The organism is Paenibacillus anaericanus (assembly GCF_003994475.1).
Lineage (GTDB): Bacteria > Bacillota > Bacilli > Paenibacillales > Paenibacillaceae > Fontibacillus > Fontibacillus anaericanus.
Map to the genome: position 1 here is coordinate 1 of NZ_RZNY01000010.1, position 57,671 is coordinate 57,671.

A 57,671-nucleotide genomic window follows, 5' to 3' on the forward strand; every position below is an offset into this window, starting at 1 on the left:
GTGGCTCATCGACATGACTGACGACGTTGATTTGCAGGATAGTTTGAAATTCCTGCGTGAACGGGAAATTATCCACTCGCTACGGTTCCGTGAAGCGGTGGAGATTTTGAAGGATGATCGTGGGCAGAAGAAGGTGTTTTAGAGATTTTTATTTTCAAAATAAAAATTTAAGTCGAAAGGCGTTCATTAGCGAACGCCTTTTTTTTGTGGTTTAGGTAACAGAAAAAAGATTTTTCAGGATGTCTTTGGTGGTCTAAATCGTCAATTTCTACAAATATTCAATCATCTTAATGATTTCAGGGTTCAATTCCTATGTTTTCTAAGTCATCTTAAATATCTATTATTTATATTGAAGACCATATAGCATGTATAAAGTGCATGTCAAACGATGCTCAATTTGTCATGAATCCTGTGAATCAAGAAGAACAGACAGACCTACCAGACACTTTAAACGATAATCCTGTAGAAACTCCAAAGCCAACTTTGGAATCATCACTCTTAAATATGCAAACAGCCGAGAGTGTCGAAGAATTGGGTAGTTTAAAACTGGAAGTTGAACGTAATCGCATAGAGCTAGAAAGACAACTAAATGTCGAGCAAGATCAGATCGAGCAAAATCAGGCCAAACTAACAAGGGAGGATTTAATTCAACTCTTTTCAGTTACTGAAGACTGGATACAAAATGAATTAGATAAGGGATTTACCCTCCAAGAGCTTTTTACAACATTATGGACTCAATCCAATTCAGCAACACTACGAAGTATGTCTCCAACGTTAGATCGGAAAGTTCCCATTAATTTATCTGATTCAACGGAAAGTGTCATAACTTCTTATGTTGAAAATAAAGAACTAATGCCATTTAGTATATTTGAAACAATCACTAACCCAGAGCCCTTAGAATTTCCATCAACATTTAACGAAAACCCAATAATCTTTGATAAAGAGGGTATAGATGGGGAACAACCTAATATTGATCCTACAGAAATTCATGATGTAACAGGTGCAGTATATGCTCAGAAAACGACGAATCCGACACCTGAAATTCTAAAGCCCATTGCTAAGATATCAGAGGCGCCTTATAAGGTTAATTTACATGGTGAGGATGTCTCGTTACTGTCCGGATCATTGTCAATTTTTACTTTGCCTGGAAGAAACGGTTTGTCATTTTCACTAAGCCGCACATATGACAGCAGTGATGCACAATATTATGAACCAGATGTTGGATACAGTATGGAATATGGATACGTATTTGATTTTAATAAAGAGCTTAAGTTCAGAGACGAATATTACAATTTGGAACGCGTCTATAGTGAAACTCTCGTAAAATATGCTTGTTCAGATACATCAACACCGTTGTATAGCGCTGGTATGGGATCAAATGCAAAAAGGAATGGTGGAACCTTCTCCAGCATGTATACATTGGATGTTGCAAAAAATAATCCGCCTAGTTTAAGTCGTGAAGTAGTTCATCCATGTGGATATGAAAAAGATCGAATTTATTACAAAGAGTATAGATTTGCCTATAATACAACAACAACGAATAAATCAAACTGGTATATCCAAGATGGATATTCAGATACAGCAGGTCCTTTTTCGCTATATCAAGAAGCAGTTGCTTTTCAGAGGGAAATAAACAATGGAAGTTATAATGCAACTGGATCAGCCGGAAGCTATTCTGAGGGATACTTTGATTACGAGGAACTTTATTATAGTAGCGGAGATATTAGGGAAGTACTTACAGACTACAATGCATACAACAAGGTAAAAGATAATCCATTAGACAAACGGTTTCCATTAGGAAAGGGATGGCGCTGGAATATACCATATTTGAAGTTTGATAGTGGTAGAACTTACGTAGGGTTGTCTGAGGGTAGTGTTTATGAAATTAACGGAAAACAATTAAAAAATTATCCATGGTCTGACTTATCCTTTGAGTCAGATACTTCTGTAACATATGCCAATAGAAAATCAGCGTATGTTTTAAAATCGGTTTATGGAACCTCTCAATATTTTGATTCAGATGGAAATATACTACAAATAAAAGATGCTTACGGAAACTATATCGGATTTAGTTATGGTAATGTTTCTCCTTATGGAGTTATTCTTACATCAATTCAGGACGCTCTAGGAAATTCCATTGACATTCAGTATACATCGGGGGAAGTAAAACTCACGCTGGGAGATCAGACAGTAATCTACAAAAAAACGACACAGAATAATAAAGAACTACTTACTCAAGTCATAGATTCAATGGGGAGAAAGACGACATATAGTTACGCAGTCAAGCAAGCAAAGTTTAATCTACTCGGATCATCACCGAGCGCTGATAATCCGTATGCACTTCTTACTAACATTGTTCATCCGACAGGGGCAAAAACAGACTATCAATATGAAGTAAATCCTGTTACACGTTATGTTGGAAACGAACAAGTGAATCAAGCTTTTCGACTAGCTGAAAGAAAAGATGTAATAAATTACACGGACATGACCACGAAGGATTTCAATCTTTCGAAATTTATATATTCGGGGGATATTGGGAGTTCATTCACAGGTAATCTAACTTTAACAACTACTGTGTTTGACGGACTACTAGAAACCCAAAATACATTTAAGAAAAAGTATGTGAATAGCAACTATGGTTCTGATTATTTTGCAGTAAAAACAATATCTAATGATGGTACGACGGAATATATTACCGAGCAGACTTATGATGAAGCAAATCATCGAAATGTCCCGATTACTTCTAGTTCATACTATCGCAATAGGACAACACTAGCTACATCTGTACCTGTAACATCAGCTTGGACATATGACGCATATCAAAATGTCACTAGTTATACTAGTCCGTTAAAGTTGACTTCATCATATGCGTATGATTCTGGAACACATTTATTAACAACTGCGTTAGAACCTGTAAGCTTGTCAAAGAATGTATTCAAACAAATTGCTTCAAGAAATGCTCAAGGTGATATTCTGCAAGAAAGAGTGTTAGATTCAAATGTTTCAGGAAAGGTTTTACAAGACTCCTATTATACGTATGATGCTTATGGAAATATCACGTTGATTAGAACCAAAGAAATTGATAATTCAAATGTTGATATTCAGATTAAATATGGTAATGAGTATAGTTCTGGGTTTCCAACTGAAATCAGCCGACCATATAAAGATGCTTCAGGCCAAGCATATACACAAACCGTGAACGCTACATATAATATGGCCACAGGGGCACTAAAAACATATATGGATGGTGATGGAGGGACGACTAGTTATTCTTACGATATCCTTGGTAGGTTAATTCAAACTGTCAATCAGGATGGTACAAAAGCAACCTTGAGTATAAACGATACTTTGAATAAAGTTGTATTAACTGATGAAGTAATGAATAGCACTTACAGCCAGTGGGATCCCTTAGGTTTGACAATTGAAAGTGGTATTGTAGAGAATGGTGTAAACAAAGCTAAATCTAAGTACGGATATGATCAGTATAGTCGTTTGGTATGGTCAGAAGATGCAAAGAGTAATCGGACAGTCACCAATTACGATAAATGGGGTAGAACTGTCTCGACGATACTACCTGATCAGAGTAAAATGCAGATCATTTATGATGATATTTTCAAAACGAGTGTGATTACGGATGCAGTCGGAAATAACATACGACAAAACTTTGATTTAATTGGACAAGTAATAAAAAAAGAGCAAAACTTAAACGGAAGTTATCAAACGATTTGGACAGGAACATATGATGCAGGGGGTCATCTTCTTTCTGAACAGGATGGGAAAAACAATGTAACAACCTACTCATATGATGTACTCGGTAACCTACTATCATTAGTTACGCCTGATCAGTACACTTATAAGTATTCGTATAATAATAGAGGGCTATTGACTCAAATATTATACCCTGATCAGAGTGTATTATCGAAAAACTATGATGAACTGGGGCAATTAATTAAAGTCATAGATCCTTTACAAAAAAGTGATATCTATAAATATGATGCTAACGGAAATATGATCAGAAACACAGATAGAAATGGACAAGAATTCAATTATATTTATAGTAATCGTAACTTTTTGCTCAGTAAACAAGGTCCAACCGAACAGATTTTATATTCGTATAATGATGATGGAACTCGAAAGACAATGACTGATAACGGAAGTCAGACCACTTTATATGAATATACACCGTTTACAGGGCAGCTTATGAGTATAAGTTATCCTGACGGAAAAACGATTTCGTACGATTATGATCAGATTGGTAATCGAGTGAAAATGACGACACCATTCGCTAATGAAGTTTCATATGATTATAATTCTACTAATAATTTAACTAGTGTGACTTGGAATGGCGTTGTTCAAAGCTCATATAATTACAATGCAAATGGGCAATTGCTTAATTTGCGGCAGGCAAATGGAACAAGTTCAGAAAACACCTATATGGATGGCAATCTAAGTAGCCTGTATCATAAGTATAACAATACAACCTTGAATAAATATAATTACAGTCATGATATCAACAAGAACATAGTAGAAGTCAAGGAGAACAGCCTGGAAACAAAACTGTTCAGTTACGATAATATGGACCGGATAACGAAGTCTAATCAATTCAATGAACTGTATACTTACGATAGCCGAGGTAATAGGAACACTTTACAAACTGAACAGGTGAGCAGTGCCATATCGGAGGATGTATCATATAGTTATGATGAATGGAATCGATTAAGGAAAGTTATACAATCTGATGGTACCTCGGTGGAATACAAATATAATGGAGATAATTTGCTCGTTGAACGCAAAGAAGGCAACATAACAACACGATACTATTATGATGGTCAAGTTATCATTGCAGAAGGAACTGTTCAGAGGGATGGATCAACTAATGTAAAAGCAAACTATTTGTACGGAAATGCGCTTGTGATGCGAGAAGATGCCAATGGTCAAAAAGGTTATTATCTTACCAACGGTCATGGTGATGTTGTAGAAATGAGAGATAGCTCAGGGAACATACTTAATCAATATACCTATGACATTTGGGGAAATGCAATAACTGCTACAGAAACCGTAGACAATCTGTTCCGGTATTCGGGAGAATATTGGGACGACTCAGTTGAGCTTCAATACCTACGTGCCAGATGGTATGATCCAAGTGTAGGTAGGTTTATTAATGAGGATACGTATGAAGGAAGTTTTACAAATCCATTGAGTTTGAATTTGTATACTTATGTGGAGAATAATCCGTTGATTTATACAGATCCAAGTGGGCACATGGCTGATTCTGGTGGTGCATCTGGTGGAGATCCTTTATATAATCTTTCGTACACTCCGGCAACCGATAAGATTATTCTAGCAAGATCAGCAAATGCAGAAGTACGTGCTAAGCTTTTGAAAAATCTGATTAAAGAATATAAATATGGTTTTTTTGGCGATAATTCTGGCGGAATGACTAGAAACCAATTTGAGTATTTGTATAAACTAGCATTAACAACTGGTTATGAAAATTATGGTGTTGCGAAATGGGCGCTGTCCGAATTAGATGATTATTTTTCCTATGGAGCAAATGATAAAACGATAGCAATAGCTGCAACCTTAGGGGGTATGTCGTCTGGTTCAATTTCTGGATCTAATGGAAAAAACTTTGGTAAAGTAGATTTCAAAAATTTTTCTGCTAAAGAAATAGAAAGGAAATTCGCCCTGAAGAAGGGGCAATTTCATGGAGTGAAGCAAGATATTATTAAAGATTTGACTAATAAAAACTCCCCATATAAGGATTCAATGAAAAAAGTGGGTAATAATCCTGATATTCATTTGAGTTCTGACGGGACAATTAGAATTATGTCTAGGGATGGAAAAACATCATTTGATACTAACTGGAACATTAACACATTCCTCCCGTGATAAAAAGGAGAGATATATGTCATTCGATTTGGAAGTCGTAATAGTAAACCAAGAAGATCCTGTACAAATACCTTTTAAATCTTCAATTGAAGTAATGAATGAAAGGGACAATCAGGATATCAGGAGATTTAGCACTACTTGGAAATTCATGAGTCAGACAAAAGGGATTTGGTATTCGTTAGTCAAAGATGACGAAGGAATTAAAAATGCTTTTCTACTGTGTGACTCAGATTTTGAAAGAGATGCACAACATATACCCGTCCCTTTTTGGATTGAAAATGAAGATGTAATATATAACCTGACTCCTTTGATTATTAGACCGGAATTTAAGATGGACTTCGAAAAGATATTAAGTTTTTTTGTAGAACAGTCTCCATCAAAAACAATTATGTTTTTGGCGAGATATCAGGGGGGGGATTGTGAATTAATTCAGGGCAATTTATCTATTCGTGATTTTATAAATCAAATAAATCTAAAGAATATATTATTTAACATCTGCTACCTAATAACAGAATAAAAGAGCAGCGACCTTGTGGGGAATTTGCCCTCAAGGTCTTTCTTTTTACCTATACCCAGTGCCGAATGAATCCATCATTCAACCAATAACATACTTAACCTATGTAATACCCGCTCGGTTGTACGTACTCAATCAGGTTTACCTGAACTGTTCACAATGGGAAGGTCATGTGTCGGCATATCATTTTTTTCGTTTGTTCTATTTTAATGATTAATAGATTGGCTATTCAACAGGCCTGATAAAAGAGCAGACTCAAGCCCAATTAGTGGTCTGATTGATTTGTCATACACAGAAGATTTAGTTAAAACCCGTAGTTTCATGTGACCACCATATGCGAGTGTGGTATTATCCCCTTCAAGTAGACACTCAAAAAAAACTTATGTTATCATGAGGAAGAGTCTTGCTGTTCGTCAGATAGCCGTTACTCGTGGGAAGCGAGAGCCACGTAATCCTTACTTCTATAGTTACTATGAACAGAGATTAGTAGCAGGAAAGACGAAGCAACAAGCTATTGTTTGCATTATGAGGAAACTGGTCAATGTCATCTATTATCTGTTGAAGACTAAAGCCGTATACATAATTCCAGAAGTATCCATTAAACAGGCTGGATGATATAATCTGATAGACGGAGATTGGGAACAGTCACCGTCCATTTCTTATTAGTAGGAGTCGCTTTATAAACTAGATACGTATGAAGGAAGCATTACAAATCCGCTGACGTTGAATTTATATACGTATGTGGAGAATAATCCTTTGAAGTATATTGATACGAGTGGAAATATACCTATGTATCCTTGAATAATGGGGTCTATTATTATGAACCTTCTAGCAGAGCTGAAGACACAGGTGACTTTTTGGGTGGCTTTATACCAGTTCCGTTTGCGGGCGACTTATTAAAATCTGGTGTTTTTAATGCAGCTAAAGTATTTGCAGGTTACGAGGAATACAAAACGGAATATTTTTCTAAATCAGCATTCAAAAAATCAAAAAAAATGATTGGGTATGTTGGAACTTTAGGAGATTCCACAGAGCTTGCAGGTATATTAGGTGACTATACTAAGGCGGGTAGATTGGCGAAATTAGCTAAAAAAATTGGAGGTAGGCTTTCTAAAGCCGCAACATTGTCAAAAGGAGGTGAAATATTAGCTGATTCTAATTATGATTATGATGTTCTTATAGATAGTTTGTTAGACCGAGAGATGAGATCAAACTCTGAGGAGTTACTACTATCAAAATACTTATTAGCCTTACCAATATTAAAGAGTTTGGTGAAGAGTGGAGATATAGATTATGAATTTGATTTTTTTTCACAAAAAATTTGGTACTTAGATATAACAAAAACAAAAAAGGGTTCTAGTAAGATAAATGATTTAAAAGAAATGTTGTTGTCCCTCGATAAATTAAAATAAGTATGGCTGGAAGGGTGTCTTTTATGCTTTTAATATTACTTTTTTTATTTATTAATGTGGGCTTTTGGATTGAAATGAAATATATAATGGAAGTTGGAACAAGAGAGAGAATAATTACCTTGATTTTTACAAATATTTTTCTTATGATAGCTGCGATATTTCAAAGTAGAACTATTGCGTATATTGTTTTAGGAATAGGACTTGTAATTAGTATTGTATTTTCTGTAGTAAAAGAACTAAAAAAATAGCTAAAAAGCCACATGAGAGTATGGGACTGACCTCCTAGCGTGAGAAAAATTAAAACACTTTCAAGTGAATGCAACCATGATGTAAGATATGGAGACTCAAAAAAATAGTAGTTTAGGCGGATAGCTTAAAAGCAGTAGACCGAAAATTCAAAATAGCGGTGCAAGGGATAGCCTCCCTAGCACCGCTATTTATAAATTTGACGCTTTTTTTTGTCAGGTGAACCATTCATTAAGTGAGTAAACCTACTTATGAGACAGCCCCTAATATTTAGGTATGTGTTCCATTGTAGAGTGATTAAGCGTAGTAAATGCTCATAACCTTTTTGCCATTAATATGTCCCTTCAGAGTCGAAGTCACCTTCGCCCTTAAGATAGCAATCAAAGAACTCAAGCACGAGGGTATTCATTGTCTCGATAATATAATATTTGTCTGCCTCAACCCCGCCACCCATACTCACTGAATTGCTAATCATAGATACGAGCATCGGTGAGAAAAGAGGTAGATCAGTAAGACTCATATGATTCGTGCCCTTGATATTGACCATGAACGCCTTGGGAGCAGTGTCTAATATCAGTGTGTTGGCATCAATATAACCTGCGTCATGAGCAGCGGCAAACAACTTCATCATATCGTCAGTGTATATATTGAGTATCGGAAGTGGATAAATTTTATCGTTAATAACGTATTTACCGCCCCTAAAGTCTACATTCTCACCGAGCAAATCGCCATCGAGATTAATAACTGCACGTACGTCATCACGATCTCTACCAACTTGTGCACTTGCCGCTCCGCCAAGAGAGTGACCCATCAAACCGATTTTGTTGGTGTCAATAAGCTGATAAACCTCGTCGGAATCGGTATTCTTTGTGTTCTCAATAATCGTGTCGAGTACGAAATTCATATCTTGGGTACGAACTTCCAGCCACTTGTGAGTGAGCTCAAACACGGTCTCCTCATCGTAAATGCCCTTATTAACATCGATTACTTCCTGTATGAATGACGTATCTACCATTGTGAATTTGCCTTCCGTATCAACGGTATACATGGAGTGATGGGGATGGTCTAGAGAGGCTACGACATAACCATGACTTGCTAATTCCATATAGGTGGAAGTGTTGCTATCTTTTATTCCAAACGCACCATGGGAAAATACCACTAACGGATATGTTCCATCCTTATCCGCAGGATACCAGAATTGGGCAGTAACCTTCCTATTCTGGCCTGAATTGTTGAATGTCTCAATACGGCTATCATCTGTGTATGTATAAACGGCTGTAGCCACCTCATAACTACCTGTCATCTGGGGAGGCTCATACTGTGGGAACATCAAAGCGGGTGCCATCGCTATAATCAGAATCAGTAACATGGCGAGTGCCTTGAATATGATACCTACACGCTTAGGTTCTTTCTTCTCCTCTTTCTTACGTATCAGCGACACGACACCGATTATTGCCCAAATAAGCAGTGTCGCAGCAAGCAATTTCCATTGAAAGCTCCACTCAATGACCGATATCAGAGTAAAGAAGAAGAATGTGGCGAATGTACCGATACGGATCCAACTTCTGGTTCTCTTCTGATTGGACTTTGTTGCAATACAGTATACGGCTAACGTGATCTCGATCAATGCTGCGAGAATAAATACAATTGTTCCCACTTTGTTGTCTCCTTTTGTTTGTTACAGTTTTCCTTCTAGATTCAGCATACAATACACCCAGCCGGATGTATTGGCGTTAACGGTATGCTGTAAATAAAGACAGGTAAGCTGTACAAAAGGAGGGGTAAGCTGTCATTCACTTCTTATTCTTATTCCGAAACGTGCATTGATTCTTCTTTCATAGCCTTTAGTTTTTCATTGATTCTATGCGCTGATTTTCTATCATCCCTCCATGTCAAGAAGCGGACTAGTACATAGATTACCGCAATCTGAATTGCTAATAAAAGCGTATCTAGGGGACCGCTTATCCAGGCCATTACATTGGCCAAGGTCAATATAACAACTTCCAGTACCACGAAATGAATGATTATCCGGAGCCGCATTTCCTTTTCGGATATCTCCTTTGACGAGTAGAAGATTAAGCTTGGTAAATCTCCAGCCAATGCACATATCATATAGATAAAAATATCTGTCAATTCAAAATGCTCATTGGGTGAAAATATCTGCCGCAATACAGTTATAAATATGACGACAATTGCAAATATGATTAAAAAATCTCGGATCAACTCTTTAAGATATTCTTTTAATTTCATTTTCCGTTTTCTCCTATAAATCCAACATCTTTTTTAATACAGGTACATACTGTCTTGAGATAACTACAATTTCTCCGTTATCCAGCTTTGCCTCAAACCTGCCGCTTATGGAAGGCCTTACAGACAATATCTTTTTTATGTTTAAAATGCTAGATTTAGATGCCCGGAAAAATTTCATTCCCTCACATATTTCTTCCAGCTCATAAAGCTTATGCTTTGACTCTAATACCTTGTCTTTACAGTAGATAAACACTCTATTGTCCACTGCTTCAAAGTAATATACGTCTGCTATTCTAATCCTGTGGATATTGTCATCGTCATATCCAAGTATCATAGTGTTTTTTATTTCTAATTTGCTTAGCAATTTTAGAATATCATCATTCAACTCGTGGCATCTGATGATAATTTCCTCTTCATGGTCCCTGCTAATTTCTTCAATGGATACTTTCATATTCTCACCACTTCAGATCTGATATACCAAATATGCGAAATCCCATATTCTGTATTGATATTAACTCTTCTAGTCTGACTTATTGGAATTTAGATTTGTCATAATTGTACGGTATGCTAGTTCCTACTACTACATCTTCAATTTTCTCAATAATTAGCCAGTCATCCATATTACTCTGATGGTCAAACTCTAAAGGTCCAATTTCTTTTACATTAGAAAATTCGACTAAACAGAGACATTTTTTTTGCCATCTAATCATTTGCTTGTCCGTCAAATGGAGTTTTTCTTGATTGTCTTGAAGTGTTTGGGTAATCTCTTCTTCTGCTAGTTTTATGTAGTTCTGAACGTGAGTAACCGTAGCCATCGCAGAAATTTTACCTGTTCCTTTTTTCATAAAGTATAGCGTTTCATCCTCAAATACTCTGCTGTGTGGAATCTTTCTTCCTGCAGCACCTCTAACTACCATGGTTTTCATTCCGCTTAGTATCTTCTCCAAAACTTTTTCCTTGTCGTCACAATAAACGAGGTGCACCATAATAACTCCTCCTTAATTATCATAGCTTCAGGACAAAGAGTACTGCTTGCTACCCGCATAACCTGATCTGAAGTATTCCTCCTCTTGCCCGCTATTAGAAAAAACTATAGCATACTTATCTTTTCTCATTCTGTGCCAATAGTAACATTTATACAGCATAAAGAAAGCAGATAACTACGGCACTCCAAAGAGTAATCACTGAGAACATTAGTGAGGAAATGTTGAATCGTCTTTAATAGATAACTAAGACACATGCAGAGAATAGTCTGCATGTGTCTTTTTGTTAGGTTTAATATAAATCTTCATGAAAACGCCATAATTACACACAATCTTCTTATAAAAGGACTCTTTAGGGCTATGTTAGTGAAAAAAGTTATAGCCTATTATTTTGATTAGAAGAATTGGTGATGTACTGATCTATGAAACGAAAAGTAGGGAGTAAGTTAATGAGAAGCAAACATCGCATGAATGTTCTTATTTTTGTAGTTTTGATCCATTTCATTCTCGTTAGTTTGTTATTTACTGTAGTTGCTTTTTCTGCGACTGAGGAGGAGGTATCAAGTAAGCAAATTTTTGATCTTCAACAAATTGTCGATGAGGCACAGCCGGGAGACACGCTTGTGTTGGCTGAAGGAAACTATCTGGGACCTGTAGTCATCAATAAAGTGTTACATATTCAAGGTTCTAATCAAGTATTGCTGACAAACGATTCCCCTGAGGCAGCTATTATGATTCAAGCAGAAGGGGTGGTTGTGGAAGGGTTCAATATTAGACAAAATTATGTTAATGAATCAGCAGCCATCGTTGTTACAGCGGATGAAGTAGGTTTGAAGGATTTGAACATCCAAACGAAGGGATATGGAATACTGCTACGGGATGCGGACAGAGGGACTGTCCTTCATAACTCGATCTCATGGTTGAGAACTAAGAACATCAAGACTGGGGAAAAGGGGAATGGGATCGATCTCTACAATTCTCATAACAACACTATTGAACAAAATAAGATTCAGAATATGAGAGATGGCATTTATTTGGAGAACAGTCGTCAATTGAAAATCCTAAATAATCAGCTTATGGGTTCACGGTACGGTATTCATTGCATGTATATAGATGGCTCCGAGATTATTGGCAATCTAGGTGAATATAACATAACAGGCGCCATGATTATGGGGGTTCGGGATGTTCTTGTTTCTAATAATTCATTTCTAAAACAGAGTAAAAATGTTAACGCTCAAGGAATACTTCTATATAGCGTTCAGAATTCGGTGATCGAACAGAATATCGTAGAAGGAAACAGGGTAGGAATATACATCGAGTCATCGCAAGAGAATCAAATAAGAGAAAACTCAATTCTTAGAAACTTTATTGGGATTCAATTTGTTCATGCAGAAAGCAACAAGATTCATGATAATGACTTTGTTTCCAACGTGATTGAAGCAGAGGCCACAGATAGTGACGCCAATGAAATTGAACAGAATTATTGGGATTCCGCACAAGGCTTAGACTTAAATAAAGATGGAATAAGTGAAATCCCTTACGCTATCAATCCATTTTACCAAGAGTTGATTTCTAAAACTCCAGCCTTTCAATTGTTTTTTCAATCAACAGGTATGACGTTTTTAAGTTCAATGTATACCAACAACCAGGAAAGCTGGACTAAAGATTCTTCACCATTAATGAAAATGAGTATAGATTCGATCTCAAAACCACCGCCATCTTCAACTGAAAAAGGAAATATTTCTGAGACGACGTTTATGCTCCTTATCACGTCAACACTTCTGATTACGTCAGTAGCTATTATATTTTATTCGGGGGTATCCAAATCATGAAAAAATGGTCAATGGCTTTTGCGCTTATGTTGGGAATTTTCTTGTTAGTAGGTTGTGGTCAGAAGAAGTACACACCGCAGGCAATAAACGAAGATGTAGATGTTTGCGTCATATGTAACATGCAGGTGAAGGATGATGCCTTTGCAACACAGATAGTGACCAAAGACGGCAAAAATTTAAAATTCGATGACATTGGTTGTATGAATGAATGGAAGCAGAAAAACGGTGTGGATCATATAGGCATGGATTATGTTCGCGACTATAACGATAAAGAATGGATACAGTTTAGTAAAGCTACCTATGTGTATGACAGCTCGTTCCGCACACCGATGGCGTATGGAATTATTAGTTTTAAGGTAAAAAAATCCGCAGAGGACTTTGTTCATGAGCAGGGTACTGGGCAAATATTAAGCGCTGATGAACTATCTAACCATACTTGGCAACAAAGCAAGGATATGATGGATATGCACATGGAAGAAGGAATGGATGGGGATATGCATGAAGACATGAATATGGATCACAATGGCACTAACTAAATACAGAAGATGGAGATATGAACATGGCAGATATGCTGCAAGTTGCAAGTAGAGAGATTAAAATGGGATTCCGCAATCCGTGGGCTTATTCCTTTCTAATTCTATTTTCTGTTTTTAGCCTAAGCTTGTTGCTAGTTAACTCTCAGAATGAGGTTAGTGGTTACTCAGGAGTAACCGGATCTATGTTAAGTCTTATACTCTATGTACTTCCGCTGATGACTTTGTTTTTAGGATCCTTCTCACTTACTGCGGAAAAGGAAGAGGGTAGTTGGCAGCTATTATCTACGTATCCCCTTGGAACGATGTCTTTTTTGATAGGCAAATATGCCGGATTATCTGTAGTATTATTGACGATTGTCTCCTTTGGTTATGGTTTGATGGGCTTGATTACGATAATTATTGGTAAAACCTTTGCAGCGACAACATTTCTTCTCTTCCTTGCCTTTTCAATTGGCCTAGTACTACTATTTCTGTCGATAGCCTTATTTGTAGGTTCTCTATCCAAAAATCGTTGGCAGGCTTTAACGATTTCGGTCATGATCTGGTTCTTTGCAGTGATTGGCTGGTCCAGTATTTTAATAGCTGTCTTAGGCTTACTTCCGTATTTATGGATCAAACCAGTATTGGTATTCTTCACCTTTTTAAATCCTGCCGAGTTAGTTCGTTTGTTTGTTGTCATTAAGCTTGGAGGCGGATCTGTATTAGGTCCTGAATATTATAAATGGGTAAATTGGATTCATCAGCCAAGCGGAAGTTTAGTATTTATTGGACTATGCTTAGTTTGGATTGGTCTGTCACTTACCATTGTGTACTGGATCTGGGAGAGGGGGCGTTCTCGTGGCTGATCCCTTTGTCCAACTCGTTGGTGTAAATAAGAAGATTAAAGAACAACAGATCATCGTAGATATCAATCTGAATATTAAATCCGGAAGTATAGTTGGGCTGTGTGGTGGAAATGGTGCGGGAAAAAGTACGATTTTGCGAATGATCGCTGGGATTCTCCAACCAAGCTCGGGCGAAATTTCGGTAAATAAATTGCAATGGAAAAGAAATAGGAAGATATTCTCTCAACAAATAGGGTACATGCCGGATGATTATCAATTTACGCAAGGGCTGACGGCAGAAGAGGTATTATCCTTTTGGGCTGCATTACGCCGAGTTTCGCAGAACAGAGTGAACGAAGTGCTCGCTCTGGTGGGATTAGAGGATAAAAGACATAAGCAGGTGAATTCTTTCTCTAAAGGAATGCGGCAGCGTATTTTATTTGCCCAAGCTATTCTGGCCAATCCTCCTTTATTAATTATGGACGAACCAACGAATGGATTAGATCCTTTTTGGATGAATGAGTTCGTCAAACTATTAAGGGAGATTCAGCTTGAAGGCCATACCGTTCTATTTTCTACTCATCAGCTTGACATTGCGGAACAGGTCGCAGATGATGTTGTATTTTTGAATAAGGGACGGAATTGTGGAGAAGGTAGCGTAGCATATTTTCGTCAAAAGTATGGAGAGCTACCTTTACAAGCCGCTTTTCAACATAGTTTAGGAATAAGCTCAAGGTGAATCGAATGAACAATCAAAATTCTAATGTGCGAGTTATCGTTACTATTGTGATTGGTTTGATAGCACTCGGGGCTATTGCATGGATTGTAGTTTCGTCTAGACATGATAATAGTCAGCAGGAGGCAGCTAAATTAACCATTGGTAGTATTGCTCCTGATTTCGAACTAACGAATACAACTGGGCAAAAAATGGAGCTCTCTGACTATCGGGGAAAAGTGGTGATCCTCAACTTTTGGGCTTCTTGGTGTGAGTCTTGTGTGAAGGAGATGCCGCTCATAAATGATGTCTTCCAGTCCAATAGATCTGACGTGGCAACAATATTCATAAATGTGGGAGAATCTAAGGGCACAGTGAACAATTTCTTGGCGACAAATCATTTTTATTTCCCAGTCATCATTGATGTTACGGGAAAAGTGTCTGGATTATATGGAGTTGTTGGTTTGCCTGCCACATTTATAATTGATAAACAGGGAAAAATTTCTCGATTGTTGTTAGGTGAAATAAATAGCGACTCACAACTCCAATCATATATAAATGCGGAAAAAGATGATCAAGATTAACTTGGATCATCTTTTTCAAGTATACTCAAGTTATGACCAGCAAGGTTTAAAAAAACGCTGAAAGGCTAGATGGGGGAATTCCAGTGACATATAAACAAATTAAATGGATGATTTTGTTCATTCCAACCCTAACTATAGGTGTCTGGGAGTATGTTCGTCATCAGTTCCTTTTATCATATATCTCTATGGATATCGGCAACTGGATAACACCATTATTGGTTTATATTGTAAGTGTGACGTTGCTTAGTCGTTTATTCTCTATGCTGGAAAAAATCCAACGAGAGCTTGAATCTGAACGAGCGAATAAAGTAGCGCTTGAGGCTAGAGAGCAACTGGCAAAGGAATTGCATGATGGGGTTGCACAATCCTTATTCCTTTTATCTGTAAAAGTGGACCGCTTAGAATTCATTACTGATCAGGAGAAATATAATCATGAAATATATAAGATTCGTAAAACGGTTCATGAAGTGAATCGATACGTTCGACAAGCCATTTCACATTTGAGTTATTCAACGACATTAGCAGAAGATGCTCCTCAAAGAGAATCATTAAATGAAAAGGTTAAACAAATTGCTGAAGAGGTTCTTATCTCGATGGATGTAGATTGGAATATCTCTGATGAATCTTTAAATCCCAAAGAAAAGGTAGAACTACTTGCCTGTATTCGTGAAGCAGTAATAAATATTCAGAAGCATGCTCATGCAACAAAAGGATGGATTGAAGGAAAGGGAAATAAAGAAGAGTGGAAAGTGACAATTAAGGATAATGGAATCGGATTATTAGGGGACCCTTTTAATTATAATGATAGTTATGGTCTGAATATCATGTATGAAAGAGCAAAAGAAATGAGTTGGGATTTACGAGTCGCAACAGAGAATAATTACACTTTGGTAGAATTACATAAGGTAGGAGAAAAGGTAGGAGAAATGAGATGAAAACACGGGTTCTTGTAGTTGATGATCATGCTCATGCAAGGGAGGCTATTTGTGATATTATCTCCATGGATGAGAAATTTGAGATCATAGGCGTAGTGACAAATGGTCGGGAAGCCATTGAGTTTACCGAGCAATGGATGCCGGACCTCATTTTGATGGATATTCAGATGCCTGACATGGATGGTTTAGAGACAACCCAGCGAATTAAGCTAAGGTTTCCTTATGTGAAAATTGTGATGATTACGGTGTCGGATGATATGTTTCATTTGCTTGAAGCCTTAAAAAGAGGCGCCCAAGGTTATCTGTTAAAAAATTTAGCACCTTCAACTTGGATCGAGTATTTACGCTCCATTGTTAGTGAGGAGGCGCCTTTAAGCCGAGAGTTAGCCTTTCAAATATTGAAGGACGTTTCCCTGACAACTAAAAAGGAAACAGTAGAGACCTTAACTCCTAGAGAACGGGAGATATTGTCAAATGTAGCTAGTGGTCTGACCAATAGGGAAATCGGGGGAAAATTGAATATATCTGAGCATACAGTCAAGAATCATTTGAAGAATATTTTACATAAGCTGCAAGTTCAAAATAGAGTACAGTTGACCAGATATGCATTGGAACAAGGGATTGTTACTAATCAAGAATAGTTAGATGTTGAGATTTTTTAGCAAGAGGGCAGATTTCCAAGGAATGATTGGGATCTGCTTTTTTGCTGTGAATTGCAATAAATCGAATGTAAAGAGTCTAGTTCATAAGCAATATAGCAAGATAGGACAAGCTAGATACAAGAGAGTGTCAAAGTATCAATAATCGTTGTTTTGTCATATACCTTTGAAAGCGCTTTGATATTAAGATTGATTTATAAGAAGTCAAGGTAACGAAGGCAATATGACAGCGGTGATTCGACAAGTTAAGGTATAAATGCTGCAATTCAACGGAGGGAGAGAAGGAGAACCAGGCCTACATATAAGAGAGAAGGCCATGAATGATCTGTACTTGTCTTAGAAATTATCACAACAGAGTAAGCATGTTTTTTCTACAAGAATCTAGGTTTAGGAGGATTCACATATGGCGAACGCAAGCGTCGCACCAGACAAGAGATCGGGACTAAATCTCGATAAGCAACGAACTAGCGGGATAAGACGCTTTTTTAAGCAAATAGATCTACAGCTTATGGTAATTCCAGCACTCGTTCTAATTTTTATTTTTGCTTATATCCCCATGTACGGGATTCTTATCGCATTCCAAGATTACAAGTTAGGTGCAAGCTTTATAGGTAGTGAATGGGTTGGATTGAAGCATTTTATTTACTTCTTTAATGCTCCTGAGTTTGCAGTAGTTATGAAAAATACAATTATTATTAGCTTATTGAAATTCTGTTTTGGATTTCCTGCACCGATTATTTTGGCGTTAATGCTGAATGAAGTTCGTAAGATGTTCTTTAAACGGGTTATTCAGACGGTTACATACTTGCCTCACTTCTTATCTTGGGTTGTTATCGGCTCGATGGTGACCTCGATGCTATCCGTAGATAATGGCAGTATAAATATGTTGCTTGAGAAATTACATTTAATTAACGAACCGGTAAACTTCCTGTCCATGTCAGAATATTTCTGGGGCATTTTAATTACGGCCAATGTATGGAAAGAAATCGGGTTTGCCTCGATTGTTTACTTAGCTGCCATTGCTGGTATTGACCCGCACTTATACGAAGCAGCTTCGATGGATGGTGCAAGTCGCTTTAAACAAATTTATTTGATTACGTTGCCTTCAATTATACCAGTTGTAATCATCTTCATGATTCTGGCAATCGGTAATCTTGTGAATGCAGGATTCGAAGATATATTGATCCTTGCTTCCAATCCAGCTCTAAGAGAAGTATCAGATTCAGTTGATGTATATGTTGTACGTGTCGGTATAGACAACTTCAGGTACTCCTATGCGACTGCTATCGGATTGTTTAAGGCCGTTATCAGTGTGACATTACTTACTTTTGCAAACTTCGTTGCCAGAAAAGCAGGTAACAGCTTGTGGTAATGAATTACTCAATATAGGAGGACTGGACTATGACACGTAGCAATATAGGGGACCGCTTATTCATCGGGTTTATATATGTATTCTTAACTTTACTGGCATTCTCGGCCTTATATCCATTTTGGAATTCACTAGTCATTTCCTTTAATGAAGGGATGGATACCTCCAAAGGAGGAGTTACATTCTGGGTTCGTGAGTTCACGCTTGAGAATTATAAGATTGTGTTTGAAGATTCTCGTTTAATGGGTGGATTCGTCATTGCCGTCTTGAGAACGGTGATTGGTACAATATCAGCGATATTGGCAACATCGATATTTGCTTATGGGATGTCGAAGCGTGAACTGATGGGCCGCAAATACTACATGGTTATGTGTATCATTACGATGTATTTCGGAGGGGGACTCATTCCGTCATACATGCTCATTAGAAATCTAGGTCTCTTTAACTCATTTTGGGTGTTTATTATTCCAGCACTTGTCAGCGTATGGAATATGATCATATTCCGCACCTTCTTTCAAGGTCTTCCACAAGGCTTGGAAGAGTCGGCGAAGATTGACGGTTGCGGTAACTGGGGAACTTTTTTCCGTATAGTATTGCCTCTGTCCGGTCCTGTAATCGCAACATTATCTTTGTTCACAGCGGTAAATCACTGGAATGAATGGTTCGTAGCGAGTATTTACATTACGAAAGAGGAGTTAATGCCGATTCAGACCATCTTAAGACAGATATTGTTCTCTAACATTGCTTCAGAGCAGCTGTCTAATGTAGATGCAAGCTCCATTGCACATATTAACGCGGCCAAGAAGATAACGTCGAAGTCTTTGACTATGGCCACAATAATGGTTGCAACAATTCCGATCGTATGTGTGTATCCATTCCTTCAGCGGTTTTTTGTTAAAGGTGTTTTGGTTGGATCACTAAAAGAGTAGTATGATAGAACGAGTTTTGGGTTTAGAGCATTTTGCTTTGAACATAGATTAACAATTTGAAAGGGGAAAACACATTGAAAAACAAGAGAAAGATGCTTCTCAGTATGTTGTCTATCTTGATGGTGCTAACTTTGTTGGCGGGCTGCGGTGGCAATAATTCAAGTGCTCCAGCTGCAACTGCTGAACCAGAGAATCAAGGAGGAAACGCGGTAAACACTGCAACTGAAGCTCCAGCGGCTGATTTGTATGAGTTAGGGAAGGAACCGCTTGAAGTATCATTCTATGGTAACTACGGCTGGTATCAAATGCCGAAGTGGGGTAATGATGCTGCTTCGAAATGGATCTTAGATAATTTGAAGATTAATGTCACCGGAATTAGCTCTGGCGGTAATAATGCCCAAAAGCTACAGACGATGATCGTTGGTAATGAGCTACCAGATATTGTGTGGACTGAAAAGGGTGCTGACGTAGAACGTCTTCGTCAAGCGGATATGCTAGTTCCATTGGATGAATATATTGACAAATATCCTAACTTTAAAGCTTCTTTAACACCAGGACATTTGGAATTGCTTCGTTCTCCTGATGGCAAAATTTATCAGCTACCGAATTATTATACAACGCAACCGAACGGAAATGCCGGTTATGCGATCAATAAGAAGATTTACAAAGAACTCGGTTCTCCAAAACTAGAGACTACTGATGATTTATATGCATATTTAAATGCTGTTAAAGCGAAGTTCCCTGATGTAATTCCGTTCGAGACTGGTTTGGCCAAAGATGGTAACGGTATTGACCAGTTGTTCTCCTCTTTCAAAGAGAATAACCTTTCGTATACTAGAATCTTTGCCGTTCCTGAAGGCGACAAAATGGCTTCGATTTATAAAGACGCTGGATTCCGTGAATCCGTAGTATTTGGTGCTAAATTAATGCGTGAGAAACTAATGACGCAGGATGCGAATACCCAAACAGAAGACCAAATTAGAGAGAAAGCGCTGAATGGCAAGTTTGCTGTTATTGCGACATTCGATCCAATGAAGTTACTCGCAACTGCTGACGAAGAGATGAAGAAGGCAGATCCAGAAGCTGGTTATATGTTTATTAAACCAATTTACAAAGCAGGTCTAGACCAAAGTAAGATCACTCCAGGAACGTATAATCAGTTGGGGTGGAACGTAGCAACAATATCTAAAAATGCTAAAAATCCAGAAGCTGTGTTTGCTATGCTTGACTGGATGACAGGTCCAGAAGGTAATATGGTTCTTAACTGGGGCCCATCAGGACCAGATGGTTATTGGGATGGATTTGAAGCAGATGGAGTTACGCCTAAATTTAATAAAGATAAATATCTAAATGATCCAGAACCTCTATCCGAAATTAGCGGTAAAGCCGGTGACTTGGTTTGGGTAGGTAACACGGTATTCTTGGATAGCACGAAGAAAAAGTTCTTATCAACTCTTCCAGCTGACCAAATTGACTTTAGTAACCGTTGGCAAATGGAAGTAACATGGGATTCTCAAGGTGACTTTACAGAGTTCCTAAATTGGGATCCGGCTCCAGATAGTGAAGAAGGTATTATTAGACAAAGTGTTAGAGATATCTGGCTAACAGCTAGAGCGAAGTCAATGTATGCTAAGACAGATGAAGAAGCATTAGCAATTCTTGACAAAGCACATGACGATTCCATGAAGGTTGGATATGAGAAATTCCTTGCTTATGTTACAAATGTATGGACAGAAAACAAGAAAGCTTTAGGCAAATAATAATTTAAGTAATACGAAGGTTTGCTACTAGGCAAACCTTCGTTTTTACGTTTACATTACTGTTAATCTTAGTTTTATGGCTGTTAGGTAAGACAATGAATGGTATACTGGAATAGACTCGATAGTAGAATTAATAGGGATAATTTCACCGCATTTCAAAGGGGGACTACGTTGATGTATAACGTATTATTAGTAGACGATGAGATGCTTGATCTAGAAGGCATGAGACAATTTATTCCTTGGAACGAGCTGGGTATGGAAGTCGTAGAGGCAGCGAATAACGCGTTTACCGCGTGTGATATTTTGGAACAACATGATATAGATATTATAGTTAGCGATGTGAATATGCCGAACATGTCGGGGCTGGAGCTAGCCCGGATTGCCTTAGAGAAGAAACCGGATATTCGTGTGATATTTGTAAGCGGTTACCAAGACTTCAGCTATGTAAAGCAAGCATTGTCCTTGAAGGCCTATAGCTATGTTCTTAAGCCAATGGATGATAATGAACTTATTGCTGCACTTCAGAAAGTAAGGCAGGATTTGGACGATGAAAGTAAACGACGTGACGTCGAAGAAGCGTATCAACATATGATTCCTATGGCCAAAAATGATCTATTGATACGCTTGTTTGAAGGGGAATGGGAGGGGGACGACCAGACTGGAATGTTGACGCTTGTAAAGTCATATGGTCTGGATAAGCTGGAATGGCCTGTTCGAGTAGCAGTCTTAGAGCTAGACTATTTCAATTGGTTTCAAGATCAGGATAATCTCTCTAAACATCAAATGTCCAAGGACTTTCTTTATGAAGTGAATAAAATCGGTCAGAAGCACGGCATGCCACATTGCTACAAGGTATCGTCATATCGGATCGCTTTGTTGATTAACGAACAGGGAATGGACAATTTCATTGAAGATATTTACGTTTCGATTCGCGCAAAGTTTCCTGTCACAATGACCGTAGGTATAGGGAAGCCGACATTTGCTACGGAACAAGTTCACACATCATATCGACAAGCTATGGAAGCGGTTGACGGAAAGATGTTCATTGGCAAAGGCAATCTTATTATGTACGAGACCGTTAGCAGCGAACCTGGAATGATCGATGCTCGGATGTTAGATACTCGCATGGATACGCTGTTTAAAGCGATGAAAGAATATGAGTTAGTCCTTATTTATGATGAGATTGATAAGTTGTTTCGTTCTGTAAGTAGTTTAAGATCCAAATTTACTATACATAATCTAGCAATGTATATTATATGGAAGCTGGACCAGCAGTTGAAGGATGTTAGTGAGGACTTATTTGAAATATTAGGCATGGAGTTACATAGTTTAGATATATTGCTTCAATTCGATACGATTAGTGATATTCGCTCTTGGCTTGTGCTCAAAACGTTTGAGATATCCGAGTACCTACGCAGCAAATCAGAGTCAGTGAACAATAAACTGATTAGAGAAATTATTCAAATGATGAAGGACAAGATGAGCGAGAACTTTACGCTTAAGGATATTGCACAGCAATTCTCCTTCTCTCCTAACTATTTGGGATATCTATTCAAAGAGGAAACTGGGAAAACGTTCAGCGAAGTACTTAATCAACTTCGAATGGAACAGGCAGCCAAGCTCTTGAAAGATCCGACGAGCAAAATCTATGAAATCGCGAGCAAGGTAGGCTATCGTTATCTTCCTTACTTCAGCAGACAGTTTAAAGAGGCATATGGTATGACACCTATGGAGTATCGTAAGCGGGACAAGTGATGGGGGATGATATTCCATGAAACTACCAAGAAGAAGACATAAGTATGTGCCGATTGGGTATAAATTAATGCTGACGTATATGTTTTTTATTATCATCCCTGTGTCCGTGATCGGTTTAGTCTCTCACTCCATGTACAATGATTCATTACGCGAACATACAAGTACGAATGTTAAAGGAACGTTATTACAGATTCGTGACAATATTGATTATAAAATGGATGAAGTTACTCGCATATCCACTCAATTATATAGTGATTTTGATTTCTATCGGAATCTTCGGAGTTATGAAGAGGGCTGGGAGAATTACGATCGGATGTCTAAGAAGGTACTTCCGAAGCTGGACGTAGCTATTCAATCTACAGGCATGAGGATTGGGATGTCGCTATTTTTAAAGAATGAATCAATTCCTGAGATCTATTCGAATACACCTGGGCTTGAGGGCTATTTAGATAATAGTAGTTTCTATCATATTTACCATATGAAACGGATCACGGATAAATCTTGGTATACAGAGTTTCCAACAGAAAAATATGCTGAAACTATGAAATGGTGGCAGATTGAGCGCGATGTAGAGAATAATCGCATCTCATTGCTCCGGAGGTTTATTGATACATACAATCCTCTTGAACCATTGGAGATTGGGTTCCTGCGGATTAATGTAGGAATTCCGGATCTGTTCGACAGTGTCAACTATACGAAGATTGGAAAAGGAAGTATTCTCTATATCAAGAATGAGTTTGGCCGAACAATGTATCAATCGGGAGAATTACCGAGGAGTTATGCTAGTGAAGCCGAACTTAATAAAGATTACCTGACGATTAGCGAATCAATCGGTAATCAATCATGGCAATTAGTAGCGCTTGTTCCGATAACAATGCTTGAACAGGATGCAGCTAAGGTACGTTTATTTATTATTTTGATGTGTCTGATATGCTTTGTTGTATTTAGCTTCGTCGGCATTTTTATATCCCGATATTTTTCGATTCGGATTAATAAGTTCGTATACGTGCTTAATGCCTATCGTGAAGGTGATCTACATAAGCGCATGTCTTATCGAGGCAAGGACGAATTCTCTCAGATTGCTACCGCTCTCAACGATATGGGAGAGAATATCGAATCGTTAATTAAAGAGGTATATTTGACACAGCTACAGAAGAAGGAAGCAGAGCTTGAAACGCTTCAATCGCAAATCAACCCTCATTTCCTATACAATACATTGTCATCTATTAATCGCTTAGCCAAGTTTGGGCAGAACGAGAAGCTACAGCAGATGGTGCTGGAATTAGCTAAATTTTATCGCCTAACACTTAATGAAGGTCGAACGATGATTCCGGTTCCATCCGAGATTGAGCAGGCAAATGCATATTTGGAAATTCAGAAAATTAAATATGGCGACCGCATGGAGGTTATGTATGATATCGATCCAGATATCTGGCCCTATGAGACTATCAAGCTGATTTTACAACCATTTATCGAGAACGTGCTGAAGCATGCATGGTGTGGTGATCGCATTCATCTACGGATTGTTGGCCGCATGGAAGCAGATCGTATTCTGTTCCGTATTATTGACGATGGTATCGGCATGAAACAGGAACGTATTGATCAGATTTTCGATCCCAAGGATCATGTGAATACAGGTTACGGCGTCCGAAATGTTGATCAACGCATCAAGCTACAATATGGATCCGAGTATGGCGTCACAATTTTTAGCCGTATTGGAATCGGCACTTCCGTTCAGATACTGATTCCTGCAAAGAGAAGGAGTATCAAGCGAAAGCATGGTGACGATGAGTAGTATGCAAAGCTTCGAATTATGAAATCTATTAAGGCAATTCACTTTCATTTGAAACGAGTTGACGCCATGAAGCTTAATTTCTATAAGTCTGACCCTTTTGACATTAGCCGCGAGAGAAAAAGCATCTCAAGTATGCCTTCAAATCATTATCACGATGCTTATGAAATTCTCTATTTAGTATCCGGGGAGCTGTACTATTTTATAGAAGGTAGAACCTATCATGTCGTCAGCGGGGTTCTATTACTAATTAACATCAATGATATTCACAGACTAGTTAATATAAACGGAAATACTTACGAGAGAGTTACTTTGTTATTTAAAAGTGACTTTCTTAGTGCTTTTTTCACAGAGACTGAAGACTTTAATCCCCTCTCTTGCTTTAATTCCAAATCAAATGTGATCAAATTAAGTGCTTTCGAGCAAATCTTTGTCGAGAATATCTTTAGTAAAATGATTCATGAGGAGAACGAGAAACAGCCAGGAAGCAGTTACTATCAGAAGGTTCTATTGATGGAACTACTAATTTATCTACAACGTAAAATACCGCTAGATCAAAGTAACCAACTGGTGGAATCGAACCGGCCCCATAAGAAGATCTCTAAAATTTTACCATACATAAATGAAAACTTTTCTGAACAATTATCTTTAGAATACATGTCCCGAAAATTCTCTATAAGTCCATCTCATTTAAGTAGAACCTTCAAAGAAACAACGGGGTTTACTTTTGTTGAATATGTCAATAACATTCGGGTAAAAGAAGCTTGTTCACTTCTGAAGAACTCAGACTTATCTATTTCGGGGGTGGCTGAACGGGTTGGGTTTGATAATTTAACTCATTTTGGGAGAATATTTAAAGCTCTAATAGGTACGTCCCCTTTGAAGTTCCGCAAAGGAAAACTCGATTGATGATCAGGGTACTTAATTAGGGGAATTCGATAGTGACAAAAGTAGAAAAATAAAAATGATCACAAAATATGTAGAGAATACGCTGACAGTTTTACGCTATATTTATTAATAGAAAGATTAAGAAGGAGGGGAGCATCGGAAAGATCAAGGGATTAATTTTACACTAAAGTTAAAGCGCTTAAACTATCTTTGGCGAAAAGGGGAATGAGAGTGCAGATGAAAAGCAATTTGAAAAAAAGACTACGCCGAATCGTTTCTTGTTTACTTGTACTTACGATGTTGCCGTTCTATGTTGTTGGAGCTGCAGCTGCACAAGACCCCCCCGGTTCAGAAGCATTGTCTAGTGCGGCGACGATCGCGGAATGGGCCTTTGATGATGCACCCAAGAGTGAAGTCGTATATTTAGCAACAAATGGCACCTATAAGACGGCATCTACCCTTCGTAATGTGGGTGGTGTGTTCGAGGAGTTCAATGACGATGATAAATACATTGGCTATCAGGGCTGGGATGATGGGGACGGGAAGAAGTACTGGCTTGCCACCATATCAACATCTGGTTTCGAGAATATTACCTTATCATCCGAACAAAGCTCTTCCGGGTCAGGTCCTCGTGATTTCCATGTAGAGAGTAGTCATGATGGAAATACATGGACCAATGTACCAAACACAGATTTGAAAATGGCAGCGAATAGTTTCGAGGATACCGCTAAATTGGTGGAAACTCCCCTTCTTAAGAGCGATGATAATCAAGAATTGTTATATATTCGTTGGATCGTAAGCTCTAATGAGAATACGAAGGGTGAAGAAGAAGGAATAGGCTCAGGCGGTTCAAGCAGAATCAGAAATATTATAGTTACTGGCGATCCTATTGAGGGGATACCTCCAGTTATTCCTACAGTTGATCTGTTGGAACAGCCAATAAATAGATCTGAAAATGTGCCTGCCGATGTGCCTGTTGAGCTCAAATTCAACAAGGCGATTGCACTGGACGAAAGCCATTCTGTCCAGTTTGTAGATGAGAATAATCAGTCAGTAAGCGGGATTAGTCTTCAAGTTTCGAACATTGATACGTTACAGATTAACCATGCTCCATTGACTTTTGGTACATCCTACACGGTATCAGTTCCCAAGGAACTCATCAAAGGTGAAGATGGTGTACCGCAAGCTCGGGATATTTCCTGGAGTTTTAGAGTTCAGGATTCCCCCCTTGCTCCCAAATCCATCAACATGACGTTTAATGGAGATCCAAAAACAAGTATTGCTTTAGCCTGGTATACAGATGTAATGACGGATACCGTAGTACAGGTTGTAGAAGCTTCTAAGGTTACAGGGACTTCATTTCCTGAAGACGGAAGCTTAAATTATCATGGCAATGCAGAGGCGATTGAGACTTATGTGAAAAAGGGTGACAGAGAAACTGATCATCATACGGAATTTATAAGTCATAAAGTTATCGCCGATCAGCTTAACCCTGGGACTGCTTATAAGTTCCGCGTTGGTAATGGTAAAGCGGAAGATTGGAGTTCTATCGGTTCATTTACGACCGATGCGGCAGAGAACCAACCCTACCATTTTATCGCAGGTTCAGATTCGCAAGCATCCAGTAAAGCTGATTTCGAGCCTTGGGGAGATACATTCCGTAAAGCAATTAATCATATGGGTGCTCCAAAATTCTTGATCAGTGCCGGAGATTTAGTGGATAACGGCGATTTAGAGGAGCAGTGGCAATGGATGCTTGGTGTTGCCCAAGATGAATTGCTTCAGGTACCATACGTACCTGTGCTTGGTGGTCATGAGGTTATGGATTATGACGGTGATGAAACCACGCCGAATGATAACTTCTACAATCATTTTAACCTACCTGAACAGCTTGTAGCCGATACGCATAAAGGCTCTGTTTATTCTTTCGAATATGGCGACGCGCTCTATCTCGTCTTTAATTCGCAGTACGCAGGAGAGCTTACAGAGAATGGAGAAGATGTGGAGTTCTCTGATCAGCAATTTTGGGATCAAGTGGCCTGGATGAAGAACACTGTCGCTAAGAGCGATAAGAAGTGGAAATTCGTTACATTCCATAAGAGTCCTTATGCTGCAGGTGATAACTCCGCGCAGTGGGAAGGCGGACGCATCGAGTTTTACAAAAAGAATCTAATTCCTGCTTTTGACGAGATGGGTATCGATATGGTGTTTGAGGCGCATGATCATATGTATATGAGATCCTTCCAAATGTACAATGATGAGGTCATTCCAAAGGATCAACTAAAATTTGATGATGACGGAAATGCGATCAATCCTAAAGGTACTGTGTATCTTATGTCTAATGCATTCGGTAATAAATTCTATTATAAGAATAATCAATATTATCTAGATGAGGAATGGGAACCACACGAAATTCTAGATGAGAATGGGGACCCTATTCCATATGATGACTACTTCGCTGAGATTGATGAGCAACCAGAGAAGAAAATGTTCACGGATGTATCCATCACCGACAAGGTACTTTCATTTATCGCCTATACAGCGGCCGTAGAAGATGAAGGGAAAGACGGTACTGTTGGTAATGGCTTAATGGCTTATGATAATTATGGTATCCAGAGAACAGATACTAAGCCAGATGCGGTGGAGGCCGTGAAGGCTGCGGTTAGCGATAACCAAGTAGTTCTATCATGGAAAACTCCTTCCGCAAGTAAAGAACCGGTAAGAGGATTCCGAATTTACGAGAAGAACGATAAGGTAAATACACACTGGAGTCTGTATGTACCCGTAGTGGAAGGACAAAGTGAATATACGTACACAGTAGACAATATCAATCCAGCTAAAAATTATGATTTTATCATCAAAGCTGTTGGCACAAGAATGAATTCTAATCCAGTCGAAGTGAGTGCAACAGGAGGACCTGCTGAGTCTGAGCCGCCTTCGGCCCCGACTAATTTAAAGGGTAATGCCGTTTCACCGTTCCAAATCAATCTGACGTGGACAGCTTCCGCAGGCACTAAGGGCCCGCAAGGCTACAATGTGTACCGCAACGGTAGCAAGATTGGAACAACGACGACACTATCTTACAATGATATCGGATTAGATTCGAATACGGCATATACCTATGTAATTAAGGCTTACAATGCGGCAGAAATCGAATCTCTGGCTAGTAACTCGGTAAGTGTGACGACGAAGTCCTCACCTACTGGAGAAGGTATTCATAAGGCATTTCCGCAGCACACTGCTTATGCAGCAGGCACGATTAAGCCAAATCACTTAACACAGGCTGAAATGGATGCCACGGTGGCTAGATTGTATAACGAGTGGAAAAGTAAATACCTGAAGCAAAATCCATATAACAATGATCAATACTATGTATGGTACGCCGATGGAGATTGGTTCGAAGAGAATGAAATTACGGTCTCTGAAGCTCATGGATACGGCATGCTCATCACTTCTATGATGGCGGGCCATGATCCTGATGCCAAGAAATATTTTGATGGGATGTATCGTTATTTCAGAGCACATCCAAGCGAAATCAATCCTGATCTTATGGCTTGGCAACAAGCAGATACAGGCACAGAAATTAAAGATATTAATGGTGTTGACTCGGCTACGGATGGCGATATGGATATTGCTTATTCCCTTCTGTTAGCAAATAGTCAATGGGGTAGTAGTGGTGACATTAACTATTTGGCTGAGGCTAAAAAAGTTATAAATGCCATCATGGAAAGTGATGTCAATCATACCGAATGGACATTAAAAATGGCGGATTGGGTTACGGATGATGATCCGAAGTATGGCAACGCAACACGTCCGTCCGATTTTATGCTGCAGCATCTGAAAGATTTCCGAAATGTGTCGGGTGACAGTAATTGGGATCGTGTTATCGATAAAACGTATAACGTGATTCAAAACCTGTATAAAGATTACAGCCCACAGGCGGGACTTCTTCCAGATTTCGTATTCAAGGATAAAACAGATGGAAAGTATAAACCAGTAAGTGAGCATAATTGGGAGCCAGACGGAATTTTTCTGGAGTCAGAACAGGATGGAGACTATAACTATAACTCTTCCCGTATTCCTTGGCGCATCGGCACAGACTATCTCTTAACTGGAGATGACCGGGCCAAAGCTCAACTAGGGGCTTTGAACGAGTGGATCCGTACCAAAACAAACAACGATCCGGCAGAAATCCTTGCGGGATACAAGTTGGACGGATCGGAAGCGTTAAACGATTATACGGATATTACATTCTCTGCACCTATGATGGTTAGTGCTATGATCGATTCATCAAATCAGGAATGGTTGAATAAATTGTGGGATTATAATGCTGCAGGTTCAACCGAAGACGATTTATATTTTGGAAACAACCTTCGCTTGCTCAGTATGATTGTGGTATCAGGAAACTGGTGGACACCAACTATTGTTGATACCGAAGCACCTATGGAACCAACGATCGATAAAGCAGAGGCTATTTCCAGCTCAACAATTGATTTGAAGTGGACACCTTCCAAAGATAATGTTGGGGTAGCGGGATACAAGGTGTTCAGAAATGATAAGGAAATAAAAGTAACAACATCAACAAATTTCAGAGACAGTGGACTCAGTTCAAGCACTTCTTATAAGTATTATGTAGTTGCATATGACGCGGCTGGTAATACTTCGAAAATAAGTAATGTGCGAATTGTATCCACACTAGCAGCTTCAAATGGCGGTAGTGACGGAGGTAGCGGAAGTGGAAATGGTGGTAGTACAGTTCCAACTCCAACACCTACACCAACTCCAACTCCAGTGCCTGAAGTGGTGCAACCAACAACGCCGCAAATAACTCCATCAAACTTTAGCGATATTGGTAGCCAATATTCTTGGGCAAAGGAAGCAATTGAACAATTGACAGCTCTAGGAATTATTCAGGGAACATCCAAAACTACCTTTGATCCAGGTCATAAGGTGACCAGGGGTGAATTTATACTAGGATTGGTAAAAGCCCTTGGTCTAAAGGCGAGCTCGGATGGTAACTTTGAGGATGTTGATCAGAACAGTGAATATTACGAGGCTATTGGCATAGCTAAACAATTAGGGATTACGAACGGAATAGACGGTAAGAAGTTTAATCCGGAAGCCGAAATCTCTAGGCAGGATATGATGGTACTGATAACTAATGCCTTAAAGAAGTTAGGGAAATTAAGTGAAACGGGAACCGCCTCTGAGCTTAACAAATTTAAAGATGGTTCCAAAGTGGCTGATTATGCAGCGGAGGCCATAGCTACCCTCATCAAAGAGGGAATTGTGCTTGGTGATGGTAGTTTCATCCATCCAAAGGGAACGGCAACTCGGGCAGAAATGGCTGTAATTATTTATAGAATATATAAGCTGAACTAAAAATGTGTTTGTAAGCTACGAGAGCGAAATGTTCTTACGATCGCTGTTGTCCACCAATTTTTAGATTGAATTGTATAAAGGTTAAAATTGGGGGACAAAGGCGAACGCTGCACTTCTTCAGAATCATTTCGCTCTCTACGCTCTATCACTTTTTTAATGCTTATATAATTAACAAATGTAATTAAAGAGGCCTAAAGGCCGTTCTAGATGAGCGGATACTTTAGGCCTTTTATTGTGAGATATTTATGTCCGAATCCTGCTCCATTTCAAAACCTTATTATATTTTGGCGGCTGTTTTCCGAAATAAATATATAGAGAGGGGAGAGCTATATATGATACGAAATAAAAAAACAATTCACTTGTTACTAGCAATGGTACTTTTACTGATTACAGCTTTTCCAGCCAGCGTGTTGGCAGAAGAAAATACCGAGAAGATAACAGGTATAGCCTGGGAGAATTCCACATCGATCAAGCTTAACGTATCCGAGAGTAAGCAGCTTCGTGTGATCGCTAAGTACGAGAATCAGAGTAACAAATTTGTTGAGCTTACTAGTGAATCGGTATGGAGCACAAGTAATGCGAAGGTAGCTACCATAAAGAATGGAAAGGTGACAGCGAAGACATTTGGTGAAGCGGTAATCACTGCCAAATATGGAGATTTCCTAATTGAAGCTTTGATCACGGTTGATGCGAAAGTAAAGAGTCTGAAATCATCAAATACCTCGTATCGTCTTAATAAGGGAGCAGAGGGCGCACTTCCCACGGTAAAAGCGTTCTTTGAGAATGGAACTGAACAGGACGTGACAACGCTGATTAAATGGACGCTAAGTAGTCCAAATGCCGAAATGAGTAACGGTAAAATTAAAGGATTGGCGCCAGGACGAGCTACGTTAAGTGGGGTATATTTAAATAAGTCTATTACGATTCCAATTGCTATAAACGAGGAACTTGTAAAAATAGAATCCAGTTCTAAATCCCTTCAATTAAATATTAAAAAGGGGAAAACTCTACAAGTTTCCGGTACCTATTCAAATGGGAAAAAGGTTAATCTGAGCAGTAATATAAAATGGGAGTCTTCGAATAGTAGTATTGCAAAAGTTACGGGATCCAAGGTAATTGCTCTTGCCGAGGGGTCTACTACACTGACTGGCTCATATCAAGGCCAAACGGTGACGGTACAAGTCAACGTAGTTCCGTTATTAGTTAAAGTAACCCCTAGTGAGAAGAAATTGAAACTCACTCCAGGAGGGAACGGGACGGTGAATCTGACAGCGACTTATGATACGGGCAAAACTATATCCGTTACAGATCAAGTGGTGTGGACCAGTTCGAAGCCAGTTGTGGCTACCGTGACTAACGGTAAAATTGTGGCAGTTAGCAAAGGGACAGCTAGTATCAAGGCTAAATTCGGAACCAAAACCGTTACCATCTCTGTTAGCGTAAAATAGGGGAGTACTTATGTATGAAAAGGCCAACCATCATGGGTTGGCCTTTTTTTGTATAGGTAGAAGATTACGATTGCTGAGAGTAGTGCTATGAATTCCGTTCGTCAACATGGGAGATCATAGAAAAATACTCCTCCTTCGAAATAAAATGTTCATGAGGAAATTAAGTGATTCTTAAGACATAAGTCTGAATGGAAATGGTATAGTTTTTTTAAGGGAATCCTATGTAGTATGTATTTAACTAAGCCAGGAGGATATTCATGTCTGCAAGAGGTACTATACTGCTCGTTGATGACGAGAAAGAGATTATTCAATTGATGGATATATATCTTAAAAATGAAGGATATAAGCTGCTGAAAGCGGCTGATGGTCTGGAGGCGCTTGAACTGCTGGGCCGACATCAGGTCGATTTAATTATTTTGGATGTTATGATGCCCCGCATGGATGGGATCGAAGCTTGTATGAAGATCCGTGAGAGTAAAAATATGCCCATAATCATGCTTTCGGCAAAAGGCCAGGATATGGACAAAATTGCGGGACTTAGCATTGGGGCAGACGACTATGTTACGAAGCCGTTTAATCCGCTCGAGTTGGTAGCCCGCGTTAAATCGCAGCTTAGACGTTACCAGCAATTAAGCGGTCCGCAGAGGCAGGATGAGAATGAAATTGTAATAGAGGAGCTTGTGATCAACATTTCCACGCATACCGTTACCGTGGAAGGACAAGAGGTACAACTGACACCTCGAGAGTTTGCCATTCTCAAGCTGCTAGCTATTAACAGGGGAATTGTGCTAAGTATGGAAAGGATTTATCAAGAGGTTTGGAACGAACCATTTATGGAGTCGAAAAATACGGTGATGGTCCATATTCGCAAAATTCGCGAGAAGATTGAGAAGGACAATCAGAATCCCAGATACATCAAAACCGTCTGGGGAATTGGTTATAAGATAGATCGGCTTTAAATATTCAGGGGGGAAACATCATCATGGAATTAAAATGGATCAATACAGTGCGGTGGAAATTCCTGATATCTGTTTTGGCCAGCTTAGGGATAACGACAGCTCTGCTATATGCCTTATATCAGCTTGGTTTTCTCCTTATCAGGCTTCCTCTGTTTAAAAATATCCTGCGTTATATCGTTAACAATTACGGCTCTTCGGTCGCATTATATGTAGTTGGTCCCATTATGTTCCTCTTCCTTTATTACCTCTTAACGCGAAGAACAATTCAGCGGTTAGAGAGAGTTAATAACAGTCTACAACAGATTATAACAGGTAACTTGGATCAGGAAATTTCGTCATCATCGCGCGATGAGATAGGACTGGTCACCCGAAGTGTGAACGAGATGACCTCGCAGTTGCGCACTTATTTAGACGAAATCTCATCTGGAGTAGGGAAGGTCGCTAGCGGTCAATTTGAGCACCGTATTCAACTGGAGGATAATCCGTTAAGTGAATGGAGCGTGGTAGCGGATAGCATTAACCGTATGGCGAAGCAGCTCGACCGTTCGATCCAGGAGGAGCGCAATGCTGAGAAGACCAAAAACGATCTAATCACTGGTGTTTCCCATGATCTTCGAACGCCGCTTACTTCCATCCTCGGTTTCCTGGAGGTCATTGAGAATGATCGATACCAAGACGAGGTAGAACTGCGGCATTATATCAGTATTGCCTATGAGAAATCCATAACTCGCAAAAAGTTGGTAGACGACTTGTTCGAGTATACTCGCATCAATAACGGCATGCCTCTACGTATGGAGGAACTGAATTTGGTAGCATTTCTTCAACAGTTGGCTGAGGAGTTTGTCCCCAGTCTGGAGAAGGTTGGAATGATCTGTCGTATTTCCACAAAGGTGGAGTCGCTAATCATTAAAGGAGACGGGGATCTGCTTGCCCGCGGATTTGAGAACCTGATCTCTAATGCAATCCGTTACGGCCACGATGGAGAATACGTTGATATTGATATTAGTTGTTCTAATGGAGAGGCGACCATAAGGATAATCAATTATGGCGAACCCATACCTCAAAACGATCTTCAGTTTATATTTGAACGTTTCTATCGGGGGGACCGCTCCAGATCGTCGGGCGGAACTGGGCTAGGACTTGCGATTGTCAAGAGCATCATGGAAGTGCATAAAGGAAGTATTTCGGCTAAAAGCGACCGCACACAGACCATGTTTGAAGCCTGTCTCCCTATACGATTAAGTGATTTCTAAGGGTACAGATATTGCACACCTTTTTCAGATTCTTATTCTCACAGTTATTGTGGGCGATAGGAATCTTTTTTTTACTTGTTCATTTTTATTTTAAGAGAATAATAAGGCTTTTGGTAGACGGTTGTTAAGGTTTCCTTTATTCACCAGTAAGAACTCTTTTATATGCTTAATAAGTCGTTAAACACAGGCTGGAATATAGAGAGGAGTTCGGAGAGCATCCATGTTTACTGATCATAGCCAATGGTTAAGACGCTTGACTAACCCGAAAATTGTATTATGTATTTTCATCTCTGTAGTTGCTTTTTATATCCGTATTGATTTTGTGAAATCGGTAACGCATCACATGCCCCATGACAGCGTTAATTATGACATTATGGTCAGACAACTACTGGAAAAGGGCGTGTACGCCTACAAAAGTGAAGAGCCGAATGCACAGGTAACACCAGGGTATCCGCTGCTAATGGCAGGGGTATATATACTGGCCGATTATAAAAACCATGATCCGTTTCCCTTCATTAGATACCTTCAAGTGTTGTTCAGCATGGTTACCCTATGGTTGGTTTACTTGACAGGACGGAAGCTGGGCGGGCATTGGGCAGGAATCTTTGCAACAGGGGTCATGGCTGTGTATCCGCCCTTCATATGGGCAAACGGAGCTATACTAACCGAGCCGCTGGCCGCCATGTTATTTATGCTGTACGTGTATCTGCAGCTCATAGTTTTTGAGAAAAAGACGGCGTTGTCTGCTCTGTTAGCGGGAGCGGTATTTGGAATTCTGGTGCTTACTCGTCCGGAATTTCTTATCTTAATCTTGGCCTCCTATGCGTTCTTCTGGCTATGGCGAGGTAAAGCGGTTCGGGTGCTGAAGTTGCTGTTGTTGTCCATGCTTGGGGCTTTCATAGTGCTCTCTCCCTGGATTATACGGAACATCGTCACCTTGCACGAATTCGTGTTGGCTTCTACACAGGTTAATCCGTTCGTAGCCGGCACCTATCCGGATAAAAATTATGAAGACGGTATGGTCGACCGGAGAGGCAAGACCCAGATGGAAGTGGCTAAAGAACGCTTGGAAGTTGGGTTTACAGAACATACTTGGACCTTTGTCAAATGGTATACGGTTGGCAAGACCCGATATATCTATTCGCGAATGTTCTTCGGGTCAGGGCATTCGCCGTACTATGCTGTTATCCCGTACGGAACGATGTATCATAGGGGAATTATTGGTGCGGGATTGCTCGTAGCCATCGCCTTGCTACGCAGATGGCGACGTCCTTCCGTTCTGCTTGTTGTCCTGCTTGTTGTCATCAGCATCACCAGACTAGCCTTTGTGCCCGAATACCGTTACAACTTTACGGCTATGCCGCTGTTTATAATCCTCGGTAGCCTGCTCGCCGCCACTGCCGTAGATTATATGGCCCGACGACGAGCAACCAAAGGTCAATCATTTGTTGGAAAGGAGTTCTAATATGAGACAAGAAGTACTTATTATCATTCCAGCCTACAACGAAGTAGAAGGTATCCGCCATGTTATTGACAATGTTCGTGTGCAGATTCCCTACGCGGATATTCTGGTCATCAATGATGGATCGAACGATTCAACTGGGGATGAAGCAGCCAAGGAAGGAGTGCTTGTCGTCAACCTGAGCTGTAATTTGGGCATTGGAGGTGCGGTTCAGACCGGCTATCAATATGCACATAAACATGGATATCGGTATGCCGCCCAGTTGGATGGAGACGGGCAGCATAATCCGTGTGACTTCGACCGGATGCTGGAAGAATTGCGAAGCGGAAGTACAGATATGATTGTTGGCTCCCGCTTCATGAAAAAGGAGGGTTTTCAATCGACTTTCTCCGCAGAATCGGCATTGATTTGCTGGCAGGACTGCTGACCTGGTTGCTTCACCGAAAAGTGACTGATCCTACCTCCGGCTATCGTATCTGCGGACAGCGAGCTATAGCGCTGTTCGCACAGGAGTATCCGGTCGATTATCCGGAAGTAGAGGCACTAGTTCAGCTTGACAATAACGGTTGCACCTTCGGGGAAGTTCCCGTGATCATGCGTGAGCGGGTAACGGGTTGCTCAAGCATCCGTCCCCTAGGGTCTGTCTATTACATGATCAAGGTCATTCTGGCTGTTCTGATTACAAGAACCAAGAAGAAAAAGAAATGGGATGTTGGCTATGAAAGTTGATATTTTCATCTTCAGCTTTCTAGTTAGTTTGCTGTTTCTGAGCACCATACTATACTTGATTCGCACCGGAAAATTACGGGAGCAATATGCTATTCTCTGGATTATACTCACAGGTATTATGATGATGCTGTCCTTGTTCCCATCTCTTATTGACCGCACAGCAAAGGTAATCGGTGTCTCTTATGCACCTTCCCTACTCTATCTACTGGGACTGGTCAGTGTTCTGTTCATTCTGCTTCATTTAACTATTGCTTTATCTTCGATGACCGCACGGTTCATTGTATTAACGCAAAAGATAGCCCTGCTTGAGCAGGAGCAACTTGAGTATAGGGGAAGACAAGCAACTGCCGATCACTCGCTACAGACGGCGGAAAGGAGAATTTAGATTAAGGGTATCGTGATTAATCATTAATAGTTATAACCTATCTGAGTTACATGAGGAGATGTGGAGGATTTGAAAGATATGGGGAAAATAACGACAGGATTGGCTGCGATGTTAATCATTAGTCAATTGGCTGGGGTTATTCCTGCTGCTGAGGCTGCTGTAGCATCAGCAATGCAAGAAAGTAAAGATTCGTTGGAAAAGTCGAATGGGAGTCGGATTATTTTTTATATGAACAGTAACAAGGTGGAACAGGATGGTAAGATGTATCAATCGCCGCGTCCTGCGATCGTCAAGAACGGGACAACCTATGTAGGACTCCGATTTATTGCGGAGCGTCTAGGGGCGATAGTGACGAGTAATTCCAAGACCAAGGAGACCATCATTCAGCTTGATGGTTCGGAGTTGAGATACATAAACAACAGCAAAAGCTATAGTCTGAACGGAACGACTTACCAGATGAAGACGGCCTCTTATACAGACCACAATGTCCTGCTGGTGCCTTTGATCTCGCTCACTCAGGGATTGAAAATTCCTTATACCGTGGGGAACAAGAGCATTACGCTGGAGCACTCCACCAAGCCGATTGCTTCATTTAATGTGCAAATGGGTGAAATTATTGCAGGTGAGACAGTCGTAACCTATGAGACGAAATCTCATTCTCCGCTAGGGCTGGATATTGTCGATGAACGGTGGGAGGGGAAGGAAGAGCTATTCGATCAGCCGGGTGTATATTCCGTCAGTTACTCTGTACAGGATTCGGAAGGAGTCTGGAGTAATCCTTTTACACTGAATCTGGAAGCAGTTAAACCTAACGATCCTCCGATTGCCAGCTTTTTTACGGATAAGGATATGTATCGGATGGGTGAACCGATTATATACACGGACCAAAGCTATGACGATGAGAATGCTATAACGAACAAGATATGGTCGAATAAGGAGGAGGTTTTTTTCACGCCCGGCAAAGTTATGGTGAGTCTTGAGGTTACGGACCAGCATGGGGCTGTGGGGGTACTCAGCAAGGAAATTACGATTACTGAAGAAACATTGTATACCAGTGAGGAATACTACAAGCTCTTTACGCCGATAGGCAATAAAATGGCTGTAGACGGATTTTCTGTCAAAACAATGGAGGCGATCCCCTATAGCTACCGGACGGAACCTGTCACCCTATTCCGTAGTAGTGGGCCCGAATCGATCAATTCAGAAGGGATTCTTTATCAGGATACAATTGAGGGAGCCGCCAGATTTCTGCTTCACCACAAGAACAAGACCGGACTGCTAGCCAGGCTCTACATTCTTGCCGAGAATCAGGGTACTACTCCAGCTATTATAACGTTTAAGAATGAAGGAATGGCTGGTCCAACGTCTTATGCCGAATGGGCAGGAAGAGTTTCGCTTAGCCGATATTTCGAAGGGAAATTGACCGGTGAGAGTAACCGGAAATTGGTATTGCAGCCTGGAGAGAAGAGAGTCATATGGAGCGATATCAGTAAACATGCTATGAAGCCCCAAGAAATTATTACCTTTACAGGTGACCTAAGTAGTAATGCACCGATTCGCTATACTTCCTTGCTTGTTTCAGCCAATCGTGATCCGATTACCGACCTACAGAAGCTTCCTTACTTGGACCCGAATGAATCCATTGTCCGAGGAACCTTTGCCGATTCCACGCGCGTGTTCGAATATAACGAGCTGCTGGGTACCCGTTCGGTTAAACTTTCATTAACCGACAACAGGGAAGACCCTTTTCAGTTGGGCTCGGATGGGATTAAGGGAAGCAACGCCATGAATTCAGGTAACTATGGCTTGTTGTATAAGCTGAAATTAAATCGCGTCGCTCCAAATACGCTTATTTTGTTTAATCCGCGTGGTGGACTTTTTGTTGGGTCTGCACTGGTGAACGATAAGGTAGTAGTCTTCGGCCATTCCGGCAAAGAAGATATATCTAGTACCGCAAGTGTTCTTTATCGGACCGGTGACCTTGAAGAAAGTGTCGACATTTGGATTAGCCCCACCGCGGGTAGCAATCTTCCCTTTGCGCTGTTGTTTGAGCCTATGCCGATGAAGAAATTCAATTAGCGTACGTTTGAGGTTTGGAGCATTCCACAAGTCGGGGCTGGTCAGACCTTCATTTTGGTATGACCAGCCCCTTCGTATATTGCGATCAGGTTACGATATCGAAATGTTCTTACGATTACTGCGGTGCTCATTGGATTCCTTTTTTAGTTTCGGTAAATTTCCGAAAATCATCCACGCATAAGGTAAGTAACGTGCAGCTAATCCAACTACAATCCACGAGCAATATAATGACACAATAAATCCACCAATGTACCATAGGTGAAGCAAACTAGCTGTGCTTATCGCCGGGGATAACTGCCGGTATAGCAGTAGAAAAAACGGATGAATCAGATATACACCAAACGAGAGAGAGCCAAGCCGATTTAGTTGCTGGCATAGAAACGAAAACTTCTGTGTACGGAGTAACATACCTGCAGCATGCATTAGGACGGGAAGACTTGTGAAAGCGAAAATACTGTACAGTAGATCATATGTCAAGGAGTTAACAGAACTACCGTAGAGTCGACTTTGGTACCAAACTATAGAATGAGAAATGCCTGAGCAGAGCCATATTGCCCATAATCCACGCATTAGTATTCCACTTTCTTTATGCCCCGCGCTATTTTTTAAAGTGATGTCCATGATTTTAGCCTTGATCTTTGAGTAGTTCATGCCTAACCATGCGCCTAACATGTAATAAGAAAAATAAGTGAAGCACCAGCTACCTCTACTTGTAACGTGGAAATGATATTTATTGCCCAGTATAAATAGCCATTGGATGGCGATTCCTGATACAATTGCCCATTTTCTTGTGCCAGGATATCGTTTGAACAACAGGAGCAGTAAAGGAAACAGCAAATAAAATTGCACATTGATGAAGACAAAATAGAGATGCGTATATGATTTTCCTGTGAGCAGCTTATTTATGAAGCTAGTGATCAACTCAACATTTAGCGTAGCACCAGCTATCACCTGAGTTATCGAAAAGTAAAACAACGAGATTAAGAAGTAGGGGAGCAGAATGTACATCAATCTTTTTTTGTAAAATCCTGTAAGTAACTCTCTATTTACCGGACGGTCACTGTAGTTGTAGAAGAGCACAAATGCGCTCATCGCGATAAAAGTTGGCGTCCCGAATTTCATGAAAATATTAAAAAAATTATAAAGAACAAAATAACTGGAATCAGTTAACTGCACAGTTGCATACGAGGTAGCATGGACGGTAATTACCCCAAGAATGCAAATTGCTCTGATAATATTAAGCTCCGGAACTCTTTCTTTTTTGATCGTAGTCATGATAACAACTCTTCCTTTCAAATCAGGTATACCTATATTTAAAAGGACAATTATTAATAAAGAAGATTATATAAGTGAAGAGAAACTTATCATTTTCTTAACAAAAATTAAGATTTAAAAAGTCAGTATTCGAAAAAAGATCTTGATCGAATTACGAGGGATATCCCATATTTTACCAATCGATGCGCTTCGTTGGAATCAGGGGGTTATCGGAAAATGGCGATCTCTTCCTTTTAAACGCGTTTAGGAGCAGGAAAATATAAGTGGAGTATTTATAATTTTTTTATTATCCCCATATGATCGACAGTGAAAAAGAGTTCATGATAAATGAACTCTTTTTCACTGTTGATCGGTGGGGGGGGTTATGCCACCAAAAAAGGGCCAGATTTGAGTAGATTACGAAGAGAGAAACCTATCAATTCAGTGTATACTAGACGGGGATTAGATCCAATTTTCCCACAAACTCGAAACCGGTTTCGAGTCTAGAGGAGAAATCCGAAAAACGGCACCTATCATATGAAATATGATGCCTTACGGTCATGCTTGAAAGCCCATACAATAAAAGTATAGATAATGTATGCGCTTTAATAAGAGACAGAAAGAGCTTGGAGGGTCCATACGATGGAGAACAAAAGAAGCCCCGAAGTGGGGACAAGTTTATCACCAATGCTACCTAGGAATGTAAATTCCTCACCCCGCACTTCTCTTTGGAGAAGGTTTGCTGCCCAGCGACATTTACAAGTCATGGCGCTACTCGGTGTAGTTTGGATGATTATTTTCAATTACATTCCAATGTACAGCATTATCATTGCCTTCAAGGAGTTCAACATCGTTAAGTCGATTGCGGAGGCTCCGTGGGTTGGACTTAAACATTTCAAAGAATTCCTTAATGATGATAACTTCGTAAATGTTATGAAAAACACACTAGGTATAAGCTTGATTAAGCTGTTCATCGGATTTCCGTTGCCGATCATTTTTGCACTATTTCTGAACGAGATCCGCTCGGTTAGATTCAAAAAAACGATTCAGACCATTTCGTATCTGCCACATTTTCTCTCTTGGGTAGTGCTTGGCGGGATTCTAGCGACATGGCTATCAGATGTAGGGATTATCAACCATATTTTAATGGCGCTTCATTTGGTTGATCAACCGATTTCATATTTGGCCGAGCCCAAGTATTTCTGGACGATCATCATCACCTCGGATATCTGGAAGGAGCTTGGGTGGTCAGCCATTATCTATCTGGCAGCGATTGCGGGTGTATCTCCTGATATGTATGAGGCCGCAACCATTGATGGAGCCGGAAGGTTCCAGAAGATGTGGTATGTTACCTTGCCGGCAATTAAAGCGACGATAAGTATCCTGTTTATTCTTGCCGTCAGCGGAGTACTGAACTCCAACTTTGACCAGATCTTGGTTCTGCGCAACTCGCTGAATGACAGTGCCAGCAACGTAATTGATTACTATGTGTACTATACAGGTCTTTCTACGGGCCGCTTCTCTTATTCCGCCGCAATTGGGCTGTTCAAATCAGTTATCGCTCTGATCTTGCTGCTGATAGCCAACTTCGCAACCAAAAAACTCAACGACACATCGTTGTTTTAGACCAAGGAGGACCTACACATGTTTGCTTTAAACCGCAAAACGAAGGGTGAAGCCCTCTTCGATCTAGCCAACAATCTTTTGATGTTATGTGTCTGTTTCGCGACCCTGTACCCTATCTGGTACATATTGATAAACGCATTTAATGATGGCACAGACGCCATGCTGGGCAATATTTACTGGTGGCCGCGGATGTTCACTTTGGAAAACTTCGAAGCTGTTTTTGCTAGTCCCGGTATTATGCGGGCGATGTTGATTACCGTTGCCAAAACGCTCATTGGTGTGGTAACGCATGTATTTTTTACAGCGATGGTTGCTTATGCGTTTTCCCGAAAAGGCCTCATCGGCGGCAAAATTTACATTCTGTTAGGTACAGTGACGCTCTTCTTCGGGGGAGGACTTATTCCACTTTACATGCTAATCCGTGATCTTCATCTGTTGGAGAATTTCATGGTCTATATTATCCCAGTATTGTTCAGCTTTTTCGATCTGATTATCTTCATGACCTTCTTCAGAGAGATTCCTGAAGGGCTTGAAGAGGCGGCTCGGATTGACGGTGCCCATGACTGGTCCATCTTTCTTCGTGTTGTGTTGCCTGTATCCTTACCTGTATTAGCAACCATTGCACTGTTCCATGGTGTGTATCAATGGAATGATTATTTTACAGGAATGATTTACTTCAATAATGAGAGTCTCCAGCCGATCCAGACCTATCTGTTCCGTGTTGTGGCACAGTCCAGTTCGAGTCAGATGATGGTTGCCGTACAGGGCAGCGCTATTAACAAAACGGTAACGTCACAGTCGATTAAGCTGGCCACGATGGTGGTCACCACGCTCCCAATCGTATTTGTATATCCGTTCCTGCAGCGTTATTTTGTCAAAGGAATGATGATTGGTTCAATCAAGGGTTGAGTTAGAACACATGTTGTTCTGAAGACCAAGGTAACTCATCCAGCCGTATAAAGCGGATCTGGAGTTATGACTTTATAAATTTAATATTCTTAGAAAAGGGGTAATGAAGTATGGGTATAAGCCGTAAACCGAAGAAAACGCTGTTGATGCTATTGGCAGTCATTATGACACTGTCGATAGTAGGATGTGCGGGTGGTAATAACAAGGCAAGCGAAGGAAAGGGGAACGATGGAAAGACAGCAAATACCGCAACGACGGAACCAACGGCTGCTGCACCATCGGCAGATGAGCCAGGCTGGAAAGCTGATATCTCGCCGATCACATTTGACTGGTATCTAAATTTCGCATGGTTCCCTAATAAATGGGGTGTTGACCCGACTTCCCAATATATTACTAAAAAAACGGGTGTTGATATTAACTTCATCGTTCCTGCGGGTAATGAGAATGAGAAATTGAACACCATGATCGCTTCCGGCAAGTTGCCTGATTTCATCACGTTGGGCTTTTGGGAAGACAATGTCAAGAAAATGATCGAGGGAGACCTCGTGCTTCCGCTAAACAAGTTAGCTGAAGAATATGATCCATACTTCTTCAAAGTATCCGATGCTGACAAGCTGGGATGGTATACTCAAGATGATGGTAATGTTTATGGCTATCCTAACTCCTCATCTTCTCCAGCTGACTACAAGACATATGGAGATGAATATGTATCGAACCAAACCTTCGTTGTTCGTAAGGATATTTATGAAGCTATCGGTAGTCCGGATATGCGTACTCCAGAAGGATTCCTAAACGCACTGAAGGCAGCGAAGGAGAAATTCCCAGAGATCGATGGTCAACCGATCATTCCACTGGGGCTGCATGAATTTACTGCAACCGGTAACGATTCGTTGGAAGGTTATATTCAGAACTACCTAGCGATCCCACGTGAGAAAGACGGCAAGCTGTATAACCGTGAGACAGATCCAGAATATATTCGCTGGATGAAGACGCTCCGGCAGGCTAATCAGGATGGACTGCTTGCCAAAGATATTTTTATTGACAAACGTCCACAAATGGAAGAAAAGATTACACAAGGCCGGTATTTCGCTATGCTGTATCAACGGACTGACTTTGCAGCACAGCTCGGCACATTGCATCAGAAAGATCCGAATAAAGTTTATATTGCTGTAGATGGACCAGCCAATACGAACTTAGACGCACCGCGCCTGAACGGCCCTGGTATTTCTGGTTGGACAGTAACCCTGATCTCCAAAGCGGTGAAAGATAAAGCGCGTGCTATCAAGTTCCTTAGTTACCTGAACAGCGAAGAGGGGAATAAAGACCTATTCCTGGGCGAAAAAGGTGTCAGCTATGATACTATTGATGGCAAGGACCAATTCAAGCCAGAAGTATTTGATTTGATGAATAAAGACCGCTCGGCATTCGATAAGCAATACGGCTCCTCTTTTACCTTCTGGATGCTACAGAATACAAATATCACCAATCAATGGGCTCCTAAAGCGGTAGAACCATACAAACAACTCGAAGATTGGACGAAAGGAAAAGCGTACAGTAACTCGGAGTTCGACCAAATAGACCCTTTAGGCAACTCTCCTGAAGGTATCATAGGCGCTAAAGTTAAAGAGTTACGCGGCAAAAGCTTTCCGAAGCTGCTAATGGCTTCTTCCGATGCGGAGTTCGATAAAATTTGGACTGAGTATATCAACAAACAAAATGAATTGGGTATCGACAAGTTCTTCTCGTACCAACAAGTTCAATACGAGAAAAATAAGAAGAAGCTTGGTATGGAATAAATAGATTTCCCAAAAGCCCGCTACCCGCGGGCTTTTGGGCTATTGTCAAAATGATGTTCAGCGAGGTGGACAATACAGCGTGAAACCGGGTAAGCGTACAGCTGCTATATGGGATTCGTTCACTTATTGGTGGGGGCGCCGCTCACTTCAGAGCCGTCTAATCGCCGCTTATATTTTCATTATTCTGGGGCCCTGCTTAATGGTGTCCGTTTTTTCGTACAGGGCTATTAATAATACGTACATTCGGAACGCAGTCGATAAGAATAACAATTTGTTGCAAATGGAAAAGTTGTACATTAATACTCAGGTTGAATCAATGGCTGCGGCAGCTCAAGTGGCTTATAACGACCCGGAAGTACGGGATTATCTCGCAAATACTACAGAGCCGGACCTTGGGGAGTTGGTTAAGTTTAATACTGAGGTCTTTATAAATATGACGCGCATCCAGTACATCAATCCTAACATTGAACATTTACGATTGTATTCGAAAAGCAATATCCATGAGATTTGGCCGATTTTTTTCCGTGAGAATCGTGTATCCTCAGAGCCATGGTACCAGAAGGCGAAGGAGATAAAAGGAGAAGAATCGTGGTCTTTTATGAGAAATGACCCTGATCCTATGATGCGATATGTTGAGCAGACCCCGAAGCTTGCTCCGAAAGTTTCTCTACTGCTCGAAATGAGTAGACCGACGAATAATCATATTGGGATGATTCAGGTCGATATGCTGCTGGAACGTTTTACACCCAAGACGTACTCTAATTTACAGAATAGTCAATCTCAAATGTTTCTTGTCGATGCGGAGATGCAGCTGTTTACGCGTTCAAATGATTCATTTCTGCAGGATAATAGAGACATGGCACATGCTATTGCGGAACGTTTACAGTTATATCGCAAGAGCGGGGAATGGGATATTCAATATTCGGAGAATGGCAAGTCCTTTCTTCTTATTAATACACCGATAGATCGAGTTGATGCTTTTCTAGTGAATGTAGTATCGATGGACGGTGTAATAAAGGAAATCTCCCGTACACGCAACTTAATTATCGGGGCTAATGTCGGGTTTATTTTCCTAGTTACCGTGATTGCCTATGTATTAAATGCATTTATCCTAAAAAATTTACGTCGGTTGACAGAAGCTATGAAGAAGGTACGCAGGGGTGAAGCATATAACGGAATTACGATACGAGGTGGAGGGGAAGTCGGTGAGCTAGCTCATCATTTCTCTAAATTGATGAACACGATAAATACACTCGTAGCTCAAGCTGTGCAGAAGCAAGTTCTGTCAAAAGAAGCCGAACTTCGTACGTTACATAATCAAATCGACACTCATTTTCTATATAATACTTTGGAAAATATTAAAATGCTCGCTGAAATCGAGAATCAGCAAGCGATTTCGGATGCATTGACTTCGCTCGGAGGGATGATGCGATATAATTTCAAATGGTCCAGTGAGTATGTGAAGCTTCGCGATGAAATCCGCCATATAGAGAACTACATTGAAGTGATGAATATTCGGTTCGAGCATCCTATTAAACTAGTGATTCATGTTGAGATGTGTTACTTGGAACTGGAGGTGCTTAAGATGTCACTACAACCTATTGTGGAGAATAGCGTCAAGCATGCTTGGACGGGGGTGGAGGAGGAACTAGAGGACCGAATCATCCAAATTGATATTTCGGAAACCGAAGGTGATATCTACGTTTCGATCTGTGACAATGGGATGGGTATTGAACCACAGACATTGTCTGCTCTAGGCGAAGCTATTTATTCCAAGATTCGGCTTAGCTCCGAATTAAATGGACCGCGGGGTGGTGTCGTTCGAGCAGGAGGAATTGGATTGCGGAATGTATGTCAGCGATTGCAGTTATTTTACGGAGATGAATATGGTCTCAAGCTAGAAAGTGAGATTGGGATAGGGACAACAGTGTCCATGATTTTGCCGAAAGTACTATTAACGGGAGACAAACAATCATGATGAAACTGCTAATCGTAGATGATGAGAAAAATATTCGTAATGGTCTCAAAGTAATGATCGAGCGGAATTATCCTTCGACATATAACATCGTACTCGCTGGCAACGGAGCAGAAGCGCTGAAGCTATTCCGGAGTGAACCAGCTGATATTATTATTACTGATATCCGTATGCCAGTAATGGATGGAATGGAGCTTTTAGAGCAGTTATCTTTGGATACGAGTGTTGAAAATAGACCTGAAATTGTGATACTAAGTGGCTATGATGATTTCCAATATGCAAAAAGCGCAATTCGTTACCGTGTTAAAGAGTATCTACTCAAGCCCATTCGCCGGGACGAACTGTTCAAGATTTTGGAGCAAATTAATCAGGAAATGATGGAACGAGACTCTAGTATCCGCAAGACAGAGCAGGAAATGGAAGCTTTTCTCCAGAAACTTCGCTCTAGCCGGATACAGAGCCTGTTAATACAGGAAGAAGTACAACTGGAGTCCGAGCATGAGGATGAGTTGAAGGGTTTCGTCGTACCTTTTACTATAGGTGTGCTGAATTATCATTACAACGATGGAAAGCGAATGAAATCGGGTGAGTTAAGGGTAATTGCCGAACGACTTGTGGGACCACTAGAGAAGAAATTTACAGAAGTTATTACGGACTGGGATGGGAAGTTGGTGTTGTTTGGTAGAAATAAGCAATGTTTCACTGAGTTAGCACATCGTGCTGAATTTAAGGAATTAACTGGTTTACTCATAGGGATCAGTAGCGAAGGCAACACAATGAATGATATCCGTGGCTGCTATAAGGAAGCCTGCAGGGCATTACAGTATAGTATTCTGTATTCTCGTGCTAATCTTATAGATTATGATGATTTGAAACAGGGACGTCTTTGCTTCCCATCTCCAGATGAGGAAATTCGCAAGTTGCTAAATATGTTGGGTACAGAACGGGAAAAGGAAATGAAGAACCTGCTAGCTGTTATTTTTCAGATAGAGCATTTGAAACTCCTGGATCTATCATATCTAGAAGTAGTGGGCCGAGGCATCAACGAAAGGGTATTAGATGAGGTATTCCGTGTTCATGGAGAATCATCTGTAGAAGTGTTGAAGCTGTACCGTCAAGTAGGTAGTATGTATAATTTCCGCCATTTTCATGATTATTACCGTGCACTGGAGCATTTGCTCATCTCTGTGAACGATTATATTATAGCGGTACGTTCGGCTCACACCGAACATGCAGATATGAAGGAAGCGCTAGCTTATATTGAAGCCAATTATCAACGACCTATTAATATGGCAATGGTTAGCAATCATGTGTCACTGAGTTATTCCTATTTCAGTGAGGCATTTAAGGCCAATATTGGTGAAAGCTTTGTCTTATATTTAAAAAAAGTGCGAATTCGTCACGCCAAAGAGTTACTGACTACAACCCACTACAAGCTTGCTGAGGTTTCGGAGACGGTTGGATTCGAGAACAGCAAGCAGTTCGCTCGTGTTTTTAGAGAGCTAGAGGGCATCTCTCCTGGTGAATTCAGGGCGAAGGCGCAGCAGTAGACTCTTCCAATGAGATCAAAGGAACTTCAGAATGAATAATGAAACTTCATGGGTCATCAACTAACTTATTAAATCCCCACAAGTTATCAATTCCACCTGACATACTCTATAGGCTGGTAAATTATCCTTGTATTTACGGGCAAATGGAATATAAATTATTATTTATTGCCAATATAATTCAACTTTCTGATATAATAAGGCAAGTGTTTTTAGGAATTGAATTCAAAATATAAGGAGAATTATTTTGATGAGTGTACGAAAAACGTTAACCGTTGCGGGTAGTGATTCTAGTGGTGGAGCAGGTATTCAAGCTGATTTGAAAACCTTTCAGGAATATGGAACTTATGGATTCAGTGCCCTTACAACAATTGTAACTATGGATCCGGATAATGGTTGGCACCATAAGGTCTATCCTATGGATGCAACGCTTGTAGCTGAACAATTGAAGACGATTTTAGCTGGCGGTCCAGTGGACGCTATGAAAACTGGGATGTTAGGCAGCGTAGACATCATAAAAGTGGTGGAGTCAACGATTTTAGCTAATCAACAAAAAAATGTTGTCATTGACCCTGTTATGGTTTGTAAAGGGGAAGACGAAGTTTTGAATCCCGATAGTGCGGATGCGCTTCGTGATTTATTACTACCTCTTGCTACTGTAACGACACCTAATCTTTTTGAAGCGGGTGTATTATCAGGTCTAGGTAAGCTCTCTTCTATTGAAGACATGAAACAAGCTGCGAAGAAAATCCATGAACTAGGCGCAGCGAACGTAGTCATTAAAGGCGGAAAAGCCTTAGATGGAGAAAAGGCTATCGATCTGTTTTATGATGGTACTGAGTTTATTATTTATGAAACTACAAAAATTGAGCCAGCACATAACCATGGTGCAGGTTGTACCTTTGCTGCCGCTATAACTGGTGGTTTAGCGAATGGACTAAGCGTGCGCGAAGCTGTGGCTAAAGCCAAAGATTTTGTAACAGAAGCAATCCGTGCAGGATATCAATTTAATGAATATGTTGGACCTGTTTTCCATGGTGGGTACCGTTTGAACGGTGCTGACAAAGCTTAGGATTAGAAGGTTATACGATAATGACAAAGAAAAAACAAGCAGAATGTCCCATTGGGGCTCTGCTTGTTTTTTTACCGTTTAGCTGATGGTGATTCCACCACTTGCGTAGCCGACTACAGTAGCAACTAAAGAAGAAGATATCGAGAATGCCAATATGAGTCTAGTTTGTGCGGTTACAGGTATTGAAAGTCCGGTTGCAATAGCATTAACCGAAGTTCCAAGTGATAGGAGGGCTCCTGGAAGTGCAGGTAAGTTTAGTTTGCTCGCCGGAATTGCGGTGAACGTATTATTAGGTGTTGTGGAGCTATATAACTCGGCTGATACTATGCCTGGGCTTAGTAGGGTAACTGCTGCAGCGACACTGAAAAATGCAGCAATCGATGTGATCGTTCCGTCCCGTGGAACTGTAAATGCCATATTCAGGAGCACAGTTGCGCCGCCTGTCAAATCAATCGTTCCTCCAGCAAGTGAGACACCGGTGGCTGAGTTACCGAATCCCACGATACCTCCGGTACTTGCGACGTTTCCAACAAGGGAAACTACAGAGACAGGTAATCCAGATGCGAATGGAATAATTGCACCGGATCCTGTAACCCCGGTAACTCCAGTAACTCCAGTAACTCCAGTAACTCCAGTAGCTCCAGTGGCTCCAGTGGCTCCAGTAGCTCCAGTGGCTCCAGTAGCTCCAGTGTCACCCGTAGCGCCAGTAACACCCGTGGCACCAGTGTCACCCGTAGCGCCATTAACACCCGTGGCACCAGTGTCACCCGTAGCGCCAGTAACACCCGTGGCACCAGTATCACCTATAGCACCAGTAACACCCGTGGTACCAGTGTCACCAGTAGCACCGGTCACACCCGTGACACCAGTAATACCCGTGGCACCAGTGTCACCAGTAGCTCCAGTGACGCCCGTAGGTCCAGTGTCACCCGTAGGTCCAGTGTCGCCAGTAGGTCCAGTGTCGCCAGTAGGTCCAGTGTCGCCCGTAGCACCAGTGTCGCCAGTGTCACCAGTAGCACCAGTAGCACCAGTGTCGCCCGTAGCACCAGTGTCGCCAGTAGCACCAGTGTCGCCAGTAGGTCCAGTGTCGCCAGTAGCACCAGTGTCGCCAGTAGGTCCAGTGTCGCCTGTAACACCAGTGTCGCCAGTAGGTCCAGTATCACCAGTAGGTCCAGTATCACCAGTAGGTCCAGTATCACCAGTAGGTCCAGTGTCGCCAGTAGCCCCAGTGACACCAGTAATACCCGTGGCACCAGTGTCACCAGTAGCTCCAGTGACGCCCGTAGGTCCAGTGTCACCCGTAGGTCCAGTGTCACCCGTAGGTCCAGTGTCACCCGTGGCGCCGGTGTCGCCTGTAGCACCAGTGTCGCCAGTAGGTCCAGTATCACCAGTAGGTCCAGTGTCGCCTGTAGCACCAGTGTCGCCAGTAGGTCCAGTGTCGCCCGTAGCGCCAGTGTCGCCCGTAGCGCCAGTGTCGCCAGTAGGTCCAGCGTCGCCCGTAGCGCCAGTGTCGCCAGTAGGTCCAGCGTCGCCCGTAGCACCAGTGTCGCCCGTAGCGCCAGTGTCGCCAGTAGCGCCAGTGTCACCCGTAGCGCCAGTGTCGCCCGTAGCGCCAGTATCACCAGTAGCACCAGTGTCGCCCGTAGGTCCAGTGTCGCCAGTAGGTCCAGTGTCGCCAGTAGCACCAGTGTCGCCGGTAGGTCCAGTGTCGCCAGTAGCACCAGTGACGCCAGTAGCACCAGTGTCGCCAGTAGCACCAGTGTCGCCAGTGTCGCCAGTAGGTCCAGTGTCGCCGGTAGCACCAGTATCACCAGTAACACCAGTGTCGCCCGTAGCGCCAGTGTCACCCGTAGGACCAGTGTCGCCCGTAGGACCAGTGTCGCCAGTCGCCCCAGTGTTACCCGTAGCTCCAATCAAACCATCGAGGAAATCGGAAGTGGTACCGGTTCCTCCATTAGCAAGGTAAACTTCATAAGCTGAGAGACCAGTCGCACCAGTAGATCCAGTTGCCCCAATATCACCAGTAGATCCAGTTGCCCCAATATCACCAGTAGGTCCAGTGTCGCCCATAGCGCCAGTGTCACCAGTAGGTCCAGTTACCCCGGTATCACCAGTGTTGCCCGTAGCACCTTTCAAACCATTGAGGAAATCAGAAGTGGTACCAGTACCTCCGTTAGCAAGGTAAACTTCATAAGCTGAGAGACCAGTCGCGCCCGTAGCACCACTGGATCCAGTCGTCCCGGTGTTACCAGTCGCGCCCGTAGCGCCAATCAAACCATTGAGGAAATCAGAAGTAGTACCAGTGCCTCCATTGGCAAGGTAAACTTCATAAGCTGAGAGACCAGTCGCGCCCGTAGCACCACTGGATCCAGTCGCCCCGGTAGCGCCGTTCGCGCCAGTAGCCCCCGTAGGTCCAGTAGTCACTTCTGATTCAATTTGTACAATAGCAGAACCGGGGGTGACCACTATTGATAAAGTTTCAGATGTAAAGATGAGGTTATCTCCTTGATTCATAGGTGCTGATCCAGAATCACCTATAACATTAAATAAAAATTCCCCGGGTGCCAAAGTACCTGTTGGTCCAGTTGCTCCAGTTGCTCCAGTGGGCCCAGTCGGCCCGGTCGGCCCAGTTACTCCCCCTGATGTTCCAGTGGGGCCCGTAGGTCCAGTCGGACCAGACAGCACTGTTGCGTTAAGTGCTGATTCCATTTTTGATTGAAGAAGGAACTGAGTTCTCGCTGTAGAGTCAAGGGTAGACCGTACACTCTCATTAACGGCCAACAGATCGTCAATCGTTGCTGGAGGACCAGTTAAGCCAGGAAGCGTTCCTAATACATATTGCAATTTTTCTCCTTCTGCATTAATCACATGACTTAAACCTAATTCCTCGAGAGCAACTGAAGATAGTATCAGATTGATGGCATCTTCTCTTGTAATTGTAATATCTGGTGTGATGTTAGGGATATTAGCTTGTGACATTGAACGGCTCCTTTCTTTGCATAAGACTGTGGTACAGGAATATCTTATTCCTAGAAAAGAGAGTTTGATTGTACGTTGGCTGGTACATATATATTTCTTGTTAATATATTTATAGATTTTGTATCCCATATCCAGGGGTATACAAGCTATATTTTTTAGCATATTATGGGGCTATAAATACAGCTTTAGAAGGGATGCCGAGATGGAGAAAAGGAAACTAAAGAAACCTGAAGCTATCATTTTTGATATGGATGGCACATTATTTAAAACTGAAACGCTGCTTATTCCCGTCTATCATCGGGTTTTTGATCAGTTACGAGCAGAAGGTTTATATTCAGGGGAAACGCCACCAGAGGAGATCATTTTAAGCTGTCTGGGTATGTTGCTGGATCAAATCTGGAAAAAGGTACTTCCAAATCATGATGAAATCGTTCACCGCCGTGCGGACGAACTATTACTTCAACTTGAGCACGAGGGATTGAAAGAGTATGTTACGGAGTTATATCCGAAGGTAGAGGATACGCTAGCTCAATTAAGAGAGCGGGGGGTACGTTTATTTGTTGCTAGTAATGGGCTGGAGCTATATGTGAAAGATGTTGCCGAAACTCATGAAATAATATCTTTTTTTGAAGGTGTCTATAGCGCAGGAGAACATAAAACAAGTACTAAAGTTGACTTGGTCAAGTTGTTGCTAAATAACCATGGAGTGAACAACGCATGGATGGTCGGAGACCGCTCATCTGATGTGGAGGCAGGGAAGCAGAATGGTCAGAGCGTTATTGGTTGTGCATATGCGGGTTTCGGTGCGGATACGGAATTAGTCGGAGCTGATGCTTTGATCTCTTCATTTGATGAGTTGATTCAATTGTATGATGAGGCTATCTCTTAAAAAAATCACAACAAATAAAAAGCAGCAAGTTTCCAGATTATTGGTTACTTACTGCTTTTTATTTTGATAGTTATGTTAATTATGCATACTTCTAGAATTACTTCTTAATAGCTCGAACTACAGTATCTAATTTATCGACAAGAATAAACTCCTTCTTTGCAACGGTTCGCAGAGTATCTCGAACACTTGAATTTACCCTTAGGATATCGTCGAGTGTAGCTGAAGGAGGGGTGACGCCTGGCAAAGTACCTAATACATATTGAAGCTTTTCACCTTCGGCATTAATTATATGACTGAGTCCCAATTCCTCCATTGCGATAGATGCCAAGATTAGATTAATTGCATCATCTCTAGTTAAAGTAATGGTAGGAGTAATATTAGGAATATTGGCTTGTGACAATAAAATCCCTCCTTATCATGTGGATTACAGTAGTTTATGAGGGAAGTGGTAGGAAAGTGACAGAATCGAAGTACATATTTAGTACAAGGAGAGTATGCCTATTCCCTGGCCCGGTGGACAATAATTTATGATGGAAATAGCTTTTGAATCCTATCAAACTATTACCATTTAATTTGATGAAATGATAGTTTGAGAATAAAATCTTACATATGTTTGGCTATAAAAAACCTTAGCTAAACAGTGTAAGGTATATGATCGAATGTACTCGATCTACACTGTTTAAGCTAAGGTATAATTGCGCTTTAGGGCACAACGTTATAAGAGAAAAATCTAGATTTTAGGTTAGTTCATACACTGACCATACGGTTCCGGCTGTTGATGGCCCTCCGAGCTGGAGACCAACAGTTAATCCATCCGAAACATAGAATAGGCCGATAACATCTCCTGCGTTTAATGATACGTCAGCGGTCAATGTGACCGTACCATTTCCCAGTATTGTTCTTAAAGTTAATATTAATGCAATACTAACATTTAAGACAGGAAATAGTCCTGATACCAGAACTGTTGGGAGTGCTGAAGTTCTTTGAATGGCAAATGAAGGATTTATTCCTCCTCCTAGAGCAACAGAGATTGCTGCAGTCGTTGAATAACTAATTACTGCTTTTAAAGAATATCTTCCAGTAACTGGGACCGTATAATTACCTGTTGTGGCGTTAAAACCAGTTCCGTTGTAATAAGGACTTGTAGTTGTCCAATTACCCAGCTGTGTAGATACGCTGGTAGAAAAGGCAGTTTGTTGAGCTGAAAATCCGTTTATTGCAAAGTTAGGTCCGGTAGGTCCAGTAATGCCCGCGGCTCCGGTGACGCCCGTGGCTCCCGTAGCCCCCGTAGCCCCAGTGATGCCAGTAACTCCAATTTCACCTTTTGCGCCAGTGACACCCGTATGTCCAGTGATGCCCATAGGACCAGTGATGCCGGTGGCTCCAGTAATACCTGTTGCGCCAGTAGGTCCAGTAATACCGGTGGCTCCAATTTCGCCCTTCGAACCAGTGACACCCGTTTGTCCAGTGATGCCAGTAGGTCCAGTGATGCCAGTAGGTCCAGTGATGCCCGTGGCACCAGTGATGCCAGTAGGTCCAGTGATGCCCGTGGCACCAGTGATGCCAGTAGGTCCAGTGATGCCCGTGGCACCAGTGATGCCAGTAGGTCCAGTGATGCCCGTGGCACCAGTGATGCCAGTAGGTCCAGTGATGCCCGTGGCACCAGTGATGCCAGTAGGTCCAGTGATGCCCGTGGCACCAGTGATGCCAGTAGGTCCAGTGATGCCCGTGGCACCAGTGATGCCAGTAGGTCCAGTGATGCCCGTGGCACCAGTGATGCCAGTAGGTCCAGTGATGCCCGTGGCACCAGTGATGCCAGTAGGTCCAGTGATGCCCGTGGCACCAGTGATGCCAGTAGGTCCAGTGATGCCCGTGGCACCAGTGATGCCAGTAGGTCCAGTGATGCCCGTGGCACCAGTGATGCCAGTAGGTCCAGTGATGCCCGTGGCACCAGTGATGCCAGTAGGTCCAGTGATGCCCGTGGCACCAGTGATGCCAGTAGGTCCAGTGATGCCCGTGGCACCAGTGACGCCGGTAGGTCCAGTGATGCCTGTGGCACCAGTGTCGCCAGTAGGTCCAGTGATGCCCGTGGCACCAGTGACGCCGGTAGGTCCAGTGATGCCAGTAGGTCCAGTGATGCCAGTAGGTCCAGTGATGCCAGTAGGACCAGTGATGCCAGTAGCTCCAGTAGCTCCAGTAGCACCGGTGACGCCTATTGCACCAGTGACGCCCGTGGCTCCGGTATCGCCAGTAGGTCCGGTGTCGCCTGTTGCTCCGATGTCGCCCGTGGCTCCAGTGTCGCCCGTAGCACCGGTGACGCCAGTAGGTCCGGTGTCGCCAGTAGGTCCAGTGTCGCCCGTGGCACCAGTGTCGCCAGTAGGTCCAGTGACGCCAGTAGGTCCGGTGTCGCCCGTAGCGCCAGCGTCACCCGTAGCTCCGGTATCGCCAGTAGGTCCGGTGTTGCCTGTAGCTCCGGTGTCGCCAGTGGCGCCGATGTTGCCCGTAGCTCCGGTATCACCTGTAGGTCCAGTATCGCCCGTGGCACCAGTGTCGCCCGTGGCACCAGTGTCGCCCGTAGCTCCGGTATCACCCGTAGCACCAGTGACGCCAGTAGGTCCGGTGTTGCCTGTAGCTCCGGTATCACCTGTAGGTCCAGTATCACCTGTAGGTCCAGTATCGCCCGTGGCACCAGTGTCGCCAGTAGGTCCGGTGTCGCCAGTAGGTCCGGTGTTGCCTGTAGCTCCGGTGTTGCCTGCAGCTCCGGTATCACCCGTAGCACCAGTGACGCCAGTAGGTCCGGTGTCGCCAGTAGGTCCGGTGTTGCCAGTAGCTCCGGTGTTGCCAGTAGCTCCGGTGTCGCCAGTAGCTCCGGTGTCGCCCGTGGTGCCGATGTTGCCCGTAGCACCAGTGTCACCCGTAGGTCCGGTGTTGCCAGTCGCTCCAGTATTACCCGTAGCTCCGGTATCACCTGTAGGTCCAGTATCACCTGTAGGTCCAGTATCACCTGTAGGTCCAGTATCACCTGTAGGTCCAGTATCGCCCGTGGCACCAGTGTCGCCAGTAGCTCCGGTATCACCCGTAGCACCAGTGTCGCCCGTAGCTCCGGTGTCGCCAGTAGGTCCGGTTTCGCCAGTAGGTCCAGTGACGCCAGTAGGTCCAGTGACGCCAGTAGGTCCAGTGTCGCCCGTGGCACCAGTGTCGCCCGTAGCGCCAGTGTCGCCCGTAGCGCCAGTGACGCCCGTGGCTCCGGTGACGCCCGTGGCTCCGGTGTCGCCCGTAGCGCCCGTAGCGCCAGTGTCGCCCGTCGCGCCAGTGTCGCCCGTGGCTCCAGTGTCGCCGGTAGCGCCGGTGTCGCCCGTAGCGCCAGTGTCGCCCGTAGCTCCGGTGTCGCCCGTAGCGCCCGTAGCGCCAGTGTCGCCCGTAGCGCCAGTGTCGCCCGTGTCGCCCGTGTCGCCCGTGGCTCCAGTGTCTCCGGTAGCGCCAGTGTCGCCCGTAGCGCCAGTGTCGCCCGTAGCGCCAGTGTCGCCCGTAGCGCCAGTGTCGCCCGTAGCGCCAGTGTCGCCCGTAGCGCCAGTGTCGCCCGTAGCGCCAGTGTCTCCGGTAGATCCAGTGTCGCCCGTAGCTCCGGTGTCACCAGTAGCTCCGGTGTCGCCCGTGGCTCCGGTGTCGCCGGTAGCGCCAGTGTCGCCCGTAGCGCCCGTGTCTCCGGTAGATCCAGTGTCGCCCGTAGCGCCAGTGTCGCCCGTAGCGCCGGTGTCACCAGTAGCTCCGGTTTCGCCCGTGGCTCCAGTGTCTCCGGTAGATCCAGTGTCGCCCGTAGCGCCAGTGTCACCCGTAGGTCCGGTGACGCCTGTGGCTCCAGTGACGCCTGTGGCTCCAGTGACGCCTGTGGCTCCAGTGACGCCTGTGGCTCCAGTGACGCCTGTGGTTCCAGTGTCACCAGTAGCTCCGATGTCGCCTGTAGCACCAGTGTCACCTTTCAAGCTGTTAATGAAGTCAGAAGTGGTCCCAGTACCTCCATTAGCCAGGTATACTTCGTAGGCAGAAAGCCC

The 57,671-nt window shown here is 42.0% G+C and carries 42 protein-coding genes and 1 pseudogene (1 of these 43 running past the window's edge); 35 read left to right on the plus strand and 8 right to left on the minus strand.

Annotation, left to right across the window (positions count from 1 at the left end):
* The 6 genes and pseudogenes from EJP82_RS13140 to EJP82_RS13165 all read left to right on the plus strand — a co-directional run.
* The coding region (locus EJP82_RS13140) for a manganese catalase family protein (protein ID WP_211350109.1) at positions 1-142 on the plus strand (142 nt) is incomplete at its 5' end.
* Between the two features lie 236 nt (positions 143-378).
* Positions 379-5,892, plus strand: a complete 5,514-nt coding sequence (locus tag EJP82_RS13145) for an RHS repeat domain-containing protein (protein ID WP_127192528.1) — start codon at positions 379-381, stop codon at positions 5,890-5,892.
* Positions 5,893-5,908: 16 nt separating this feature from the next.
* Entirely contained in the window at positions 5,909-6,409 is a 501-nt protein-coding gene (locus EJP82_RS13150) for a hypothetical protein (RefSeq protein ID WP_127192529.1), read from the plus strand.
* A gap of 393 nt (positions 6,410-6,802) precedes the next feature.
* Positions 6,803-7,021 (plus strand): annotated as a pseudogene (locus EJP82_RS13155) (IS110 family transposase); the annotation flags it as partial.
* Between the two features lie 242 nt (positions 7,022-7,263).
* Complete coding sequence (locus EJP82_RS13160) at positions 7,264-7,818, plus strand: hypothetical protein (RefSeq protein ID WP_127192530.1); 555 nt, start codon at positions 7,264-7,266, stop codon at positions 7,816-7,818.
* Positions 7,819-7,841: 23 nt separating this feature from the next.
* Positions 7,842-8,066 (plus strand): hypothetical protein, encoded by a 225-nt coding sequence (locus tag EJP82_RS13165; RefSeq protein ID WP_127192531.1) that lies wholly within the window; start codon positions 7,842-7,844, stop codon positions 8,064-8,066.
* A 329-nt stretch (positions 8,067-8,395) separates the two neighbouring features.
* Here the strand turns inward: EJP82_RS13165 and EJP82_RS13170 are convergent, their stop codons facing one another.
* The 4 genes from EJP82_RS13170 to EJP82_RS13185 all read right to left on the minus strand — a co-directional run bounded on the left by EJP82_RS13170 (position 8,396) and on the right by EJP82_RS13185 (position 11,300).
* Positions 8,396-9,721 carry an alpha/beta hydrolase family protein gene (locus EJP82_RS13170; protein ID WP_127192532.1) on the minus strand — a complete coding sequence of 442 codons (1,326 nt, stop codon included), beginning with the start codon at positions 9,719-9,721 and terminating at the stop codon, positions 8,396-8,398.
* A gap of 149 nt (positions 9,722-9,870) precedes the next feature.
* Positions 9,871-10,314, minus strand: coding sequence for a DUF3021 domain-containing protein (locus tag EJP82_RS13175; RefSeq protein WP_127192533.1), 444 nt, complete (start codon positions 10,312-10,314; stop codon positions 9,871-9,873).
* Positions 10,315-10,327: 13 nt separating this feature from the next.
* On the minus strand, positions 10,328-10,765 hold the full coding sequence (locus EJP82_RS13180) for a LytTR family DNA-binding domain-containing protein (protein WP_127192534.1): 438 nt from the start codon (positions 10,763-10,765) through the stop codon (positions 10,328-10,330).
* A gap of 79 nt (positions 10,766-10,844) precedes the next feature.
* A complete protein-coding gene (locus tag EJP82_RS13185; RefSeq protein WP_127192535.1) occupies positions 10,845-11,300 on the minus strand; it encodes a hypothetical protein in 456 nt (151 codons plus the stop codon).
* A 446-nt stretch (positions 11,301-11,746) separates the two neighbouring features.
* Here EJP82_RS13185 and EJP82_RS13190 point away from each other — a divergent pair, with 446 nt between their 5' ends.
* From EJP82_RS13190 to EJP82_RS13290, 22 genes are all read left to right on the plus strand, one after another.
* Complete coding sequence (locus tag EJP82_RS13190) at positions 11,747-13,129, plus strand: right-handed parallel beta-helix repeat-containing protein (RefSeq protein ID WP_127192536.1); 1,383 nt, start codon at positions 11,747-11,749, stop codon at positions 13,127-13,129.
* Entirely contained in the window at positions 13,126-13,665 is a 540-nt protein-coding gene (locus EJP82_RS13195; protein ID WP_127192537.1) for a nitrous oxide reductase accessory protein NosL, read from the plus strand. Before EJP82_RS13190 ends, EJP82_RS13195 begins: the two co-directional genes overlap by 4 nt.
* A 23-nt stretch (positions 13,666-13,688) precedes the next feature.
* Positions 13,689-14,510 carry an ABC transporter permease gene (locus tag EJP82_RS13200; RefSeq protein WP_127192538.1) on the plus strand — a complete coding sequence of 274 codons (822 nt, stop codon included), beginning with the start codon at positions 13,689-13,691 and terminating at the stop codon, positions 14,508-14,510.
* Positions 14,503-15,228 (plus strand): ABC transporter ATP-binding protein, encoded by a 726-nt coding sequence (locus tag EJP82_RS13205; RefSeq protein ID WP_127192539.1) that lies wholly within the window; start codon positions 14,503-14,505, stop codon positions 15,226-15,228. The genes EJP82_RS13200 and EJP82_RS13205 overlap by 8 nt, the downstream gene beginning before the upstream one ends.
* 5 nt (positions 15,229-15,233) lie before the next feature.
* Positions 15,234-15,788, plus strand: coding sequence for a redoxin domain-containing protein (locus EJP82_RS13210; RefSeq protein ID WP_127192540.1), 555 nt, complete (start codon positions 15,234-15,236; stop codon positions 15,786-15,788).
* An 83-nt stretch (positions 15,789-15,871) separates the two neighbouring features.
* Positions 15,872-16,723, plus strand: a complete 852-nt coding sequence (locus EJP82_RS13215; RefSeq protein ID WP_127192541.1) for a sensor histidine kinase — start codon at positions 15,872-15,874, stop codon at positions 16,721-16,723.
* A complete protein-coding gene (locus EJP82_RS13220) occupies positions 16,720-17,364 on the plus strand; it encodes a response regulator (RefSeq protein ID WP_127192542.1) in 645 nt (214 codons plus the stop codon). The genes EJP82_RS13215 and EJP82_RS13220 overlap by 4 nt, the downstream gene beginning before the upstream one ends.
* A gap of 421 nt (positions 17,365-17,785) precedes the next feature.
* Complete coding sequence (locus tag EJP82_RS13225) at positions 17,786-18,754, plus strand: ABC transporter permease (RefSeq protein WP_127192543.1); 969 nt, start codon at positions 17,786-17,788, stop codon at positions 18,752-18,754.
* A 29-nt stretch (positions 18,755-18,783) separates the two neighbouring features.
* On the plus strand, positions 18,784-19,680 hold the full coding sequence (locus tag EJP82_RS13230) for a carbohydrate ABC transporter permease (protein WP_127192544.1): 897 nt from the start codon (positions 18,784-18,786) through the stop codon (positions 19,678-19,680).
* A gap of 74 nt (positions 19,681-19,754) precedes the next feature.
* Complete coding sequence (locus tag EJP82_RS13235) at positions 19,755-21,440, plus strand: extracellular solute-binding protein (RefSeq protein WP_127192545.1); 1,686 nt, start codon at positions 19,755-19,757, stop codon at positions 21,438-21,440.
* Between the two features lie 174 nt (positions 21,441-21,614).
* Entirely contained in the window at positions 21,615-23,195 is a 1,581-nt protein-coding gene (locus tag EJP82_RS13240) for a response regulator (RefSeq protein ID WP_127192546.1), read from the plus strand.
* Between the two features lie 16 nt (positions 23,196-23,211).
* Positions 23,212-24,990, plus strand: a complete 1,779-nt coding sequence (locus EJP82_RS13245; protein ID WP_127192547.1) for a sensor histidine kinase — start codon at positions 23,212-23,214, stop codon at positions 24,988-24,990.
* Positions 24,991-25,056: 66 nt separating this feature from the next.
* Complete coding sequence (locus EJP82_RS13250; RefSeq protein WP_127192548.1) at positions 25,057-25,896, plus strand: AraC family transcriptional regulator; 840 nt, start codon at positions 25,057-25,059, stop codon at positions 25,894-25,896.
* A 216-nt stretch (positions 25,897-26,112) separates the two neighbouring features.
* Positions 26,113-31,257 carry a glycosyl hydrolase family 8 gene (locus EJP82_RS13255; RefSeq protein ID WP_246054112.1) on the plus strand — a complete coding sequence of 1,715 codons (5,145 nt, stop codon included), beginning with the start codon at positions 26,113-26,115 and terminating at the stop codon, positions 31,255-31,257.
* A gap of 332 nt (positions 31,258-31,589) precedes the next feature.
* Positions 31,590-32,705, plus strand: a complete 1,116-nt coding sequence (locus tag EJP82_RS13260) for an Ig-like domain-containing protein (RefSeq protein ID WP_170220183.1) — start codon at positions 31,590-31,592, stop codon at positions 32,703-32,705.
* A gap of 257 nt (positions 32,706-32,962) precedes the next feature.
* The gene (locus EJP82_RS13265; protein ID WP_127192551.1) at positions 32,963-33,664 is read left to right on the plus strand and encodes a response regulator transcription factor; all 702 of its coding nucleotides are present in this window, start codon (positions 32,963-32,965) and stop codon (positions 33,662-33,664) included.
* Positions 33,665-33,687: 23 nt separating this feature from the next.
* On the plus strand, positions 33,688-34,917 hold the full coding sequence (locus tag EJP82_RS13270) for a sensor histidine kinase (RefSeq protein ID WP_127192552.1): 1,230 nt from the start codon (positions 33,688-33,690) through the stop codon (positions 34,915-34,917).
* Positions 34,918-35,137: 220 nt separating this feature from the next.
* Positions 35,138-36,382 (plus strand): ArnT family glycosyltransferase, encoded by a 1,245-nt coding sequence (locus EJP82_RS13275; RefSeq protein ID WP_127192553.1) that lies wholly within the window; start codon positions 35,138-35,140, stop codon positions 36,380-36,382.
* Positions 36,366-36,806 (plus strand): glycosyltransferase family 2 protein, encoded by a 441-nt coding sequence (locus EJP82_RS28420; RefSeq protein ID WP_246054114.1) that lies wholly within the window; start codon positions 36,366-36,368, stop codon positions 36,804-36,806. The genes EJP82_RS13275 and EJP82_RS28420 overlap by 17 nt, the downstream gene beginning before the upstream one ends.
* Positions 36,807-36,811: 5 nt before the next feature.
* Entirely contained in the window at positions 36,812-37,108 is a 297-nt protein-coding gene (locus EJP82_RS28425; RefSeq protein WP_246054116.1) for a glycosyltransferase family protein, read from the plus strand.
* Positions 37,098-37,493: a DUF2304 domain-containing protein gene (locus tag EJP82_RS13285; RefSeq protein ID WP_127192554.1), complete on the plus strand. Its 396-nt coding sequence runs from the start codon at positions 37,098-37,100 to the stop codon at positions 37,491-37,493. The genes EJP82_RS28425 and EJP82_RS13285 overlap by 11 nt, the downstream gene beginning before the upstream one ends.
* 78 nt (positions 37,494-37,571) lie before the next feature.
* Positions 37,572-39,572, plus strand: coding sequence for a stalk domain-containing protein (locus EJP82_RS13290; protein ID WP_127192555.1), 2,001 nt, complete (start codon positions 37,572-37,574; stop codon positions 39,570-39,572).
* A gap of 90 nt (positions 39,573-39,662) precedes the next feature.
* On the opposite strand, the gene EJP82_RS13295 is transcribed toward EJP82_RS13290, so the two are convergent.
* A complete protein-coding gene (locus EJP82_RS13295) occupies positions 39,663-40,847 on the minus strand; it encodes an acyltransferase (protein WP_127192556.1) in 1,185 nt (394 codons plus the stop codon).
* Between the two features lie 666 nt (positions 40,848-41,513).
* Here EJP82_RS13295 and EJP82_RS13300 point away from each other — a divergent pair.
* The 6 genes from EJP82_RS13300 (at position 41,514) to pdxK (ending at position 49,751) form a co-directional block, all read left to right on the plus strand.
* Complete coding sequence (locus EJP82_RS13300) at positions 41,514-42,452, plus strand: ABC transporter permease (protein WP_246054131.1); 939 nt, start codon at positions 41,514-41,516, stop codon at positions 42,450-42,452.
* Positions 42,453-42,470: 18 nt separating this feature from the next.
* Positions 42,471-43,361 carry a carbohydrate ABC transporter permease gene (locus EJP82_RS13305; RefSeq protein WP_127192558.1) on the plus strand — a complete coding sequence of 297 codons (891 nt, stop codon included), beginning with the start codon at positions 42,471-42,473 and terminating at the stop codon, positions 43,359-43,361.
* 110 nt (positions 43,362-43,471) lie between these two features.
* Positions 43,472-45,157 (plus strand): type 2 periplasmic-binding domain-containing protein, encoded by a 1,686-nt coding sequence (locus EJP82_RS13310; RefSeq protein WP_127192559.1) that lies wholly within the window; start codon positions 43,472-43,474, stop codon positions 45,155-45,157.
* 79 nt (positions 45,158-45,236) lie between these two features.
* Complete coding sequence (locus EJP82_RS13315) at positions 45,237-47,135, plus strand: cache domain-containing sensor histidine kinase (protein ID WP_127192560.1); 1,899 nt, start codon at positions 45,237-45,239, stop codon at positions 47,133-47,135.
* Positions 47,132-48,682: a response regulator gene (locus EJP82_RS13320; RefSeq protein ID WP_127192561.1), complete on the plus strand. Its 1,551-nt coding sequence runs from the start codon at positions 47,132-47,134 to the stop codon at positions 48,680-48,682. Before EJP82_RS13315 ends, EJP82_RS13320 begins: the two co-directional genes overlap by 4 nt.
* Positions 48,683-48,929: 247 nt before the next feature.
* Positions 48,930-49,751: a pyridoxine/pyridoxal/pyridoxamine kinase gene (pdxK, locus tag EJP82_RS13325; protein ID WP_211350103.1), complete on the plus strand. Its 822-nt coding sequence runs from the start codon at positions 48,930-48,932 to the stop codon at positions 49,749-49,751.
* A gap of 78 nt (positions 49,752-49,829) precedes the next feature.
* On the opposite strand, the gene EJP82_RS13330 is transcribed toward pdxK, so the two are convergent.
* Positions 49,830-52,730, minus strand: a complete 2,901-nt coding sequence (locus EJP82_RS13330; RefSeq protein ID WP_127192563.1) for a beta strand repeat-containing protein — start codon at positions 52,728-52,730, stop codon at positions 49,830-49,832.
* A gap of 202 nt (positions 52,731-52,932) precedes the next feature.
* Between EJP82_RS13330 and EJP82_RS13335 the strand changes: the two genes are divergently transcribed.
* Entirely contained in the window at positions 52,933-53,619 is a 687-nt protein-coding gene (locus EJP82_RS13335) for an HAD family hydrolase (RefSeq protein ID WP_127192564.1), read from the plus strand.
* Between the two features lie 97 nt (positions 53,620-53,716).
* Here EJP82_RS13335 and EJP82_RS13340 read toward each other — a convergent pair whose 3' ends face one another.
* Both EJP82_RS13340 and EJP82_RS13345 read right to left on the minus strand, forming a co-directional pair.
* Complete coding sequence (locus EJP82_RS13340; protein WP_127192565.1) at positions 53,717-54,019, minus strand: alpha-helical endospore appendage domain-containing protein; 303 nt, start codon at positions 54,017-54,019, stop codon at positions 53,717-53,719.
* Between the two features lie 337 nt (positions 54,020-54,356).
* Positions 54,357-57,671, minus strand: the 3' portion of a protein-coding gene (locus EJP82_RS13345; RefSeq protein WP_246054118.1) for a beta strand repeat-containing protein. It continues 1,929 nt past the right edge of the window; only the last 3,315 of its 5,244 coding nucleotides appear in the window; its start codon lies beyond the right edge, outside the window; it ends in the stop codon at positions 54,357-54,359.

Coding starts and splice junctions, on each gene's coding strand:
- EJP82_RS13190 (WP_127192536.1), top strand. CDS start 11,747: ATGAGAAGCAAACATCGCATGAATGTTCTTATTTTTGTAGTTTTGATC.
- EJP82_RS13305 (WP_127192558.1), top strand. CDS start 42,471: ATGTTTGCTTTAAACCGCAAAACGAAGGGTGAAGCCCTCTTCGATCTA.
- EJP82_RS13295 (WP_127192556.1), bottom strand. CDS start 40,847: ATGACTACGATCAAAAAAGAAAGAGTTCCGGAGCTTAATATTATCAGA.
- EJP82_RS13255 (WP_246054112.1), top strand. CDS start 26,113: ATGAAAAGCAATTTGAAAAAAAGACTACGCCGAATCGTTTCTTGTTTA.
- EJP82_RS13245 (WP_127192547.1), top strand. CDS start 23,212: ATGAAACTACCAAGAAGAAGACATAAGTATGTGCCGATTGGGTATAAA.
- EJP82_RS13240 (WP_127192546.1), top strand. CDS start 21,615: ATGTATAACGTATTATTAGTAGACGATGAGATGCTTGATCTAGAAGGC.
- EJP82_RS13320 (WP_127192561.1), top strand. CDS start 47,132: ATGATGAAACTGCTAATCGTAGATGATGAGAAAAATATTCGTAATGGT.
- EJP82_RS13270 (WP_127192552.1), top strand. CDS start 33,688: ATGGAATTAAAATGGATCAATACAGTGCGGTGGAAATTCCTGATATCT.
- EJP82_RS13300 (WP_246054131.1), top strand. CDS start 41,514: ATGCTACCTAGGAATGTAAATTCCTCACCCCGCACTTCTCTTTGGAGA.
- EJP82_RS13275 (WP_127192553.1), top strand. CDS start 35,138: ATGTTTACTGATCATAGCCAATGGTTAAGACGCTTGACTAACCCGAAA.
- EJP82_RS13145 (WP_127192528.1), top strand. CDS start 379: ATGTCAAACGATGCTCAATTTGTCATGAATCCTGTGAATCAAGAAGAA.
- EJP82_RS13185 (WP_127192535.1), bottom strand. CDS start 11,300: ATGGTGCACCTCGTTTATTGTGACGACAAGGAAAAAGTTTTGGAGAAG.
- EJP82_RS13265 (WP_127192551.1), top strand. CDS start 32,963: ATGTCTGCAAGAGGTACTATACTGCTCGTTGATGACGAGAAAGAGATT.
- EJP82_RS13260 (WP_170220183.1), top strand. CDS start 31,590: ATGATACGAAATAAAAAAACAATTCACTTGTTACTAGCAATGGTACTT.
- EJP82_RS13230 (WP_127192544.1), top strand. CDS start 18,784: ATGACACGTAGCAATATAGGGGACCGCTTATTCATCGGGTTTATATAT.
- pdxK (WP_211350103.1), top strand. CDS start 48,930: ATGAGTGTACGAAAAACGTTAACCGTTGCGGGTAGTGATTCTAGTGGT.
- EJP82_RS13310 (WP_127192559.1), top strand. CDS start 43,472: ATGGGTATAAGCCGTAAACCGAAGAAAACGCTGTTGATGCTATTGGCA.
- EJP82_RS13285 (WP_127192554.1), top strand. CDS start 37,098: ATGAAAGTTGATATTTTCATCTTCAGCTTTCTAGTTAGTTTGCTGTTT.
- EJP82_RS13290 (WP_127192555.1), top strand. CDS start 37,572: ATGGGGAAAATAACGACAGGATTGGCTGCGATGTTAATCATTAGTCAA.
- EJP82_RS13195 (WP_127192537.1), top strand. CDS start 13,126: ATGAAAAAATGGTCAATGGCTTTTGCGCTTATGTTGGGAATTTTCTTG.
- EJP82_RS13335 (WP_127192564.1), top strand. CDS start 52,933: ATGGAGAAAAGGAAACTAAAGAAACCTGAAGCTATCATTTTTGATATG.
- EJP82_RS13165 (WP_127192531.1), top strand. CDS start 7,842: ATGCTTTTAATATTACTTTTTTTATTTATTAATGTGGGCTTTTGGATT.
- EJP82_RS13150 (WP_127192529.1), top strand. CDS start 5,909: ATGTCATTCGATTTGGAAGTCGTAATAGTAAACCAAGAAGATCCTGTA.
- EJP82_RS13175 (WP_127192533.1), bottom strand. CDS start 10,314: ATGAAATTAAAAGAATATCTTAAAGAGTTGATCCGAGATTTTTTAATC.
- EJP82_RS13180 (WP_127192534.1), bottom strand. CDS start 10,765: ATGAAAGTATCCATTGAAGAAATTAGCAGGGACCATGAAGAGGAAATT.
- EJP82_RS13225 (WP_127192543.1), top strand. CDS start 17,786: ATGGCGAACGCAAGCGTCGCACCAGACAAGAGATCGGGACTAAATCTC.
- EJP82_RS13330 (WP_127192563.1), bottom strand. CDS start 52,730: ATGTCACAAGCTAATATCCCTAACATCACACCAGATATTACAATTACA.
- EJP82_RS13210 (WP_127192540.1), top strand. CDS start 15,234: ATGAACAATCAAAATTCTAATGTGCGAGTTATCGTTACTATTGTGATT.
- EJP82_RS13220 (WP_127192542.1), top strand. CDS start 16,720: ATGAAAACACGGGTTCTTGTAGTTGATGATCATGCTCATGCAAGGGAG.
- EJP82_RS13250 (WP_127192548.1), top strand. CDS start 25,057: ATGAAGCTTAATTTCTATAAGTCTGACCCTTTTGACATTAGCCGCGAG.
- EJP82_RS13200 (WP_127192538.1), top strand. CDS start 13,689: ATGGCAGATATGCTGCAAGTTGCAAGTAGAGAGATTAAAATGGGATTC.